Annotated in this window: 63 protein-coding genes and 1 tRNA gene (2 of these 64 running past the window's edge); 26 read left to right on the plus strand and 38 right to left on the minus strand. The window is 66.0% G+C overall.

All coding sequences use genetic code 11. The features are described from left to right. The 31 genes from IP86_RS10795 to IP86_RS10940 form a co-directional block, all read right to left on the minus strand. Positions 1–106: the beginning of a hypothetical protein gene (locus tag IP86_RS10795; RefSeq protein WP_054162587.1), read on the minus strand. Its footprint begins 857 nt before the window's first position; the window shows 106 of its 963 coding nt (coding positions 1–106); its start codon is at positions 104–106; the stop codon falls past the left edge of the window. Between the two features lie 49 nt (positions 107–155). Continuing rightward, positions 156–232: transfer RNA gene (locus IP86_RS10800), tRNA-Met, on the minus strand. 8 nt (positions 233–240) lie between these two features. Beyond that, on the minus strand, positions 241–624 hold the full coding sequence (locus IP86_RS10805) for a hypothetical protein (RefSeq protein WP_054162526.1): 384 nt from the start codon (positions 622–624) through the stop codon (positions 241–243). Beyond that, positions 624–1,745: a phage protease gene (locus IP86_RS10810; RefSeq protein ID WP_082363936.1), complete on the minus strand. Its 1,122-nt coding sequence runs from the start codon at positions 1,743–1,745 to the stop codon at positions 624–626. The genes IP86_RS10805 and IP86_RS10810 overlap by 1 nt, the downstream gene beginning before the upstream one ends. A gap of 67 nt (positions 1,746–1,812) precedes the next feature. Further along, complete coding sequence (locus tag IP86_RS28640) at positions 1,813–1,986, minus strand: hypothetical protein (protein WP_156332466.1); 174 nt, start codon at positions 1,984–1,986, stop codon at positions 1,813–1,815. 268 nt (positions 1,987–2,254) lie between these two features. Further along, positions 2,255–3,496, minus strand: a complete 1,242-nt coding sequence (locus IP86_RS10815) for a phage head morphogenesis protein (protein WP_054162528.1) — start codon at positions 3,494–3,496, stop codon at positions 2,255–2,257. Positions 3,497–3,498: 2 nt separating this feature from the next. Continuing rightward, positions 3,499–5,097, minus strand: coding sequence for a DUF935 domain-containing protein (locus IP86_RS10820; RefSeq protein WP_054162529.1), 1,599 nt, complete (start codon positions 5,095–5,097; stop codon positions 3,499–3,501). Beyond that, positions 5,091–6,416: a terminase large subunit domain-containing protein gene (locus tag IP86_RS10825; protein WP_054162530.1), complete on the minus strand. Its 1,326-nt coding sequence runs from the start codon at positions 6,414–6,416 to the stop codon at positions 5,091–5,093. The genes IP86_RS10820 and IP86_RS10825 overlap by 7 nt, the downstream gene beginning before the upstream one ends. Continuing rightward, a complete protein-coding gene (locus IP86_RS10830) occupies positions 6,413–6,994 on the minus strand; it encodes a phage protein Gp27 family protein (RefSeq protein ID WP_054162531.1) in 582 nt (193 codons plus the stop codon). The genes IP86_RS10825 and IP86_RS10830 overlap by 4 nt, the downstream gene beginning before the upstream one ends. Positions 6,995–6,997: 3 nt before the next feature. Next, positions 6,998–7,309 (minus strand): VpaChn25_0724 family phage protein, encoded by a 312-nt coding sequence (locus IP86_RS10835; RefSeq protein ID WP_054162532.1) that lies wholly within the window; start codon positions 7,307–7,309, stop codon positions 6,998–7,000. Then, positions 7,306–7,755: a hypothetical protein gene (locus IP86_RS10840; protein ID WP_054162533.1), complete on the minus strand. Its 450-nt coding sequence runs from the start codon at positions 7,753–7,755 to the stop codon at positions 7,306–7,308. The genes IP86_RS10835 and IP86_RS10840 overlap by 4 nt, the downstream gene beginning before the upstream one ends. Before the next feature lie 5 nt (positions 7,756–7,760). Then, a complete protein-coding gene (locus IP86_RS10845; protein ID WP_054162534.1) occupies positions 7,761–7,982 on the minus strand; it encodes a TraR/DksA family transcriptional regulator in 222 nt (73 codons plus the stop codon). 198 nt (positions 7,983–8,180) lie between these two features. Continuing rightward, positions 8,181–8,567: a hypothetical protein gene (locus IP86_RS10855; protein WP_156332467.1), complete on the minus strand. Its 387-nt coding sequence runs from the start codon at positions 8,565–8,567 to the stop codon at positions 8,181–8,183. A gap of 14 nt (positions 8,568–8,581) precedes the next feature. Beyond that, positions 8,582–8,800 carry a hypothetical protein gene (locus tag IP86_RS10860; RefSeq protein ID WP_054162537.1) on the minus strand — a complete coding sequence of 73 codons (219 nt, stop codon included), beginning with the start codon at positions 8,798–8,800 and terminating at the stop codon, positions 8,582–8,584. A 10-nt stretch (positions 8,801–8,810) separates the two neighbouring features. Further along, positions 8,811–10,268 carry an N-acetylmuramoyl-L-alanine amidase gene (locus IP86_RS10865; RefSeq protein WP_197279757.1) on the minus strand — a complete coding sequence of 486 codons (1,458 nt, stop codon included), beginning with the start codon at positions 10,266–10,268 and terminating at the stop codon, positions 8,811–8,813. A 72-nt stretch (positions 10,269–10,340) separates the two neighbouring features. After that, a complete protein-coding gene (locus IP86_RS10870; protein ID WP_054162539.1) occupies positions 10,341–10,550 on the minus strand; it encodes a hypothetical protein in 210 nt (69 codons plus the stop codon). 23 nt (positions 10,551–10,573) lie between these two features. Further along, on the minus strand, positions 10,574–10,993 hold the full coding sequence (locus IP86_RS10875; protein ID WP_082363937.1) for a helix-turn-helix domain-containing protein: 420 nt from the start codon (positions 10,991–10,993) through the stop codon (positions 10,574–10,576). Next, positions 10,990–11,220: a hypothetical protein gene (locus IP86_RS10880; protein WP_054162541.1), complete on the minus strand. Its 231-nt coding sequence runs from the start codon at positions 11,218–11,220 to the stop codon at positions 10,990–10,992. Before IP86_RS10880 ends, IP86_RS10875 begins: the two co-directional genes overlap by 4 nt. Continuing rightward, a complete protein-coding gene (locus tag IP86_RS28645; RefSeq protein ID WP_156332468.1) occupies positions 11,217–11,393 on the minus strand; it encodes a hypothetical protein in 177 nt (58 codons plus the stop codon). Before IP86_RS28645 ends, IP86_RS10880 begins: the two co-directional genes overlap by 4 nt. A 3-nt stretch (positions 11,394–11,396) precedes the next feature. Continuing rightward, positions 11,397–12,026, minus strand: coding sequence for a regulatory protein GemA (locus IP86_RS10885; RefSeq protein WP_156332469.1), 630 nt, complete (start codon positions 12,024–12,026; stop codon positions 11,397–11,399). Next, positions 12,023–12,745, minus strand: coding sequence for a hypothetical protein (locus IP86_RS10890; RefSeq protein ID WP_054162543.1), 723 nt, complete (start codon positions 12,743–12,745; stop codon positions 12,023–12,025). The genes IP86_RS10885 and IP86_RS10890 overlap by 4 nt, the downstream gene beginning before the upstream one ends. Continuing rightward, entirely contained in the window at positions 12,742–13,170 is a 429-nt protein-coding gene (locus IP86_RS10895; protein ID WP_054162544.1) for a winged helix-turn-helix domain-containing protein, read from the minus strand. Before IP86_RS10895 ends, IP86_RS10890 begins: the two co-directional genes overlap by 4 nt. Continuing rightward, positions 13,167–13,367, minus strand: coding sequence for a hypothetical protein (locus tag IP86_RS10900; RefSeq protein WP_054162545.1), 201 nt, complete (start codon positions 13,365–13,367; stop codon positions 13,167–13,169). Before IP86_RS10900 ends, IP86_RS10895 begins: the two co-directional genes overlap by 4 nt. A 1-nt stretch (position 13,368) precedes the next feature. Continuing rightward, entirely contained in the window at positions 13,369–13,596 is a 228-nt protein-coding gene (locus IP86_RS10905) for a hypothetical protein (RefSeq protein ID WP_054162546.1), read from the minus strand. A gap of 2 nt (positions 13,597–13,598) precedes the next feature. Then, positions 13,599–13,802, minus strand: a complete 204-nt coding sequence (locus IP86_RS10910; RefSeq protein ID WP_156332470.1) for a hypothetical protein — start codon at positions 13,800–13,802, stop codon at positions 13,599–13,601. A gap of 193 nt (positions 13,803–13,995) precedes the next feature. Next, a complete protein-coding gene (locus IP86_RS10915; RefSeq protein WP_082363939.1) occupies positions 13,996–14,694 on the minus strand; it encodes a DUF3164 family protein in 699 nt (232 codons plus the stop codon). Then, positions 14,687–15,271: a helix-turn-helix domain-containing protein gene (locus tag IP86_RS10920; RefSeq protein WP_210168170.1), complete on the minus strand. Its 585-nt coding sequence runs from the start codon at positions 15,269–15,271 to the stop codon at positions 14,687–14,689. Before IP86_RS10920 ends, IP86_RS10915 begins: the two co-directional genes overlap by 8 nt. 26 nt (positions 15,272–15,297) lie before the next feature. Continuing rightward, positions 15,298–15,681, minus strand: coding sequence for a hypothetical protein (locus tag IP86_RS10925; RefSeq protein ID WP_054162549.1), 384 nt, complete (start codon positions 15,679–15,681; stop codon positions 15,298–15,300). Beyond that, on the minus strand, positions 15,678–16,328 hold the full coding sequence (locus IP86_RS10930; protein ID WP_054162550.1) for a hypothetical protein: 651 nt from the start codon (positions 16,326–16,328) through the stop codon (positions 15,678–15,680). The genes IP86_RS10925 and IP86_RS10930 overlap by 4 nt, the downstream gene beginning before the upstream one ends. Before the next feature lie 2 nt (positions 16,329–16,330). Continuing rightward, positions 16,331–17,104, minus strand: coding sequence for an AAA family ATPase (locus IP86_RS10935; protein WP_054162589.1), 774 nt, complete (start codon positions 17,102–17,104; stop codon positions 16,331–16,333). An 11-nt stretch (positions 17,105–17,115) separates the two neighbouring features. Then, entirely contained in the window at positions 17,116–19,293 is a 2,178-nt protein-coding gene (locus tag IP86_RS10940) for a TnsB C-terminal domain-containing protein (RefSeq protein WP_054162551.1), read from the minus strand. Positions 19,294–19,361: 68 nt separating this feature from the next. Between IP86_RS10940 and IP86_RS10945 the strand changes: the two genes are divergently transcribed. Further along, positions 19,362–19,652, plus strand: a complete 291-nt coding sequence (locus tag IP86_RS10945; protein ID WP_054162552.1) for a hypothetical protein — start codon at positions 19,362–19,364, stop codon at positions 19,650–19,652. Positions 19,653–19,693: 41 nt separating this feature from the next. Here IP86_RS10945 and IP86_RS10950 read toward each other — a convergent pair whose 3' ends face one another. From IP86_RS10950 to IP86_RS10965, 4 genes are read right to left on the minus strand one after another with little or no spacing between them, the layout of a single operon-like run. Then, complete coding sequence (locus tag IP86_RS10950; RefSeq protein WP_054162553.1) at positions 19,694–20,146, minus strand: phage regulatory CII family protein; 453 nt, start codon at positions 20,144–20,146, stop codon at positions 19,694–19,696. Between the two features lie 4 nt (positions 20,147–20,150). Continuing rightward, positions 20,151–21,038 (minus strand): ParB/RepB/Spo0J family partition protein, encoded by an 888-nt coding sequence (locus IP86_RS10955; protein ID WP_197279760.1) that lies wholly within the window; start codon positions 21,036–21,038, stop codon positions 20,151–20,153. Continuing rightward, positions 21,031–21,303: a hypothetical protein gene (locus IP86_RS28650; protein WP_054162555.1), complete on the minus strand. Its 273-nt coding sequence runs from the start codon at positions 21,301–21,303 to the stop codon at positions 21,031–21,033. The genes IP86_RS10955 and IP86_RS28650 overlap by 8 nt, the downstream gene beginning before the upstream one ends. Continuing rightward, positions 21,300–21,590 (minus strand): helix-turn-helix domain-containing protein, encoded by a 291-nt coding sequence (locus IP86_RS10965; protein ID WP_082363942.1) that lies wholly within the window; start codon positions 21,588–21,590, stop codon positions 21,300–21,302. The genes IP86_RS28650 and IP86_RS10965 overlap by 4 nt, the downstream gene beginning before the upstream one ends. Before the next feature lie 134 nt (positions 21,591–21,724). On the opposite strand from IP86_RS10965, the gene IP86_RS10970 reads away from it, so the two are divergent. From IP86_RS10970 to IP86_RS10980, 3 genes are all read left to right on the plus strand, one after another. After that, the gene (locus IP86_RS10970; protein ID WP_197279761.1) at positions 21,725–22,237 is read left to right on the plus strand and encodes a helix-turn-helix domain-containing protein; all 513 of its coding nucleotides are present in this window, start codon (positions 21,725–21,727) and stop codon (positions 22,235–22,237) included. Positions 22,238–22,348: 111 nt separating this feature from the next. Continuing rightward, positions 22,349–22,741, plus strand: a complete 393-nt coding sequence (locus tag IP86_RS10975) for a hypothetical protein (protein WP_054162557.1) — start codon at positions 22,349–22,351, stop codon at positions 22,739–22,741. A gap of 766 nt (positions 22,742–23,507) precedes the next feature. Continuing rightward, a complete protein-coding gene (locus IP86_RS10980) occupies positions 23,508–23,996 on the plus strand; it encodes an STN domain-containing protein (RefSeq protein ID WP_054162558.1) in 489 nt (162 codons plus the stop codon). A gap of 202 nt (positions 23,997–24,198) precedes the next feature. Here the strand turns inward: IP86_RS10980 and IP86_RS10985 are convergent, their stop codons facing one another. Continuing rightward, a complete protein-coding gene (locus IP86_RS10985) occupies positions 24,199–24,753 on the minus strand; it encodes a GNAT family N-acetyltransferase (protein ID WP_054162559.1) in 555 nt (184 codons plus the stop codon). 376 nt (positions 24,754–25,129) lie between these two features. On the opposite strand from IP86_RS10985, the gene IP86_RS10990 reads away from it, so the two are divergent. Next, the gene (locus tag IP86_RS10990) at positions 25,130–26,113 is read left to right on the plus strand and encodes a phosphotransferase family protein (RefSeq protein WP_197279763.1); all 984 of its coding nucleotides are present in this window, start codon (positions 25,130–25,132) and stop codon (positions 26,111–26,113) included. A 126-nt stretch (positions 26,114–26,239) separates the two neighbouring features. Continuing rightward, the gene (locus IP86_RS10995; protein ID WP_054162560.1) at positions 26,240–27,022 is read left to right on the plus strand and encodes an SDR family NAD(P)-dependent oxidoreductase; all 783 of its coding nucleotides are present in this window, start codon (positions 26,240–26,242) and stop codon (positions 27,020–27,022) included. Between the two features lie 136 nt (positions 27,023–27,158). Here IP86_RS10995 and IP86_RS11000 read toward each other — a convergent pair whose 3' ends face one another. After that, entirely contained in the window at positions 27,159–28,481 is a 1,323-nt protein-coding gene (locus IP86_RS11000; RefSeq protein WP_054162590.1) for an MFS transporter, read from the minus strand. Between the two features lie 185 nt (positions 28,482–28,666). On the opposite strand from IP86_RS11000, the gene cyoA reads away from it, so the two are divergent. From cyoA to IP86_RS11065, 13 genes are all read left to right on the plus strand, one after another. Beyond that, positions 28,667–29,821: a ubiquinol oxidase subunit II gene (gene cyoA / locus IP86_RS11005; RefSeq protein ID WP_054162561.1), complete on the plus strand. Its 1,155-nt coding sequence runs from the start codon at positions 28,667–28,669 to the stop codon at positions 29,819–29,821. Positions 29,822–29,829: 8 nt separating this feature from the next. Continuing rightward, positions 29,830–31,836, plus strand: coding sequence for a cytochrome o ubiquinol oxidase subunit I (gene cyoB, locus IP86_RS11010; protein WP_054162562.1), 2,007 nt, complete (start codon positions 29,830–29,832; stop codon positions 31,834–31,836). Next, positions 31,836–32,465: a cytochrome o ubiquinol oxidase subunit III gene (cyoC, locus tag IP86_RS11015; protein ID WP_054162563.1), complete on the plus strand. Its 630-nt coding sequence runs from the start codon at positions 31,836–31,838 to the stop codon at positions 32,463–32,465. Before cyoB ends, cyoC begins: the two co-directional genes overlap by 1 nt. Then, positions 32,462–32,851 carry a cytochrome o ubiquinol oxidase subunit IV gene (gene cyoD / locus IP86_RS11020; protein ID WP_054162564.1) on the plus strand — a complete coding sequence of 130 codons (390 nt, stop codon included), beginning with the start codon at positions 32,462–32,464 and terminating at the stop codon, positions 32,849–32,851. The genes cyoC and cyoD overlap by 4 nt, the downstream gene beginning before the upstream one ends. 11 nt (positions 32,852–32,862) lie before the next feature. Continuing rightward, complete coding sequence (locus IP86_RS11025; protein WP_054162591.1) at positions 32,863–33,696, plus strand: SURF1 family protein; 834 nt, start codon at positions 32,863–32,865, stop codon at positions 33,694–33,696. Beyond that, on the plus strand, positions 33,668–35,059 hold the full coding sequence (locus IP86_RS11030) for an ATP-binding protein (protein ID WP_054162565.1): 1,392 nt from the start codon (positions 33,668–33,670) through the stop codon (positions 35,057–35,059). The genes IP86_RS11025 and IP86_RS11030 overlap by 29 nt, the downstream gene beginning before the upstream one ends. Beyond that, positions 35,052–35,621 (plus strand): response regulator transcription factor, encoded by a 570-nt coding sequence (locus IP86_RS11035; RefSeq protein ID WP_054162566.1) that lies wholly within the window; start codon positions 35,052–35,054, stop codon positions 35,619–35,621. Before IP86_RS11030 ends, IP86_RS11035 begins: the two co-directional genes overlap by 8 nt. Before the next feature lie 143 nt (positions 35,622–35,764). Further along, positions 35,765–37,123 carry a S41 family peptidase gene (locus IP86_RS11040; RefSeq protein WP_054162567.1) on the plus strand — a complete coding sequence of 453 codons (1,359 nt, stop codon included), beginning with the start codon at positions 35,765–35,767 and terminating at the stop codon, positions 37,121–37,123. 277 nt (positions 37,124–37,400) lie between these two features. After that, a complete protein-coding gene (locus tag IP86_RS11045; RefSeq protein ID WP_054162568.1) occupies positions 37,401–38,291 on the plus strand; it encodes an ABC transporter substrate-binding protein in 891 nt (296 codons plus the stop codon). 119 nt (positions 38,292–38,410) lie between these two features. Then, entirely contained in the window at positions 38,411–40,012 is a 1,602-nt protein-coding gene (locus IP86_RS11050; protein ID WP_054162569.1) for an amino acid ABC transporter permease/ATP-binding protein, read from the plus strand. Positions 40,013–40,058: 46 nt separating this feature from the next. Beyond that, a complete protein-coding gene (locus IP86_RS11055; protein WP_054162570.1) occupies positions 40,059–41,300 on the plus strand; it encodes an acetamidase/formamidase family protein in 1,242 nt (413 codons plus the stop codon). 100 nt (positions 41,301–41,400) lie between these two features. Beyond that, on the plus strand, positions 41,401–43,737 hold the full coding sequence (locus IP86_RS11060; RefSeq protein WP_054162571.1) for an acetamidase/formamidase family protein: 2,337 nt from the start codon (positions 41,401–41,403) through the stop codon (positions 43,735–43,737). 25 nt (positions 43,738–43,762) lie between these two features. Continuing rightward, entirely contained in the window at positions 43,763–44,149 is a 387-nt protein-coding gene (locus IP86_RS11065; protein ID WP_054162572.1) for a RidA family protein, read from the plus strand. Between the two features lie 3 nt (positions 44,150–44,152). On the opposite strand, the gene IP86_RS11070 is transcribed toward IP86_RS11065, so the two are convergent. Beyond that, positions 44,153–44,926, minus strand: a complete 774-nt coding sequence (locus IP86_RS11070; RefSeq protein WP_054162573.1) for a GntR family transcriptional regulator — start codon at positions 44,924–44,926, stop codon at positions 44,153–44,155. A 317-nt stretch (positions 44,927–45,243) separates the two neighbouring features. Between IP86_RS11070 and IP86_RS11075 the strand changes: the two genes are divergently transcribed. The 7 genes in view from IP86_RS11075 to IP86_RS11105 are tightly spaced (at most 42 nt apart) and all read left to right on the plus strand, a layout consistent with a single transcriptional unit that may run on beyond the window. After that, a complete protein-coding gene (locus IP86_RS11075; protein ID WP_054162574.1) occupies positions 45,244–46,299 on the plus strand; it encodes an ABC transporter ATP-binding protein in 1,056 nt (351 codons plus the stop codon). Next, positions 46,299–47,327 carry an ABC transporter ATP-binding protein gene (locus tag IP86_RS11080; protein ID WP_054162575.1) on the plus strand — a complete coding sequence of 343 codons (1,029 nt, stop codon included), beginning with the start codon at positions 46,299–46,301 and terminating at the stop codon, positions 47,325–47,327. Before IP86_RS11075 ends, IP86_RS11080 begins: the two co-directional genes overlap by 1 nt. 19 nt (positions 47,328–47,346) lie before the next feature. Next, entirely contained in the window at positions 47,347–48,900 is a 1,554-nt protein-coding gene (locus tag IP86_RS11085) for an ABC transporter substrate-binding protein (protein ID WP_054162576.1), read from the plus strand. A 26-nt stretch (positions 48,901–48,926) separates the two neighbouring features. Continuing rightward, on the plus strand, positions 48,927–49,883 hold the full coding sequence (locus IP86_RS11090; protein ID WP_054162577.1) for an ABC transporter permease: 957 nt from the start codon (positions 48,927–48,929) through the stop codon (positions 49,881–49,883). Beyond that, on the plus strand, positions 49,880–50,755 hold the full coding sequence (locus IP86_RS11095; protein WP_054162578.1) for an ABC transporter permease: 876 nt from the start codon (positions 49,880–49,882) through the stop codon (positions 50,753–50,755). Before IP86_RS11090 ends, IP86_RS11095 begins: the two co-directional genes overlap by 4 nt. Before the next feature lie 28 nt (positions 50,756–50,783). After that, positions 50,784–52,496 (plus strand): AMP-binding protein, encoded by a 1,713-nt coding sequence (locus IP86_RS11100; protein WP_054162579.1) that lies wholly within the window; start codon positions 50,784–50,786, stop codon positions 52,494–52,496. Between the two features lie 42 nt (positions 52,497–52,538). After that, positions 52,539–55,446, plus strand: the 5' portion of a protein-coding gene (locus IP86_RS11105; protein ID WP_054162580.1) for an acetyl-CoA carboxylase family protein. Its footprint extends 401 nt past the window's final position; the window shows 2,908 of its 3,309 coding nt (coding positions 1–2,908); it begins with the start codon at positions 52,539–52,541; its stop codon lies beyond the right edge, outside the window.

Below are 55,446 nucleotides of genomic sequence, written 5' to 3' on the forward strand. Positions count from 1 at the left end.
CGCGCGGCAGGACGCGATCGGCGATCAGGGTGACCGCCGGATTGCTGTAGCCGATCGCGATCGCGGTTAGCACGGGGTTGGTGACAAACGGGCGGTTCGGAGCCATCGGGCACACCTTGGGTTTGAGGGCTTCGCCCGCGGCTGCGGGCGGGATCTGGTTGCGGGGCGCGGATTTGAACCGCGGACCTCCTGGTTATGAGCCAGGCGAGCTACCGGGCTGCTCTACCCCGCGATAGGCGACTAGCTGGACGCCGGGATGTAGAGCGCGCCGGCCGACACGATGATCGGCACGATGTCGCCCTCGACGCCCGAGGTCTGGACCTGGCCGATGGTGCGCACCGTCTTGGCCGCAACCGCCGGCGCCGGCAGCGCGACGGCGCGCCCCTGATCGTCGGAGGTCACCTGCGCGCCGCGATCGACGTTGCCGCCGAGCACGACCTCGGCGGGGCCGGACTGCACGACATCGACCACGCCGTCCTTCGGCGCACCGGGCAAGGTCGACACGCCGATTAGAGCGGCGGTGTTGGAGGCGCCTTCGATCGCGGCTTGCTTGCTCGCGTGGAAGGCGACGATGCGATTGCCGCGGATCGCGGCGTCGGCGGTGTGTGCTTTGATGCACGGCATCAGTCGATGCTCCCCTTGTTGGCCTGCACGACGGCGTCGGCGAGCGACAGCTCGCGGCCGGCTTTTTTCGCGTCGCCGATCAGCGCATGCGCCTTGGCGAGCAGATCTTCGGACTTCGGCTTGTCGCCGGCCTCGATCTGGCGCTCGTCGAGGTTCGACGCCTGCAGCGACACCGGCGTCGCGGCCAGCAGTGCGGTGACATCGGCCAGTCCTTCGGCGGTAGCGCACAGCGCGGCGTACTTCTCGCGCTGCGCTGGGACGATCTTCTTGTCCTTCAACGCACCTTCGAGAAGCGCCGTTACCTTGGCGTCGTGATCGGTCTTGTCGCGCGCGGCGAGCTGCGCGGTCAGAGTCGTGACTTGCGCGGTCGCGGCATTGAGATTGGCGAGCGCCTGGTCGTGCACCAACTTGTCGACCTTCGCCGTCGAGAGGCCGGTGATCGCCGACAGACAGGCCTGGCCGTCCGCACTCTCAGCGAGACCGAGCGCCTTGGCGATCGGCCGCAGCGGGTCATTCGACAGCTTGCTGATCGCCGCGAGGCACGCAGCCTCGTCGGCGCCTTCCGCGAGGCCCAAAGCCAGCGCGATCGCCTTCAACATGGATTGCTCCTTGGGGGTGAGAGAGGCGGACGCGATCGCCGCCATCGGGAGAGCCGGAGCCGCGACCAGCGCGACCGAATGCAGCCACAGCGCCAAGCCATCCTTCGTGTGCGGAAATGTCGGCGACACGAAGCGATGGGTGCGGGCCTTCAGCGCCGCAGCGCCAGCGGCGAGCATCTCGACCATCGCGAACGTGCCTTCAGGCCGCGCTTCGAGCTTTTTGATCCAACCAACCGCATCGGCCTTCTCGCCGAGTTTGGCCTTGGTCGGGATGCCGTGGTCGAAGTCGAACGGAATGTCGATGCCGTCCGCCTGGAAGCGGGCAACCAGACGCTCGGGCTCGAAGATGAAATGGCGGCCGTCGCGACAATCAACCGGGCCGCGCGGTGTCACCTGGATCCAACGCTCGGCGCCGTCGCCATCGGCCGCGAGTGCCGAGACGTCGATCGTCACCACGCCGAACGCCACATCGGGCGCTGCGTCGAGCATGGCGATCAGGGGGCTTGCGGAGGGCTGCGTCATGGGTGCACATCTAGCCGTGCACCTCAGGCGTCGGGCCGCTGACAGATGTCAGCGGTGATGGTCGGAGCTAGGTGTCGGATTTCCCGGCGTAGGCCCGCGCCGCCTGTTCGGCCTGCTTGCGCGTCATGCGCCCAGACATCCGACGCCGCGCCGGGTGATCGTCGAAGTAGAGATACTTCGCCTCGCGGCCTGGAGCGGCCGGGACTTCGAAGCTCTCTTCGTGCTCGATCACCCGCGTCATGGGGCCGATCCTACCCGACCATCGCCACCTGCGTCGAGCCATCCCGGAAATCAGCCGCGTTAAAGCGTCATTTAAGCCGCCTGGCGCGTTGCCGCCCGTGCCTGACGGAATTGTCCGTCCCGACCGCCGGACGCATCAGTGGCCGTTTCTGAGGCTCGCGTCCGACCGGTTGCGGGTATGGCCCGCCGGGCCTATATTCCGGCTGCAGCCGAGTCACGTGCGCCATCCGCTTTTAGGGTGTGGGGAGGTAACGGCCCCCCGGCTGCTTTCACTCCCTTTCCGATTTCAATCTCGCTTCGCGCCGCCTGATTTCGGCCTGGCGCCGCGCCGTCGCGGCGAACAGGGTGCGGACCTGTGCGTAGCCCGCGGTCGATCTGCGGATCGCAAGCACCCAATGCACGCCTCCGATCACCGCGAGCACGTGGCGGATCATCGGGTTGCCGCCGTCGAGCCATTCGCCCGTGTCGAGGATCGACTGCACCAGACCGAAGCTGGCGACGTCGACAGCAGCGTGCTTGCCGGCTTTCTTCGTGATCACGTCGTTCGCGACGGCCACGATCTCGGTCCGTGCCCCCAGCTCCTCGGCCGCGCGCGCCGAGGCCGCGACCGGCAGATGCACGCGCTCCTCCATCTTCTGCATCGCCTTCGGCCAATCGCCGCGCCAAAGCTTGCCGATCGTTTCCTGCGCGCGATCGGCGCCGGCCTCGGCCAGCGTGTCGGAGAGCTGCGTCACCAGCGTGCGGGCCCGGGACAGGCCGGGATTGGTCTGCCAGCCGGGGTCGATGCCGCGCGGAACGCGCGTGACCTCGCCGGTGCGCCGGTTGACGTAGTCGGCCGCGCCATAGTCCGGCGCGTCTTCCGAGTAGCCTTCCTGCGCGAGGTAGCGGTCGCGGTCCTCGCCGTCGAGCTGCTGCACGCTGCATTTGCAGCCCCAGCCGTTGGGCGGGTAGTGCGTCCCCCACCAGGCGTCGTCGACCGGCTTGATGGTGCCGGCCCAGCCGAGATGCTCAGGCCGCTTTCGTTCCGCGGTCGAACGCACATACAGCAAATACGGCCGCGACGCCTTGGTGCGCTGGATGCGATTCCACTGGCCGGCGGCGCGCGCGGTGCGGACGTTGCTCCAGAACGTCGTCTCCAGTCGGCCCGGCTTGGTGAAATCGACGGTCTTGTCTCTCCACTTGCCGGTCGGGTCCGACACCGTCTTCGGACCCCACCATCCATGCGGCGTCAAACGCGCCTGCATGTCGGCCTTGAAGGCCTCGAAGCCCTGGCCGTTCGCGATCGCCTTGTCGATCGCCGCCTTGAACTCCGAGAGCACCCGCGTCTCGGTGACGCCGGCGACCGTGAAGCCGTGCGCATGCTCCTGGCCCCACACGTCGAGCCACGAGAACGCGGGCTTCAGGTTCTTGTCGCGGAAGTAGTCGAGGATCTCCGGCGGCGTCTGAAAGCCGCGCTTGGCGGCGGCGAGCCGCGCCAGCAGCTCCACGGCCTGGAGGCGCGTGAGCCGCATCGTCAGTCCACCGCGTCGCCGAGGCCGCGCGCCTTGGCGGTGAGCCGCGCCAGCGCCTCGGCGAGCTTACTGCCGTCGACCTTGGCGGCGAGCTGCGGCAGCATCTCCTCGAGCTCCGCGAAACTGGACGCGCGGGCGACCGCCTCGCGCAGCGGCGCCAGCATCGGGTCGACTAGGACTTCCCAATCGCCCATAGCATCCGCCACCAGCGCGTCGAGTTCGTCCTGATCGGCCGCGGCGATCGCGCCGGCGTCCGCCGCCAGCGTGGCGGTGCCGCCGCAGGCCGGGCAGCGGCAACCGGCCGACAGCTTCGCGGCCTTCTTCGGATCATCGTTGGCGGCGACGATATCCTGTTGCCCGGCGCTATCGCGCCGCGGCGTCAGCACCTCGTCTGTCTCGCCCGGCTCGGACAGGCCGAACTTGCTGCGGATCTCCGCCTGCGAGACGCGCAAACCGAACGGCACGAGCTTGGCGACGCCGTCCGACAGCGCCTTGGTGTCCTCGGGCTCAGCGACCGGATATTCCGCGCTCGGATAGACCTCCTGCGGCCCGAAGTTCATCGCCACCGCCCAGACGATGTGGTCGCGGTTGACGGTGTTCGCGAGTTGCCGGCCGTCCGCGCGCTGGATGTCGAGGCGCACTTCGTTGTGCACCTTGGCTTGCGCCATCGACGCGCCGTTGTCGGACGTCATGGTCTGGCCGACGACCAGCTTCGACACCTGCTTGTCGAGATAGTCGAGGAGCTGGCCGAACACGGCTTCGCCGCGCTGGCCCTTGGTCTCGATGAAATCCAGCCCCATTCCCTGCGGGATGATCGCCGCGGCGTCGGACGCGATCGAGCGCACCGCCTGCAGCAGCGCCTTCTTGTCGGCCTCGGATGCGCCGGCGTGATAGCGGCCGATCCGCAGCGGGATGCCGTAGATCTCTGCGAAGGCCGACCAGTCCTTCAGGGCGAACGACTGCAACAGGAACGCCCAGGCGGCGGCCCGCGCGAAGCCGCGGCGGATCGGAATGCCCGCCTTGCTCCGCGGCGCGTGCACGATGAAGGTCGGCTTGGCTAGCGGCTCACCTTCCATGCTGCCGTCGACCGCGAGCCGCAGTTCCGTTTGCGAGACCGGATCGAACTGGAAAAACCGCTGGTCGCGCCACTTGTAGGCGACCGGCCGCAGCGCACCGCGCTCGTACTCCCAAAGCGGCTCGATCACCGCATAGCCCTTGGCGATGCCGTCCGTGAGCAGGCCGGTGGCGTCATGAAAGCCGGGATCGTTCACCAGTTCGTGGACGAAATCGACGATCTTGGTCGGCACCCCCTTCGGCGCCTTGACGCTGGGGGCCACGCCCTCGATCGCCAGCCGCCGCGTCTGCACCTGGCTGGCGTAATGGAGGTAGCGCTCCTCCATCTCCTCGGCGAGCGTCAGATAGTCCCGCGCCGAGCCGATCGTCGCCTGATGCAGCACATAGGCCAGCCGCTCCGGCGTCAGCCCGGAGGCGACCCGCTCGTGATGCACCGCGCGGACGCCGATCGTGGTCGGCGTCGCGACTTCCTTCGACAGCAGCGAGGCGTCGATCGGCTGCCCGTCAGGCCCGAGAAGCTTCACCACAGCGCACGCCCTCCGGAGGTTTCGAACAGATTGGAGCCGGCCTCAGTCCGCGCCGACTGATAGCCGTCATAGGCCGGCACGCCGTCGCCGGCGGCGTGGATGCCGAGGAACGCCGCCCAGGTGCGGTCGGCGTGATCATCGTCGCGTTCGGCAACGAAGCGAGGCGCGCCGGTGGCGGACGCCACCTTGCGCAGCTTGTGCAGATCCGAGCGCAGCGCCACGTCGCCCTCGCGGATGCGGACCTTGCGGTCCTCGAACGCTTCCTTGCCGGCGGTCGCGAGGATCAGCTTGTTCGGGATGGTGAACAGCACGCCCTCGACCACGCTTCCCCATTTGGCCTGCGCATCCTCGACCACCTTTTCGCCCATGCCGGTCTGGTCGATGCAGGCGCGCGCGACACGGTAGCGCGTCATCACGTCGTCGAAGGCCGCATCCATGGCGGCAAAGGTGGCGCGTTTCTGCTCGATCCGCTCGCGCTCCCACAACACGTCGCCGATCAGCTCCCACACCCAGATCACATGCAGGTCGTTGCGCCGGCCGATGTCGCGGCCGACGAAGCACGGATTGTTGCGATAGCCGGACGGGTCGCCCGCGCGTGGATCCTCGCAAGCGGTGATCAGATCATAGGACAGCCAGGCGCTCGCTTCGTCGAGCCACTTCAGCTCGTACTCCTGGGCCCAAGCGTCGTCGTCGTTGATGCCGGCCTTCAGCTCGTCGACGCTGCGCGGCAGGCCTTCAGCGACCGCCTTGTAGATGTCGACGAAATGTCGCGACCAGACGTCGTCCTTTCCGGTCGCCAGCTCGTAGAACTTATTGTCCTTGCCGTTGCCAGTGGAGGTCACGCGCAGATTGTGGCCGGCCGAGATCACCGGAAACAGCGCCTTCCAGATCTCGCGCGAGTCCTTGTGGAAGGCGAACTCGTCCAGGAACACGTTCGACGAAAAGCCGCGGGCGGTGTCCGGGTTCGCTGGCAGCGCGGTGATGCGGCTGCCGTGCGGCAGCGTCACCTCCAGCGCCTTGTAGGAGCCGGCCTGGCCCTGCCAGTCGAACTCCTGTGCGTCGAAACCCAGCTGATAAGCCTGGCAGTGGCGCTTGATGCCTTCGTCCATCGCTTCCTTGGCCTGACGCTCGCCGCGCGACAGGATCACCCAGCGCTTGCGTTGGCTCTGCACGGCCGCCCCGAAGCAATCGTCGGTGATCTCCAACGTCGTGGTGAACGTCTTGCCGGTCTGGCGGGCGAACATGCCGAGCTTGAAGCGCGACCGATCGAGGAACCAGGTACGCTGAAAGCCGTAGAGCGGGACGGCAGCGGCGCTCATGTCGTGATCCCGTAGATGTCCTCGCGGATTTTCTTGAGCAGCGCCGCGCCGTCGAGCTGGCCGGCGCTGTCGGCCGCGTCGTCGATCGCCTTTGCGGTCTTGGCCAGCGCCTCCGCCTTGGCCTTCTCGGCCGCGCGCTTCTCGATCGCGACGGTGCGGGCGACGTCGTCCTTGCTGGCCTTGCCGAGATGGTCGAGCGCCTTGGCGAGCAGCATCGCTTCCATCGGATCGAAGGTGACGGACTCGCCATCGGCGGCCGTGCGGGTGGCGATCTCGAACAGCACGTTGTGCATCAGTTCGATGTTCATCCGCGTGGTCTTGTCCGGATCGCTTTCACCGAGCCGGCGCACGATGACTTCGGCCACCTGGCGCTGCCTGCGGATGCGCTCGGCGACTTCGTCGGCCTTCTTGAGGTGGCGTCCGATTGCGGACCGCGACGGCAACTCCTCCTTGTCGAGATCCAGCTCGCCGAGTTTGCGCATGATCTCGTCGATCGTGCAGCCGCGGTCACGGAGGCGGCCGATCAGGTCTCGCACTTCCTCGGGCAGACGGTCGATCGACGACGGCCGGTTCGCCATGGCTCAGTCCTTAGGGCTGGGCCGCGCCACCATCGGGTGCGGCCGGCCGTTCGCGACGTCGCGGCCGAGCTTGGTCAGCGTCGCGATCGTCATCTTGCGGCCGCTCAGTTCGATCTCGCTGCGCTTCACCAGGCGATGCTGATCGAGCAGTACGATGTCGGCTTCGACCACGTCGGGATAAACCCGATGCCGCAGCTCCTGTGCGGCCTTGGTCAGCAGAGGCGCCGACAGTTCGTAGTTGTCCTGTTCGGCCAGCAGCCGCAGCAGCACCAGGCGGCGATCCTTGTCGAACACTTCGGTAAGCGTGTCGCTCATGCCGATTTCTCCCGTTTCTCGTCGAGCATGTGACCGAGGATCATTTCCAGCGTGCGGTCGATCTTGTTGGCCGTCTTCTCGACGCCCTTGATGGTCTCGATCGAGGTGGCGACCTGCGTCTCGACGCGGCCGACCCGCTCGGAGAGCTGCTCCATCTCGGTGCGGCCGGGCAGTTGCCTGACGTCGCTTTCCAGCTTCGCCATCCGATCGGATGTCTCGCGTTCGGTCTTGACGATGCGGTCGCTGGTTTTCTTCTCGTTGTCGTCGATCTTCGACGACAGCGCCGTGATCGACGACGCGACCGATTCCATCTTCTTGTCGAACGTGGCCTTGGTCGGGAATTGGCCGCGCAGGTAGTACATCCCGGCGAAGCCGAGGGCGGCGACCGGCATCGACAGGAACCACCAGATATCCTTCGCGAAGGCCACGGCCTCCGCCCAGCTCATTCCCATCACGTCCCCCTGTGCGTGCGGCCCCACCGCTCGCGACTATCCTGACAGTCCACGCACCGGGTCGCCGAGGGCATCGCCTTGCGGCGGGCCTCGTCGATCGGCTCCCCGCACACCGAACAATGATCGGCGCCGGGGCCTTTGTTCCGCCCGGTCGCCCGGGCGATGCACTCGTCGCGCTCCCGCTGTTCCAGCGCCTGCGCCTCATCAAGCTGATCGGTCACGGCTGCGGCCGGCTCGCTTCGACGGCTGCAGCTCGCCGGCCTTCACACGTCCTCAGGGCGGAGCGGTCGCGCCCCCAGGCGCTCGCGGTCTCGCGTTCGGTTAGGTCGCGATCCGGCAGGTCGACTGGATCGTCGCACTTCTGCTCGGCCGTCGCCGGCACGGTCGGCTGCATCATCCGCAGCAATACGGTCGGCTGGTCAGCGGGCTTTGTTGAGCAACCGGACACGAGCACGGCCGAGGCCCCGACGATCGCCATCAGCAAGCGCCGCATTTTGCTTCTCCAACTCTTTCAACGCGTCTTCACGGCCCTTTTCGGCCGACTTGATCGAGGCCTCGGCTGCCATCGCAGCGCGGGCCTGTTCGGCTTCGGCGCGCGCAGCCTTGGCGTTGGCTTCGGCGATCTCGGCACGCCAGTGCGCGTCGCGCTCGGCCTTGGCGGCCGCGGCGGCGTCCTCGACCATGTTGTGCACGGTGGCGACGGCGCACCACGCGCCAAGCCCGCCGATCGCCACCAGCCCTGCGACGCCCAAAGCGACAAGCGCGGCCTTGCTGATCGGCCGCGCGAGGAAAGATGCGAGAGCCACGGGGGGCGCCGGGATCATGTCGCAATTCCGTAAGCAACGCCGAACAGCGCTATGCCGATTCCGGCCCAGCTCCACAGAGCTGGCGTCATCACGGCATCGAGACGATCGCTGAAGCTGAAGTCGGCGCCGTACGTGGTGTGCACCCAGCGGGCACGCACCGCGATCACCACAGCCACTGCAACGAGGATGTAGAAGCCGACGAACATGGCAACGATCCGGAAGACGCTCAGCATCGTCGCCCCCTCAGGTCAGCCGGCCGGATCGATAGGCATCGACCGTCTCGGCCTCGGCCTGGCGCGACGACCACCAGATGCCGGCCGCGATGCCGACGATCAGTAGCGCCCAGACCCAGCCCGGCACAGCGGACAGCCATCCGGTGATCGGCGCGAGCTGCGACATGACGCTGGAGACGTTGGACGCGATGCCCTGCAGCACGGCGAACACGGCGGAAGGCAAGCCGAGCAGCCACGCCAGCAGCTTCGAGCGGCCGGCCTGCTGGACGACGGGCACGGATTTGCGCAGATCCTTCGGCGTGGCACTGGCGCGCGCATCGCCCACCTCTCGCGGGTCGCCGTTGGCCAGCGCTTTCAGCGTGGCCTCGTCGACATCGGTCGTCGCCGGCAGACCGTTGTGGCGCTTGAAGGTCACCAGCGCGTCTTCGGTGCGGCCCGCGAAGTCGCCATCGATATTGCCGACCTCGTAGTAGCCGAGCGCACGCAACCTCTGCTGCACGAACTCGACGAGGGCTTTCGGCAAGCGCTGCGGCTCGGACGGCTCCGGAAGGTCGAACCGATGCGCGATGTCGCCGGCGTTGCCGTCGTCGTCGCCGAGCGGCTTGTAGGATTCGAACCGGCTGATCCCGCCCGGCGCCTGATCGACCTCGTCGCCGCTTTCCCAGCCGTCGTCTTCGAAACGACGGCGCGGCGCTTCCGCAGGCTGCCCGTCGAGGCCATGCCGCGCGACCTGGTCCGCGTAGTCGTCATCCTCCGGCGGTTGCAGGAGCGGATCGCCGTCCAGATCGGCGAAGCGCGCAACGGCCGGCGCCTTGTTGACGAACACGCGCGCCCGCACCTCGGCGAGCGGAAACAGCGGATTGGTATCGACCTTGCGGCCGGGCGCGATCATCCAGTGAGTGACGATCTCGGTGATGGTCGGATAGGCCGCGACCAGCGCGCGGCACAGATCCACGACGGCGTCGATCTGCTGCGGCGAATGCTCCAGCCACAGGCCGTCGTTCGGCTGCATCGCCTTGCCGTCCTCGGTACGCGCCGGAAACTTGCCGCGACGAACGACGAGCGAGGGATCATGCTTGTTGTCGATTGGGACGCCGCCCTTGAAGCGACCGCCTCCGAGATCCTGCAGCGGCCCGCCGGGGTTGGCGATCTCGATGCCGATCGACCAGCCGTTCAGCATCTCCTTGCCACGCCACTTGCTGATGCCAGCGTGCCAGGTCTTGACGTTCATGGAGGCGAGCTGAGTGATCGTGCCATCGCGGCCGATCACCACATGCGCGCTGGAATTCTGAGACGCGCCTTTGCCGCCCCGCAGCCAGGCGATCGAGCCGCGGCCCGAAAGATCGCCGGCGGTGTCGTGCAGCACGATCACGCGCGGAACGATCGGGCCGCCAACGTTTTGTGTCTGATGGAAGTCGACGGCCTTGCCGTCGCGCACGATGCGGTGGGCTTTGATTTCGATAGGCACAGCGGCCTCCATCGCGGGGACGATGGAGAGACCGTAGGCGCTCGCTGGCGCGGCCGAACCCGCTGACAGATGTCAGCGGCGCTCCTCTGCGTAGCTCCAACCTTCCATGATCAAGACCGCTTCAGCAGTCGGATCATCCTTCACGAGATCGTCGGGGGCATAACCATAAAGAGAGTTGCGGGCGAACTGTTCGGCTCGCTCTCGCGCCTCCTCACCGTAGTAACGGACGATCACATTTCCGACTTCGCGAATCCACTCATCTTGGCGCCAGGGGAACGGCATTGCTCATGACCTTCGATTTGACCCTAGAACAGCTCGTTCTGATTGTCATCCCACCCTCCGCCCTTGCGGGCGCGCGAGCGCGCCCGATACGCGGTGCGCTCCGTCATGCCGGCGACGCGGGCGGCCTCGGAGGCTGATTTGCCCTCGCGCAGGGCCTTCTGCATCCGTCGGCGCGCCGCCGCCACCGTGCCGGTCGGACCGCGCGGGATCAACAGATAGGCGCCGCCGAATCCACCGCCGCCTGTGCCCTGGCGGAAGTGCTTGCAAATCTTCTCGGCGGCCTCGCGGCCGACGCAGTCGGTTAGCCAGTGCTCGCCGTCCGGAACGCGAGCGGGGATCTGGCGGCGCGTGCCGCCGTGCGACTCCGCGATCTTAAGCGCAGCGTCGAGGCCAGCGACCTCGGCGATCTGCGCAAGAAGATCGGGGAGCCACGAATAGGTCACCGCTTCGCCTCCGGATGCACGGTGACGACGCATTGGTTCGCGACGATGTAGACGAGGCCGCCGGCCACGATCTTGTATTCGTTCTGCTCGATCGCCGCGGCCGCCGCAGCGGCGCGGCCGACCGACAGCGCCACAGTCCGCCGCAGCCCCTCGATATCCACGCCGCCGGCGCGTTCGAGGATCCGCAGCAGCGCGTGGTCGGAGACGTGGAGAAGACGCGGGCTCATCGCTTCAATTCCTGCTGCTCTTGCTGTCGTTCGAACTCGCGACGAACCGCATTCGCGAAGCCGTCGCCGTACTTCTCCGTCAGCTTCTCGAAGTGCGCCTCGCGGCTGAAATCCGGCGCGTTGTGCAGCCACTTCAGCTGCGTCGCGAGATTGGTGTCGGTCAGATCGGACATCGCTCAGTACCTCGCCGCCGCACCGGCGCTGGCGGATCGAAGCATTTCGCCGAGCGACTTGATCAGTCGATCGAGCGCCTCGGCGTATTGGCCTTCGATGTTGACGGTGCACAACGGCGACGAGACGCCGAGCGCGCCCAACCTTGCGCGCTGCGCCTCGATCACCGCGCGGCGCACGGCGAGCGGATCGTCGCCGGGCGGCCACTTCACGCCGGCCTCGCGGGCCAGCCACAGCTTCAGCGCCTCGACGGCCTTGCGGGCATCCGCGGCGGCGCGCAGCCAGCGGGCGCGCTCGATGCCGGTCTGGCGTTCTAGGAACGTCAGCATCGCCTTGTCGGTGCGGTTGTGGATCACGCCGAGATGCCATCCGCTGATCCACAGCGCGCGCAGCTTCTTGCCGTAAGGCCCGTCGATATCGGGCGCCGTTGAAGAGGCCTTTAGGCGGTCGATAACGGCGACGGCCTCGCTCGCGGTCAGATCACGCGCCGAGCGCTTGCCGCAGACCTGTTCCATTACGTCGCGGCGGCAGTCCTCGTCCATGCCGGCCTGCTTCGCCAGAACGTGGATCTTGGCGATCTGCGGCGCCGACACCTTCGCGGCGGATGCAGTGGTTCTGGTCGCTGCTGCTCTCACGGGCGTGCTCCCTGATAAGTGGCGAGGCGGAGATCGGATGGTTTGCTGAGGGCGAGCTTGCGGCCGGGCGGGATGATCTGTGTCTCGAACCGCGGACGGCCGCTCGCGGCGGACCACGTCGGGCAGCTCCAGACGAACCACGCATAGGCGGTCGCCGTGGCGGCGGTCGGATCCCACACGAATTGGGTCATCGCGACGCGCTCGGCGAAGGGCGCGAAGCGGAAAGGCTCGGCCTCGGTGAAGAACGCGTAGCGATCCTCGGATTCCAGCCACGCGGTGCGGAGCAACAATGCAACGCCGTGCCGGGCTTCGCGGAGCGCACGGCGCGCCACCTCGATCGCCAGCGAGAACGGCGGATTGGTGATGATCCAGTCCGGACGGAACGGGCACTGCGCAATGTCGCCGAGGTCGAGCCCGCCGGCGCCGACGAAGCTGCCGACGTCGCCGTAGCCGTGCGGATAGACGTCGCTGGCGTAGACCGTGCCGAACACCTCGCGCAGCGGCTCGGCCATGTGGCCTTCGCCGCAGCAGGGCTCCCAGCAGCTCAGATGGCGCCCCTTGGAGGCGTCGATGTGCAGCACGTGCTGCAGCAGCGCCCGCGTCGCCCAGGGCGGCGTCGGAAAAAAGTCGAGAGCCGCGCGCGGATCGGCCGCGAGATCGTCCTCGGTGATCACCTGCCGCTGCGCCATCACGGCGGTGTTGCCGCGGGGCTTCTTCACGACGCCATCTCCCTCGTCACAGCGAGCGCGCGGGCCGCTTCGAGCTTGATGGTGCCGGCGGTCGCATCGCTGAGGAAATAACCGACGTTCCAGTGCGACTCGACGCGGCCGAAACCGAGCGTCAGCAATCGCCGGCGCAACAGGCTGACGTGCATCGTCAGAGTATTCGGCAGGATGTCGCCGCCGGTTCGGCCACAGGCCGCGATCATCAGCCGCTCGTGCGAGACCGCGATCGGCGCGCTGTCGATCAGCGCCGCGAGCATCCGGTCTTGAGGCGCCGATAGCTTCCACGCGTTGGGAAATCGCGGCTTTTGCGGCACCAGCTTGCGCCGCAGATCCACGATCGTCTCCTGCATCGTGGCGATCTGGCGGTGCAGCTCGGCGACCGTGGCCTGGTGATACGCTTTCGAAACGACGTCGCTCATTGCCGTTCGCAGCTCCCTTCGAGCTGCACGAAGGTGGTGCGCTGCAGGTCGATGGTCAGTGCGCCGTGCATCTGGCGCCGGCGCAGCAGCTCGGTGGCGGCCTCGGCCATCCGCTCGTCCTCGCAGACGATGCTGATCAGCACGGTGTTCGCCACGCGGTCGATCGAGGTGGAGGTCTTGAAGCCGTATTGGCGCATCTCACTCTCCCGCGTCCGGCTGCTGTTCGGCGATGCGGGCGGCGTCGACCGCGGCGTCGCAGTCGATGCCGTTCAGCACGAGGTTCTCGGGCGTTTTTCCGACGAAGACGCCGCCCATGTAGATCGTGTCGACGTCGCGCTCGCGCAGCCAGCGATAGCGCTCCGCGTCGCGCTGATCCGGCGTCAGCGCCGGGCCTTCAGGTGTCTTGTCGTCATGGCTCTTGGTCATCGTCAGCGTCCCGTGCCTTTGAGGATCGCCAGCGTCAGCGCCGCGATCTGTTGAACTAACTGCCGCTGGCGCTTCGAATGGACGCCGCGGCGGACTTGGGCGATCAGGGCGAGCCGCTCGGCTTCACGAGCATCGAGCGGCGCGGGCATCTGTTGCGGCGGATCGTCGTCGCGCTCGGGAGGCAACGATCGGTCCGCCCAGGGCATGGGATCAGCTCGAAGCCTGGATGGCGCGCTCGGCGACGCCGGCAGCGTCGTAAAGCGCGTGGATCAGTTCGTGAGCCGCGTCCTCCAGCTTTGATCCGGACTGACTTGCCGGACATTCAGCTTCCAATTGGCCCGCGGCTGCTCGCGCGGCGGCAATAGCCCTTGCAATGTGCGTTGCTCGCATGCCCGCCTCCTACGCCGCCGCCAGATCGATGGTGATCGGCTCCCACTTCGCCGCGAGGTTCGCGCGGCGATAGAAGCGGACGTACTGCTTTGAGCCGACGACGCGGATCGCATCGCCGAGCGCCGTCATGGCGGCGCGCCAGTGCTCGTCGTCGATGTCGAGGCGGCGCAGCTGGAACAGCGCGGCCCGGTTGATCTGGCCTTCCTTGTCGACCTGGAAGGCGTGCTCGACGAGCGCGCGGATCTCGGTGCGGGCGCCGTCCGACCAGGTGGTGATGCAATCGTCAACCAGCTTCTTGGCGACCTGCAGCTCTGGCCCGAAGGCCAGCTGATCGGCGATCTGCACCACCACCTTGGAAAGCCCGTCATAGGTGGAGAGCGTGATGTTGCCCTTCGCCCCGCCAACCTTGGCCTGGTACTGCTCGGCGAGTAGCTCCGAGAACGTCGCGACGTCGTCGAAGGTGTGGCCGCGGAAGCGGCTGATCTGGTCGGACAGCTGCTGCGCAAAACCGATGATTTTGCGCACCGTCTGATCTTCCAAGAGGTGCTGCGGCTTGATCAGGCCGACGGGGACAAGCCGGCCAGCGCTGTCATGCATGAAGTTGGCGTCGCCGACCGCGATGATGCCGCTGTCGATCAGCGGCTTCTGAGCGGCGAACGGCGCCTCGGCAGGGCGTCCCTGCGCGTCGAGTAGTTTCGTCTCAGGCATTGGTGGCTCCTTCAGCTTGGTTGGCGTAGCCGAGCGAGGCGAGCTGCTCGGCGACGGTGTCGATGCGGGTGTTGAGATGGGCGCGCAGCGATGCGGCCTGGTTCGGCTGGTCGACCATCAGGTCGAGGCCGTTGAGCAGCTTGAAGGCGTCGGCGGCCAGCTCCTCGAGCATCACCAGGCGCGCGGCCATCAGCAGGATTTCCCAGGTGGAGATCCGCGCGGCCTGAGACGGGTGTTCGCAGATCCGGGCCGCGATGGTGGCGGGCTCGTCGTCGCGCAGCGCGTCCGCAAGCTTGCTGGTGGCGATCGTTTCAACGGCCCGTTTTGCGGCGGCATAACTCACGGCAAAATCGGGATCGGTGGCGAGCATCTGCTCTGCGCGCTCGACGGCGTTCATGATGGTGGTGTGGTCGCGCCCGCCGAGGATTCGGCCGAGCTGCGGATAGGTCTTTCCGGTCAGTTCGCGTGCCAGCAGGCAAGCCGCGGCACGCACCGGAAATGCGCGCCGACGGCGGGCGCGCAGATCCTCGACGCTGACACCGAATGCTTCGGCGGCCGCGAAGATGATCAGCCGCACCGAGACCTGCCTGTGAGCGACGGTCGTCATGGCTTGCTCCCGATGCGCGAGTGCTCACAGCCGCCGCGGCAGGCGCGATAGAGGCGCGTGCGGACCGACGAGGATGTCGAGAAGCCGCACTTCTGTTCGTCGAGACAACGATCGCGGGCGATCTCGCCGAGCACGGGACAGTCGACGGTAGCTCCCATCAACGCACCGGAGACGCGCTCAGCGACAAGATCGAGGCGCCCCTTGTACTTCTTGGCGAGCACCGACGAGACCAGTGCGCCGGAGTAACCGATGCGGGCGCCAGCGGCGACGCCGCTGGTTCGGCCGGCTTCAAGCGCGAGGGCTTCGACCCACCCCGGCAACTCCTCGCCCCAGGCGGCCTGGGCGACCTCGATCGGGGTGCGTTTGACGACCTGTTTCATCCGACGCACTCCTCGTTCTCCGCGAGGGCGGCGCTGCCGACCACGGCTTTACGGTTCGCGTCGAACACGAAGCGCGTGCGCAGGATCTGCGGCGCCAGCGGGCCGGTGTTCATGCTCAGCTTCAGGCGCCACAGCGCCGGGCTGGAATTGACGCGGCCCGGCGTGCACGCCTTCAGCATCTGCAGATATCCGGCATCGGCGAGCCGCTTGACATAGGTCTTGGCGGTGACCTCGGCGATCGTCAGCTCGTCGGTGGAGGCGACGCGCGCCAGTTCGCTATAATCGAACCGGCTCAGCTGACGGATCGCGCGCCACATCTGCAACTGGCCGGACGGTCGCGCCTTGCTGCCGTCCCGCCGCAGCCGCGGCGCCTCGCTGGTGTGGATGACGACGCGGTAGAGCTTCGTCGGCGTGCCGCTGCCCTTGGTGGGGCGTGTCCCGGCCGGCGCGATGAAGCCGGCAGTGCGTAGCCGGTGGATGTAATCGACCAGCGTGTCGGCGTTGCTGCGGACCGCGGCGCCGTCGATGTCGGCGATCGACCACGGGCCTTTCTTGTCAAGGTCGCGGATGATCTGCCAGATCACATCCTGGCCGTTGCTGACCGGCACGGTCAGCTTCGCGGCGATCATTGTCGAGCGCTTCGCCATGGTCAGGCGCTCCGGCGCGGAGCGGACACGTAACGCGCGCCCGGCGGCTTGTTGGTGTAGAACCGCGTCGCGCCCCACGCGGCGAGATCGACCGTCGTCAGACCTTGGTTGCGGGCGATTTGAAGGGCCGCGTCGAGGTTCGTACAGATGCGCCTGGCGCGGCCGTCCGACTGCCGGCAAATCTCGGCCTGCAGGTCCGGCGCGATTGTGATGCCGCGCTGTCCGCAGAGCGACGCGGCCAGCTTCGCGACGTCGTCGGCATCACACGGCTCAGCCCCAGTCCAGTCGAGCACGCGGTTGTGAAATCGCTCGTGCACCGCGAGTTTCTCGGGCAGCATCTCTTCGCCGATCAGGATCACGGGGCAGCCGGCGACGTCGCCGATCTCGCGCACGACTTCCAGCATCCCGTTCTTGCGCAGCAGCTTGTCGGCTTCGTCGATAATCAGCGGCCGGCGCGGATCGTCGCCGAGTGCGGCCTTCGCCTGGTCGGCGAGATCGGAAATCGTCCCTTTCGCGGGCCGCCGCAGTTCGAACAGCAGCTCTTGCAGAAACTTCTTGATCGACCACGTCTCGCCGATCTCGACGCGGACCGCACTGGTCTTGTTCTGCACGTAGATGCTGGACTCCGTTTTGCCGAAACCGCTCGGCCCGAAATACACGGCAAAGCCCGGCAGGCTCGGTGAGCGCTCTTGAAGCCGAACGGTCATTGCCATAAACGACGCGACGTTCTTCAGCGGAACCTGGCCACCCTTGACGGCGTTGTTAGTTGCGGTCATCTTGTTCTCCTTCACAGTGATTGTTGACCCGTCGCGTCGGTCCAGGACGCGGCGGGTTTCTTCGTTTCAGTCGGGTCGACGAAGTCGTAGGTGAGCGCGAAGCCCTTGAACTCGGGGCCGGCGCGATAGCCGCCCAGCCACATCGCCTCTTCGGTACTCACAGGCTGGCCCATGCTCATCCGCTCGATGACTTCGAGCGCGCGCTGCCAGCGCTGGTGCGGCGTCTCTTCGGTGCGCAGCGGAACGACGGTCTCTTCCGCGATCAGCCGGGCCTGCATCGACAGCACGTCAGCGGACGGCGCCGGCGCTTCGCGCGGTACCATGGCGTCGAGCGCAGCGACGATCGCCGGCGTCGTGTGCGCTTCCTCGCGTTTCGGCATCGCGATGACGTTCGGCATGTCGCGGCGCGCGACTTCGAGGACGCGCTCGATCAGCGCCGGGCCGGTGGTAAGCTTCTTGATTTCCTTGCGGATGTCGCGAGTGCGCTCGGCCAGATGCGCGGCGGTGATTTCCTTTTTGGCGCGCAGCAACTCGGCAGGGTCGACGCCTGCCAGCTCCGGGCAGATCGCATCGCCGACATATGCTCCGGTGTCGGCATCGAAGGCGTAGATGCGGCCGGCGTCGTTCGGGTCCTGACGAACCAACACGGTCTCGCCGGGAAGAGCGGAGTGGATGACGTAGTGATACTTGTCGAGCTGGATGCCCGTCTTGCGAACGACACGGTTGCCGCCGACCTGCATCAACAGCAGGTCGAGCGCGCGCTGATCGACGGTGCGGATCGGCTTTTTCGAGGTCGCCGCTGCAAGCATCGGCGACGTGCCGAGGCCGGCGTGCGTACGCTGGTGATACACGGTTTCGACCCACTCATCGACGTAGGCCTGAAGCTGCGCGCCGGTCATCGACACGCCGAACGCTTCGGCGGTGTCCTCGCCGAGCCGATCGGCGAAGCTCTTGCGATCCTCGATCCGCTTGCGGTCGGCGACGTTGTGACCGACGAAGCCTGGCAGCAGCGTCGCGCAGTCGTGTTGGAAGGTCTTGATGACGCGTTCAACGTGGCCCTTTTGCTGGGGCGAATAGGCGTCCGACAGCTGCATCTCGATGCCGAGATTGGCAAACAGCCGCTTGGTATCCTGCGCGACGAAATCCGAACCGTTGTCGGTCTTGATCGTGTCCGGCACGCCCCAGGCGGTGATCGCCTTGCGGATCAGCAACGCAACCGCTGAAGCCCGCGGCGTGCGCGAGACGTAGAACGTGGTTCGGCGCGTCGCGATGTCGATCGCCGCATAGATCGAATGACGACCATCGACGCACAGAGCATCGACTGGCGAGGCGTCGATCATCCAAAGCGTGTTCGGCTCCTGCACCCAGCGATAGGTGCCGACACCGGCCGGCGCCATCGTCGAGCGATAGCGGTCCGGGTTCGACAGCTTGGTAAGCGCGACGCGCTCTTCGCTCTTCAGCTTCGCAACGTAGTGCTGCAGCGTTCGCACCGGCGGGACGTCCACCAGCTCACCGCCCGCGACCACCAGCTGATCGCCGAACTCGGAGCGGATCAGCATCCGCAGGTGCTGCGCTGACAGATGCGGGTTGTGGGCGATCAGGGCCAGCAGATAGGTCCGCACCCGGCCGCCGCAGGCGACATCGAGCACGCCCTTTCCCTTGCGCGCGGCGGCCCGATCAACAGCGAGGCTGTTGGCTTTGCCGGAGCGGCGCGCGGCGCACCACCGTGCCAGCGAGCGCGGCGACAGATGCGGGATGATCTCGCGGATCCACGCGTCGATGATCAGCGTGCCGCCGTTATACGCATCGACGAAGATCTTGGAGCGGGAGGCGTTGCCGAGCCGCTGGCCGCGGCCGAATGCTTCGAAGGCAGCCACAATGGCCAGTCGGGCATCGCGCTCGCGGGCCGCGCGGTCGCTGATAGGCGCCTGCGAGGCCGGGGCGACTGGCGGCTCCGGCTGCGGGGCCATCACGGCGCGGTGGCGACGCTCGAACTCGACGCGGGCCGATGTCGGCAGCAGCGAAACGTTGTACTCCAGCCCGCCGCCGCGCCCCTCGCGGCGTCGAACATAGGCGAGGCTCTCGTTCCAGCCTTCACGGCTGGCAAAGCGGATCAGGGCGCTCTCGCTGGCCGGCAAGCCTGGCAGATGCGCTTCGGCGAGTTCGCGGGCGGTGCACCATTCCCTCATGGGCGCGACTCCCGAATCGTCAGAAGGCGCCGTAGCTTTTCCGCTGCAGAACCGTAGGAGCGGCGAAGATGGACACCGACGAAGATGATCCTGTCTTTCAGGCTAAGCAGACTGACGCGCTCTGGATTACCTGCATGCTCATGTCCGAGGCCGTCCTCGTCGAGCTGCTGCGTGCCCGTGGAGGCGGTGGCAAATGGTTCGACAAGCTCCGAGCCGACATCATCAAACAGACCAAAAACATCAGCCACGAAGGGTTGAGCATCGACCAGGAGCTGAAGATCGTTCCGCGCACGGTGCGCCTGGTAAACGGTATCTTCGATGGGGCTCTCAAAGCGCTTGATCGTGACGGCACCGTCTGATCCGAGCGAGATTTGGCCGCCTGGCCATGTGGCTTTGATCCTCATCGCGAAGCCTTCCATTGCGCGTCGGCGGCCTGTTCTTCGCGCTCCAGCTTCTCCTTCATCTCGCGGGCCCGCTCGCGCTTCAGCAGCGCCTCGTACTTGGCGGGCACCGCGATCAATCCAAGCTCATTAAGCAGAGCGTTGATAAGCCGTTCGTCGCCGGTCACGCTGTAGAGCGCAGCGAGTCGATGGGCCGGGATCACGTGGGGCTTCTCCGGCGACGCGTAGGCGTCCAAGGTCGCCTTGGAGATTGTCTCGCCAAGTTGCTCGGACATCTCAGCAGCGACTTCGGCCCGGTTGAAACCTTCGAGCGCCGCCGCAATCGCGCGCGCCAGCCGCCGCGACGCGCTCCACGCCTTGATCTCCTCGGTTTCGAAGCGACGCACGACCGGCGTCGGCTCGAAGTCGCGGAACAGGTCGATGGTGGCGGTGTCGCGGCGGCGCGGTGCCATGGCTTTAGGCCTTCTTGCTCTTCAGCCAGGATTTGATGGCGTCAGCGTGCGCGTCGAAAAACGCGTACTGCTGCGCCTCTTTGAGCTTCGAGAAAGTGTTGGAGATCTTCTCCCAGGCCGGCGCGCGCTCCGGTGGCGGCGTCTTGTCGATCGCAGCTACAGCATCGGCCACGCTGCCGATGCCGCTCGCCACATCCAGCAAATGCGCCGCGACCCTACGCTGGCGTGCGGCGCTCTCCCGCGCCAGCGCCAGCAACTCGGCCTGGTTGTTGGCGATGGGGTGCAGCGCCAGCTCGCGCCGCACAGTGGCGTCGATCGAGGCGATCTCGACATCGCGCTGAACCGACCGCTCGTTGACACCCAGCGCGCGTGCCGCAGCCTCGGAAAAACGCTCGGCGAAAATGTTCGACAAATTGTCGATCTTTTCTCCGGCCGCCGGCCGACCGCGCTTTGGCAGTGGATTTTGAGCCTCGTAGATGCGCTTCCATTCGGCCAGCGCGACGGCCCGATCGAGCACCGTCAGTTCGGCGCGGACGAGGTTTTCTTTGATCTCGCGCATCCGACAGGCGGGCTCGTCGTCGGCCGAGAAATCGGCGACGTCGGCCTCGATCTCGGTGCGGCCGGCTTGCTGATGGCCGGCGACGCGATGGCCGCCGATCAGCAGGCGCCATCCGCCCTGCGGCTTCGGAGCGACCTCGATCGGAGGCAGCACTTCACCGGCCTGCACTTGCTCGGCGATGGCGGCGACCCAGTCGGGCCGCAGCTCTCGCAGGCGCCCGGAGGTGTCGATATCTGAGATTTGGATGATTTGACGGGTCATTTCAGCCGGCTTTAACGGGGTTGAAAAGAGCGGCGGATGCGGGCTCGCAGCCCAACATCCGCCGTCAGTCACGGGAGGAACGAGGGCTGCCGCCCGAGCCCACCACTCGCAGCAGGTGGCGCTGTTCGCCGGCATCGGACTCGTGACTGGTCAGGCCGGACAGAACTGAAAGGGGTGCATAGCGAGCTAGCAGCGCCTCGCGCGCGGCGGCAGGCAGACCACGGTTCGCCTGCCACATCGTCAGCAACGCAGCATCGCGCTCGGCCTGCGACAGCGGCGGCGAGGCCACCAGGGGAAAGTCAACGAATGGCCGCGCCGCGGACAGCGTGGGGGTCATGCGGCCTCTCCGATGTCCGGAGTGGCATCCCGCTTTTGCCTAGCGAGTCGCTCGCGTTCCGCGATAGTCTTGCGCTTGGGCGCCTTGTAGCGATCGGGCCACAGCTCCTCGACCGAGACGCCGAGAAATGCAGCGATCACCTTCTCGCCGCGGATGTTCCGGCGAACCAAGGCGACCCGGCAGGCGGATTTTTCCAGGTCGGCATCGATTGCCAGCCCGGTGAGACTTTCGCCTCTTCGCTCGATCTCGGCCTTGATCGAGTACCTGTCCCAAGTCCGTCTCTGCATGAAGTCCTCCGGTGGAGCCGGCCCTGGCAGGGGCCGGCTTTTCTCGGGTCCGTAGTGTGATCGCTTTTATGACAATCAGAATGCCAAATTTTGCGTGATTCGCAAGCAAGATTTGGCGTTTAACGGTGCAGAACTTGGAACGAGACGAGAATCTCACGACGCTCGGCGGGCGGATCAGGTCGGCCGCGGATAGAGCTGGGCTTTACCAGAAGGACTTAGCGCGCCTCTCCGGCATCGCATTGAGAACGCTGCAAAATTGGATTGCCGATAAGAACGCTCCGCCCTCTGACGAACTTCAAAAGATCGCGCAGATCTGCGGTGTTCCGGCGGACTGGTTGCTTAACGGAGAGTTAGCCAACTCGCCCAAAGACGCAGAATTTGGCGGTCATGGGCAGGCTCGTTTCGAGCGTGATGATGAGCTGTTCGGGCGCGTCGTAGACATTGTCGCGAAGACCTACACCGCTGAGGGGGTTCGGTTGGCGATGATCGACCTCGGGAGGATCGCCTCCAGAAAATACCACTGGCTGTTGGAGGCTTCAGTTGAGCCAGAGGAGCGCGGTGCCATGATCAAGTTGATCGAGTCGCAGCTTCGTGCAGAAATTCGAGCCGCAAGGGCCAAACCAGGCACCGGCAAAGCCTCGGCCTGATGATTGTCCGCGCAATTGCCCTGTCTGGGGCGATCCTTCTGGAACCGGTAGCCGGGTGCAATTGCAACTTTCGGTACATTGATACGTCAATCGAGCAGCGGAGTTCTGAAATTGGCTAGATTCGGCGCCATTTCGACGATTTTTGTCACTATTGGACTAATTGCCGCGACCGCTGCGCGGGCCGACGACATCGATCAGATCGCCAGAGACATCGATCAGTCCGGCAAGCTGGTCGTCGCCGCCTTCAAAATGACCGATACGGAAGAGATTGCCGCGCAGCGACGGCAACTCATCGCGATGTACCCACGGTTTCACGCTATCGGTTCGACTGACGATCCGCGGTTGGCCGCTTGCTCGAAGGCGCACCAGGCGCTTCTCGATGTGATTTATGCACTCGACGCCAAGTCGGCCGCTCGCGGCTTGCTAGCTTTCGAGGAAGCTGCGGCGACGTTCGACGATCAACTCGTCGACTGCAAAACGAAGCCCCGCCGACCGCGTCGGTAACGAAGCGCCACGTCAGAGTTCCGGCGCCGACCACCAAAGCATGCGTTCTTAGAAAGGCCTGCGGCTCAATGGCTTCTGCCGTTTATCGCGCTGATCTGCGAACTCTGACGCGGCGTCAGAGTTCGCGCGGGGCCATCATTGATTTGTCGATGCTTTCCGCGTCGGGCGTCCGCCCATCAGCCGCATTCTGTGCCATTTGATCTTGCGCGCCGATTAGCAGCCGCGCCGCCCGCCAGATCGCCTCTAAGCTGTTGTCGCGTCGCGCGAAATCCCGCGTCGTCCCGGTTTATCCCGGGTCACTTGCCCTGTGCCATCTGATCTTGCGGGTTACACCAGTGAAGATGGTGGATTTTCAGACCGAGCAATCCACCATCAGTCCATCGGACGATCAGCCGCCCTCAACCCGGGTTTCGGCAACGTCGCCCTCTTCATTAGATCGCCAAACAACACCTCTCACTCAGGAAGGGCGGTGGCGCCGACGAGGCGGTTATCAGCATGGCTCGTTTGCGGCTCGACGCATTCTTCGAGCTGATCGGCGATCGACCGTTTGATCAATACTTGCCTTAAGCCGGCCGACCCGGCTCGCGATCTGCCGTGAGCGTCACCAAAGCGTCATTGGCGCAGGATACGCGGGCGGGGTCGATACGGAGCAGTATACGTGTTTAGCTGGACCGCCAGCACTCGTCACGTGGCGGCCATCGTGACGCTGGCATCGGCGATCGGAAGTGTATCCGCGACGGCGGAGCCGGGGCGAGCCTTTCGAGGCATGCCTGCCGACATCTCCATCCAATCGCAACCGCTCGCCGAGGCGCTGCGTCAGTTCAGTGCTACTACGGGGTCCGAGGTCGTGGTGGATGGACGCGCCGTCGCCGGCCTCAGCTCACGGCCGGTACGCGGCGTGGTGTCGCCGGAGGCACTATTGCGCAGCATGGTGGCCGGCTTGGGGCTGACGGTGCGTCCCCTCGAGGCCGGCTCATACACGTTGGTGCCGGACGAGGGCGGAGCGCATGACGTGACCGCCGACACAGCACGGTTCGAACCCTATTCGAGCCGGCTGCAGGCGGTGGTGATGCGCAGGCTCTGCGCCGCGCGCGAGACCCGGCCGGGCGCCTACCGGCTGGCGCTCCAGCTGTGGATCGCTCCGTCCGGAGACATCTCGCGCTCGGCGATGCTCGCCTCCAGCGGTGACGATGTACGCGACGCAGCGGTGGCCGGGCGTCTGCGAGGGCCTCCGCGGAGCGCGCGGCGTTTTTGACGAACCGCAATGGCTTGGCAAGCAGCTTGCACAAGTCTGTCGTGGTACGGTTCACGGATGGAAGGCTGCTCTGGATCAGACCTTCAGCATATTGTTCGATAGCGGCGGACTAACCGCGAGGCCGTCTCGATCATCATCATCGTTGCGCGCGTCTTGTTGGTGGCGACGATGACTCGTCGCGGCCGGCTGCCGAGGCACCCAACTATCTGATGCTGTTGCCCGCTAAGTGCTGCTCCTGCCATTCCCTGCGCAGGATCGCGAACTGCATCGTGTTCTCGTAAACCGGATCGCCGTTGCGGTCGGTTGTGAACGAGACGAATTCCTTGAACAGGCCTTCCTGTCGCATGCCCAATCTCTCGCACAGTCGCTGCGACGCAACGTTGTGGTCCTCGACATAAGCGTAAAGGCGGCGGGCGTCGCGCACAGTGAACAGATGATCGAACAACGCCCGGGCGGCCTCTGACGCAAAGCCTTGGCCTGCGTAGTCTCCGTTGAAATTCCATCCGACCGAGAATGTGTCGTCTTCGGGCATGGCGAACAGGTCGCCGACGAGTCTGCCGGTCGCTTTCAGGCAAACCGCAATGTGCTCGTCGCTTTGGCCGCGCGCGATCGCGTCCGCCTCGGCGGCGGCCATGTCATCGAGCTTCATGGACAGGAAGCAGCTCGCGCGCGGCGCGTGCAAATAGGCGAACAGGTCGGCCGCGTTGCCCGCCCTGAAGTTTCTCAGCACGAGGCGGTTGGTTTCGATGGCATCCATGATGTCGGCTTCCTGAGCTTCGGCCGATCCGGAAGGGGCGCGGCGGACGCTTGTTGGCGCCCCAGCCCAGCACTTTTATGGCGACAGCATGCTGGGTCGCGACTCTTCAGGGGTGGTAATCCCGCGTGGCGGAAGTCCGGTTGTGCCGCTGCGCCGCAGCACGATCACTTTCGGTGATCGCGCCGAAGGGCGATCACGGCTTGTCGGTTGACAAGGAATTTCGAGAACCGCAAGACGCTCGAAGCGAAATGACGCCCTGCCACGTCAAGCGAGGTGCGTTCGCGTCGATCGATCGAGGAGCAAGGCGGCATGAAGACCACCGAACCGATTGCGGGCTACGACATTCCGGCCGTGGAGGCCTGGATCCGCGCCCAATGTGCCTGCGCTGAAACCACCGCTGGTTTGGACGCGGCTGCAGGGCGGTCACTCCAATCTGACGTTCCTGATCGAAGACGCAGATGGCGAGAAGGCCGTGATCCGCAGGCCGCCGCTTGGCGAACTGCTGCCCAAGGCGCACGACATGCAGCGCGAGTGGGCGCTGATCAGCGCGCTCGGACCGACGCCCGTGCCGGTGCCGGCCGCGCTCGGCTTCTGCGACGACCTCACGGTGACCGGCGCACGCTTCTACATCATGGGCCACGTCGACGGGCGTCCGCTCTACAGCGCCGACGATACGCGTCGTCTGGTGCCTGAGTCTCGGCGCGAGAAGCTGGCGCATTCGTTCATCGACGTGCTGGCCGATCTGCATGCGGTCGACCCCGACGCGGTCGGCCTCGGCGATCTCGGAAAGAAGGACAGTTATGTCGGCCGGCAGCTGAAGACCTGGTACCAGTCCTGGATGGCGTCGATCGAGCCGGCGAAGTTCGACGATCCGCGCGCGCATGCAATGCGGGAATTCCTGCTCGAGCAGCTGCCCGAACAGGGGCCGATCCGGATCGTGCACGGCGACTACGGCCTGCACAACACCCTGACCGGCCCGGACCACACCATCGTGGCGGTAGTCGATTGGGAGATCTCGACGCTCGGCGATCCCCTTGCGGATCTCGCTTATGCGCTCAACCAGTTTCCCGATCCCAGCGATCGCGATCGACAGTGGGGCGATGCGCCGACCGTGCCGCCGGGTTTCCCGTCCCGTACCATGCTGGCAAATCGTTACGCCGCGCGCACCGGGCGCGATCTGTCGAAGCTCGATTACTACATCGGATTCAATCGCTGGAAGAGCGCCGCCATCATCCACGGCGTCTATGCCCGCTACATGGCAGGACAGAAGAGCGCAGAGGGCGTCGACCTCGACGGTCTGCGGCGCCGGATCGGCGAGCAACTCGATCTCGCCGAGCAGGCCGTCGGCCGATTGAAATAGAGCACTGCTTCCGCTGAGCTCGTCCGGAAGAGCAGCTGATATCAACCGTCTCACCACCATGGCCCGGCAGGCCGTTGAGCGCCGGCCGGCATCATCGAACAAAGCTCAACGCAAGGGAGAAACTGCATGAAACTCGATTCCTCGGTCGCCGCCGTCGTCACCGGCGGAGCGTCCGGCCTCGGCGCCGCGACGGCGCGTGCGCTCGCCGCGCAGGGCGTGAAGGTCGCGATCTTCGACTTCAACGAAGAGAAGGGCGAAGCTATTGCCAAGGAGATCGGCGGCGTGTTCTGCAAGGTCGACGTGACTTCGGACGAGCAGGTCGATGCCGCTTTCGCCAAGGCCCGCGCGGCGCACCAGCAGGAGCGTATCCTGGTCAACTGCGCCGGCACCGGCAATGCGGTGAAGACCGCCGGTCGCGACAAGAAGACCGGCGAGCCGACGCATTTCCCGATCGATGCGTTCAATCGCATCATCCAGATCAACCTGGTCGGCACCTTCCGCTGCATCGCCAAGTCGGCCCAGGGCATGCTGTCGTTGCCGCCGCTGGGTGACGGCGAGCGCGGCGCCATCGTCAACACCGCGTCGGTGGCAGCAGAAGACGGCCAGATGGGCCAGGCGGCCTATTCGGCCTCGAAGGCCGGCGTCGTCGGCATGACCCTGCCGATCGCGCGTGACCTGATGAGCGAAGGCATCCGCATCAACACCATCCTGCCGGGCATCTTCAACACGCCGCTGCTGCAGGGCGCACCGGAGAACGTCAAGGCGGCGCTGAGCGCCTCGGTGCCGTTCCCGAAGCGGCTCGGTCTGCCGGAGGAATATGCTCAGCTCGCGCTGACCATGATCACCAACGGCTACTTCAACGGCGAAGACGTCCGCCTCGACGGCGCCATCCGCATGGCGCCGCGCTGAACGCCCCGCGCCCGGTCGAGTCGGCAGGCCGATCGGGCGGCTTGCTCGCCGCTCGGAACTGACACAAAAAAGCGGCCCGCGTCATTGCGGGCCGCTTGAATGTTTTTGGAAGGCGGGTGTCGGAAAGGGCGGGCGACTACCGGTACTCTTCCGATTCGCGCAGGCCGCTGATCCACAGCGCCAGCACGGTTACCACGGCGCCGGACAACAGATAGGCGCCGGACGACAGCAGGCCGAAATCCGTTGCGAGCAGCAGCGCCGCGAGCGGCGCGAAGCCGGCGCCGAACAGCCAGGCCAAGTCGGCCGTCAGCGCCGAGGCGGTGTAACGATAGGCCATCCGGAAGCTCGAGGCGATCGCGCCGGAGGACTGGCCGAACGACAGGCCGAGCAGCACGAAGCCGAGCATCATGTAGACCGACTCGCCGACCGGGCCGGCGTCGAGCAGCTGCGGTGCGAAGCCGCTGAACACCGCGATCGCGACCGCCGAGCCGATCAGCAGCGGCTTGCGGCCGATCCGGTCTGCCAGATAGCCGGACGCGATGATCGCCAGCACGCCGACGGCGGCGCCGATGGTCTCGATGACCAGGAAGCGGACCGGGCTTTCGCGGGTGAACAGGAACACCCAGGACAGCGGAAACACCGTCACCATATGGAAAAGCGCGAAGCTGGCCAGCGGCGCGAAGGCGCCGATCACGATGTTGCGGCCTTCGTTGCGAACGGTTTCGCTGACCCGGCCGGGCTGCAGCTCGCGGCTTTCGAACAGCGAGGCGTATTCGGGCGTCACCACCATGCGCAGCCGGGCGAACAGCGCCACGACGTTGATGGCGAACGCCACAAAGAACGGATAGCGCCAGCCCCAGCTGAAGAAGTCCTCGGCCGACAGATGACCGGTGAAATAGGCGAACAGCGCCGACGCGACGATCAGGCCGAGCGGCGCGCCGAGCTGCGGGATCATGGCGTACCAGCCGCGCTGCTCCTTCGGCGCGTTCAGCGCCAGCAGCGAGGCGAGGCCGTCCCAGGCGCCGCCCCAGGCGAGACCCTGCGCGGCGCGCGCCAGCGCCAGCAGCCAGATCGACGCCATCCCGATCTCGTAATAGCCGGGCAGGAACGCGATCGCGACGGTGGCGGTGCCGAGCAGCAGCATCGCGATGATCAGCTTGGCGCTTTTGCCGTAGGTGCGGTCGATGGCCATGAAGATCACCGAGCCGAACGGCCGGGCGATGAAGGCGATCGCGAAGATCGCGAACGAATACAGGGTGCCGTTGAGCTCGGTGGTGAACGGGAACACCAGGCGCGGGAACACGATGACGGAAGCGATCGCATAGACGAAGAAGTCGAAGAACTCCGCGGTGCGGCCGATGATGACACCGATGGCGATGTCGTTCGGATTGGCATGCTTGTGCGCCGGATCCGAGCCAAGCCCCGCCGTTGTGGTTCCCGCTGTGGTCGTGTCCGTCATCGCCTCTGCCATTGAAATGTCGAAGGAAAATGTTGCGACCGCTTCTCACTTTTAGAAGCGCTCGCATTCTGTTTGAGCGGTGATCCCGCACCGCAACATTGGACAAATTGTCCAATGTCCGGATTGTTGCGCCGCAGCTAGCTCGTGTCCTTGCGAGATATTCTCATTCTCAAAGGGCGGATCGCGTGTCACGACTAAAGTTCCTGTTGCTGCTACCCTTGGCCGTACTCCTTAGCGGCTGCAACTTTGTGGTGATGGCGCCTGCCGGCGACGTGGCGGCGCAGCAGCGCGATCTCATCATCGTGTCCACCGTGCTGATGCTCCTGATCGTGCTGCCGGTGATGGCGCTGACGGTTTGGTTCGCCTGGCGCTACCGGCACTCAAACGATGCGGCGAAATACGATCCGGAGTGGGACCACTCGACCGGTCTCGAGCTGGTGATCTGGTCGGCGCCGCTTCTGATCATCATCTGCCTCGGCGCGATCACGTGGATGGGCACCCATCTGCTCGACCCCTATCGCTCGCTGGACCGGATCGCCGCCAACCGGCCGGTCGATCGCGACAAGGCGCCGCTCGAGGTCGACGTCGTGGCGCTCGATTGGAAGTGGCTGTTCATCTATCCGGAATACGGCATCGCTTCGCTCAACGAGATGGCGGCGCCGGTGGATCGCCCGATCAACTTCCGCATCACCTCGTCCTCGGTTATGAACTCGTTCTACGTCCCGGCGCTCGCCGGCATGATCTATGCGATGCCCGGCATGGAAACCAAGCTGCACGCGGTGATCAATCACGCGGGCAACTACCGCGGCCTGTCGGCCAATTACAGCGGCGCCGGCTTCTCGGGCATGCACTTCGCCTTCCACGGTCTCGACGACGCCGGCTTCGATCAGTGGATCGCGCGCGCCAAGGCCAGCCCGGACAAGCTCGGCCGGCCCGAATATCTCGAACTCGAGCGTCCGAGCAGCAACGAGAAGCCGCGTGCTTTCGGCTCGGTGGACAGCGACCTGTTCCGCGCCATCCTCAACATGTGCGTCGACACCGGCAAGATGTGCATGAGCGAAATGATGGCGATCGACGCCAAGGGCGGTCTCGGCATGGCCGGGCTCAACAACACGCTGCCGCTCGCCTACGACAAATACGCCCGCCGCGGCACGACGCTCGGGCCGCAGCCGTCCTTCGTCGCCGGCACCTGCACGGTCGACGAACCGCAAGGCCGCGCCACCGCCCAGGTGCGTGAATCCACGCCGCTGCTCGGCGCCGGCCTGAAGCGGCCGTCGCTGACCCCGCTCGGCTCCTCCACCTCGTTCCTGTTCGGCTCGCCGTCGAAGTCCCAATCCTGAGGGATCGCATGTTCTCCAATTTCGATATCGTCAAAGCGATCTTTGGCCGCCTGTCGCTGGACTCGCTGCCTCTGCACGAACCGATCGTCGTGATGACCTTCGTGGCCGTCGCGTGCGGTGGCGCCGCGCTGGTCGCGGGCCTCACCTATTTCAAGGTGTGGGGCTATCTGTGGCGGGAGTGGTTCACCACCGTCGACCACAAGCGCATCGGCATCATGTACATGATCCTCGGCATCGTCATGCTGCTGCGCGGCTTCGCCGACGCCATCATGATGCGTCTGCAGCAGGCAATCGCGTTCGGCGGCTCCGAGGGCTACCTCAACGCGCACCACTACGATCAGGTGTTCACCGCCCACGGCGTGATCATGATCTTCTTCGTGGCGATGCCGCTGGTCACCGGCCTGATGAACTACGTCGTGCCGCTGCAGATCGGCGCCCGCGACGTGTCGTTCCCGTTCCTGAACAATTTCAGCTTCTGGATGACCGCCGGCGGCGCCGTGCTGGTGATGATCTCGCTGTTCGTCGGAGAGTTCGCCCGCACCGGCTGGCTGGCCTATCCGCCGCTGTCGAACATCGGGTACAGCCCAGATGTCGGGGTCGATTACTACATATGGGCCCTGCAGGTCGCCGGCGTCGGCACGACGCTGTCCGGCGTCAATCTGATCTGCACCATCGTCAAGATGCGGGCCCCCGGCATGACGATGATGCGCATGCCGATCTTCACCTGGACGTCGCTCTGCACCAACATCCTGATCGTCGCCTCCTTCCCGGTGCTGACCGTGGTGCTGGCGCTGCTGTCGCTCGATCGCTATGTCGGCACCAACTTCTTCACGAACGACTTCGGCGGCAACCCGATGATGTACGTGAACCTGATCTGGATCTGGGGTCACCCGGAGGTTTACATCCTGATCCTGCCGGCGTTCGGCATCTTCTCGGAGGTGACCTCGACGTTCTCGGGCAAGCGGCTGTTCGGCTACACCTCGATGGTCTACGCCACGGTCGTCATCACCATCCTGTCGTACCTGGTGTGGCTGCACCACTTCTTCACGATGGGCTCGGGCGCCAGCGTCAACTCGTTCTTCGGCATCACCACGATGATCATCTCGATCCCGACGGGCGCGAAGATGTTCAACTGGCTGTTCACCATGTATCGGGGGCGCATCCGGTTCGAGCTGCCGATGATGTGGACCATCGCCTTCATGCTGACCTTCGTGATCGGCGGCATGACCGGCGTGCTGCTGGCGGTCCCGCCGGCCGACTTCGTGCTGCACAACAGCCTGTTCCTGGTCGCGCACTTCCACAACGTGATCATCGGCGGCGTGGTGTTCGGTGCGTTCGCCGGCATCGTCTACTGGTTCCCGAAGGCGTTCGGCTTCAAGCTCGACCCGTTCTGGGGCAAGATCTCGTTCTGGAGCTGGGTGGTCGGCTTCTATCTCGCCTTCATGCCGCTCTATGTGCTCGGCCTGATGGGCGTGACCCGCCGGCTGCGGGTGTTCGACGATCAGAGCCTGCAGATCTGGTTCGTTCTGGCCGCCATCGGCGCGGGCCTGATCGCCATCGGCATCGGCTCCTTCCTGATCCAGATCGCCGTCAGCATCCTGCGGCGCGAGCAGCTGCGCGACGTCACCGGCGATCCGTGGAACGCCCGCACCCTGGAATGGGCGACGTCGTCGCCCCCGCCGGACTACAACTTCGCCTTTACACCGATGGTGCACAACACCGATGCGTGGTGGGAGATGAAGCGCGCCGGCTACAAGCGTCCGCTGACCGGCTTCAAGCCGATTCATATGCCGAGCAACACCGGCACCGGCATCATCCTAGCCGGTCTCGCCACTGCGGCTGGTTTCGGCCTGATCTGGTACATCTGGTGGCTGGCGGCGCTGGCCTTCATCGCGCTGCTCGCCGTCGCGATCGGTCATACGTTCAACTATCACCGCGACTACCACATCCCGGCCGAGGAAGTGGTGCGGGTCGAGGAAGAGCGGACCCGTCTGCTCGCTGCGGGAGCCAAGTGATGAGTGTCGCGGTCGCCAATCCGAAGGACGCGGATCCGATCTTCTACGTCGTCGATGAGCACGCCCATCCGGAAGGTTCGAGCACCATGCTCGGCTTCTGGATCTATCTGATGAGCGACTGTCTCATCTTTGCGATCCTGTTTGCCACCTATGGGGTGCTGGGCAGCAACTACGCGGCCGGGCCGGCGCCGAAGGATCTGTTCGACCTGAAGCTCGTCGCGGTCAACACCACAATGCTGCTGCTGTCGTCGATCACCTACGGCTTCGCCATGCTGACGATGGAGAAGCGCCAGGTCGGCGCCACCCAGATGTGGCTGGCGATCACCGGCCTGTTCGGTCTCGCCTTCCTCGGCATCGAACTCTACGAGTTTCACCACATGATCCATGAAGGCGCGACGCCGCAGCGCAGCGCCTTCCTGTCCTCGTTCTTCACCTTGGTCGGCACACACGGTCTGCACGTCACCTTCGGCATCGTCTGGCTGGTGACGCTGATGGTGCAGGTCGGCCGGATGGGACTGATCGAGGCGAACCGCCGCCGCCTGATGTGCCTGAGCATGTTCTGGCACTTCCTGGACGTGGTCTGGATCGGCGTCTTCACCTTCGTGTACCTGCTGGGAGTGCTGCGATGAGCATCAACAATCCGCCCGTCGACGCGCACGGCCAGGACCATCACGGCCATCCCGATGCGCATGCGCACGGCTCGCTGAAGAGCTATCTGATCGGCTTCTGCCTATCTGTGGTGCTTACCGCGATTCCGTTCTGGCTGGTGATGAGCGGCGCGATTGCCGACAAGTCGGTCACCGGTCTGATCATCATGGCGTTCGCGGCGGTGCAGATCGTCGTGCACATGATCTACTTCCTGCACATGAACACCTCGTCCGAGCAGGGCTGGACCATGATGGCGCTGATCTTCACCATCGTGATGGTGGTGATCGCGCTGGCCGGGTCGCTGTGGGTGATGCACCATCTGGTCACCAACATGATGCCGGTCCACAACATGGCCCCTCCGAAGTGAGCGAACCGGGGATCGTGGCCTCGGACGACGTGCGGACTGGCGGGGACAGCCCCGCGCGCCGGCCGTCGCTGTGGCTCACGATCCCGGCGCTGCTCGGTGTCGTCCTGTTGATCGCTCTCGGCGTCTGGCAGGTCGAACGGCGGGCCTGGAAGCTGGCGCTGATCGACCGGGTGGAGGCGCGTATCCACGCTGCGCCGGCGCCGCTGCCGTCAGCGGAGACGTGGCCGTCGATCAATTCGGCCAATGATGAATATCGCCGCGTCACGGCGATCGGCCAATTCCAGCACGATCGTGAAACGCTGACGACGGCTGTCGCCGAAGCCGGCGGCGGATTCTGGGTCATCACCCCGCTGCGCATGGCGGACGGCCGCACGGTTCTGGTCAATCGCGGCTTTGTCCTTCCCGAGCAGCGCGACCGCGCCTCGCGGCAGGCCGGCGAGCCGGGCGGGCAGGTGACGGTCACCGGCCTGCTGCGCACCACCGAGCCGAAGGGCGGATTTCTTCGCCATAATGCCCCGGCTGAAGATCGCTGGTACTCGCGGGACGTGCAGGCGATCGCGGCTGCGCGTGGTGTCCAGGACGCTGCGCCGTTCTTCGTCGACGCCGACGCTTCGCTCAATGCACCGGGACAACCGGTCGGCGGGCTGACCGTGGTGCAGTTCCCCAACAACCACCTGACCTATGCGCTCACGTGGTTTTGCCTGGCCTTTATGCTGATCGGCTGGCTTGTTGTGGCCTTCGGTGGCGAATATCTCCGGGGTGCCCGCGCCGGCCGCCGATCGGGCGGCGGGCGACAATCCCCCCCGACAGGACGCAATGCTGGACCGATCGCCGAGCATCGCTGACGACAAGTTCGACCGGCGCGCGAGCACCGGCGACGCGTCCGTGCCCGGCCGGGCCTCCGCCGACGATCCTCTCCTGCCGCTCGGCACCTCCACCCCCGACGACGAAACCGACCGCAAGAACATGTCGCTGCTGATTCAGCTGCGCTGGACGGCGGTGGTCGGGCAGATCGTGACGATCGCCGGGGTGCATCTGTGGCTCGGCGCGCCGCTGCCGGTGGTGCCGATGGGGGCCGTCATTCTCGGGCTGGTGGCGCTCAACATCGCCAGCCTGATGTGGATGCGCTACCGCTTCGCCATCAGCAACCACGATCTGCTCGTCGCGCTGATCCTCGACGTGGTGGCGCTGACGGCGCAGCTCTATCTCAGCGGCGGCGTCACCAATCCGTTCACCTCGTTGTATCTGCTGCAAGTGACGCTCGGTGCGGTACTGCTCGACAGCCGCTCCAGCTGGTCGCTGGTCGCCGTGGTGTTCACCGCCTTCATCTGGCTCACCGAGGCGTCGCGTCCGCTGGTGCTGCCCGAATGGGCGGGCGATCCGGTCAATCTGCGGGTCGCCGGCATGCTGCTCGGGTTCGCGCTCAACGCCGTGCTGCTGGTGGTGTTCGTCACCCGCATCCATCGCAATCTGCGCGAACGCGACGCGCATCTGGCGGCGCTACGTCAGCACGCGGCGGAGCAGGATCACATCGTGCGGATGGGGCTGCTGGCGTCCGGCGCCGCGCACGAGCTGGGCACGCCGCTGGCGTCGGTGTCGGTGATTCTCAGCGACTGGCGGCGGATGCCGGCGCTGACCGGCAATCGCGAACTCACCGAAGATCTTGCCGAGATGGAGACGGCGCTGAAGCGCTGCCAGTCGATCGTCACCGGCATTCTGGTCTCGGCCGGCGAGGCTCGTGGTGAGGGATCTTCACCCACCACGGTGGCCGAATTCCTCGAAGCGCTGGCCGAAGAGTGGCGCAACGCGCGCAGCCGCACCACATTGCATGTGGTGAACGCGTTCGGCGAGGATCTGCCGATCGTGTCGGACGTGACGCTGAAGCAGGCGGTGTTCAACGTGCTCGACAACGCCTTCGAAGTGTCGCGCTACTGGATCGAACTGCTGGCCGAGCGCGAGGGCGACAATCTGGTGTTGTCGATCAGCGATCGCGGGCCCGGTTTCTCGAAGGACATGCTGGCGCAGCTCGGCAAGCCGTATCAGTCGAGCAAGGGACGGGCCGGCGGCGGCCTCGGCCTGTTCCTGGTGATGAACGTGGTGCGCAAGCTCGGCGGCTCGATGACGGCCGAAAACCTCCGCAACCGCGGCGCCAAAGTGAAGCTGGTGCTGCCGCTCTCGACACTCGCGATCGGACAGGATTTTGACTGACACCGACCAACACACCGATGAACGCACCGATACCGAAGACCGCTCGCTGCTGATCGTCGAAGACGACGCCGGCTTCGCCAGGACGCTGAAGCGCTCGTTCGAACGGCGCGGCTACGCGGTGGTGCATGCCTCGACTATCGAGGAGGTGCGTGACGCGCTCGAGGACCGCTCGTTCGGCTATGCGGTGGTCGATCTCAAGCTCGGCGTCGCGTCGGGTCTCGCCTGCGTCGAGCTGCTGCACGCGCAGGATCCGGAGATGCTGATCGTGGTGCTCACCGGCTTCGCCAGCATCGCCACCGCGGTCGAGGCGATCAAGCTCGGCGCCTGCCACTATCTGGCCAAGCCGTCCAACACCGACGACATCGAGGCCGCGTTCCGCAAGGCCGAGGGCAATGCCGACATCGCGCTGGCGAGCCAGCCGACCTCGATCAAGACGCTGGAATGGGAACGCATCCACCAGACGCTGATCGACAGCGAGTTCAATATTTCCGAAGCGGCACGCCGGCTCGGCATGCACCGCCGCACCCTCGCGCGCAAGCTGGAGAAGCGGCAAGTCCGCTGATTATCGCTTGAGCCGCCGCTTTCCCGGCGTAATCATAGGCCACCCGTTCCGGTCGGTAAGGCCAGTCTCCAGACGGAACCCCGCGATCAAGCGCGGCTGGCCCTCAAATGCGCAGCCGCGCCAGCTCATTTCGGTGACCTTTCATGTTCAAATCCCGCAGGTTTGTTATCAGCGTCGCCGCCGCGGCCGGCATCATCACCATTCCCATGCTGTCGGCGCTGGCGCTGCAGCGGACGCCGTCGGCGCAGCCCGATCTCGATCTGATCGGCGGCGTCATCGGCCTCGTCGAGCGCGCCTATGTGCATCCGGTCGGCGCCGACGACCTGACCAAGGACGCCCTCAAGGGCATGCTGAACCGGCTCGATCCGCATTCGGACTACATGGACGAGAAGGAATTCAAGGACATGCAGACCGACATGGCGGGCCAGTTCGGCGGCCTCGGCATGCAGATCTCGGGGCAAGGCGGTGTGCCCAAGATCGTCGCGCCGATCGACGGCACGCCGGCCGCCCGCGCCAAACTCGAGCCGGGCGACGATATTATCAAGGTCGGCGATACCTCGACCCAGGGCATGAGCCTGCGCGAAGTCGTCGACATGCTGCGCGGCACCCCCGGCTCGAAGGTGACGATCACCATTCTGCGCGGCAAGGAGCCGCCGTTCGACGTTACCCTGACGCGCGAGATCATCAAGGTCGCGTCGGTGAAATCGGAGCTCAAGCCCGACGGCATCGGCTATGTGCGCATCAGCCAGTTCGGCAACGACACCTCGGACGGCTTCAAGAACGCGCTGACCAAGCTCAAGAGCGACTCCAAGGACGGGCTGAAGGGGCTGGTGATCGATCTGCGTCAGGATCCCGGTGGCCTGCTCACCGCCGCGGTCGATGTTGCCGGCAATCTGCTCGACGGCGGCACCGTGGTGTCGATCCGCGGCCGTCAGCCCGACGATCAGCGCGTGTTCAGCGCGCCGTCCAAGGGCGACATGCTGCCCGGCGTTCCGGTGGTGGTGCTGATCAACGGCGCCTCGGCTTCGGCGTCGGAAATCGTCGCCGGCGCGCTGCAGGACCGCAAGCGCGGCACCGTGATGGGCACGCAAAGCTTCGGCAAGGGCTCGGTGCAGACCGTGATCCCGATCAAGGGCCGCGGCGCGGTCCGCCTGACCACGGCGCTGTACTACACGCCGTCCGGCCGCTCGATCCAGGACGACGGCATCACGCCGGACATCGTGCAGGAGGCGCCGAAGGATCAGCAGATCGCCGGCGGTGCGATGCTGCGCGAAGGCGCGCTGCGCGGCGCCATCGCTAATCCGGGCCAACTCGGCAGCGACGGCAAACCCGGTGCTGCCAAGACCAAGGCATCCGGCGCCGCGACTGACAAGCCGGCGGCATCGTCGCCGCCGATCAAGGCCGATCTGATCGGTAAGCCCGAGGATTCCCAGCTCAACGCCGCGATCGCCTATCTGGGCAAGCGCGCCGACAACGACAACGGCGCCGTAAAGGCGCAGTAGGCTCGTTAGCTTCCGATCTTTTCACTTGTTTACGTCATGGCCGGGCTTGTCCCGGCCATGACGAGGGGATGAGGTTGTCCTAGCGCCGTCGCTCCTCCGATGAAGAGCGTTCAGCGATCGCCATCCGCCCAAAAATCACGCAATTGCTGCCTAATTCGTAGCGACCTTCGAACAAGAGGTTGTGCGCCCGGAGACAAGTTTTTTCGCGGCGCACGGTCTTAGCTCCCCGACGGTTCGGAACATGGCCTCCGCCATGCACCATCGAAGGAGCGATCGAATGGTCAAGTTGCCTATTCCCGGATTTCGGAGCCTGACGGGCGCCGCGCTGATGGGCGCGCTGGTGCTGGTCGGCTTTGCGGTGCCGAAGCCGGCGGACGCCGCACCGGCCGCCTGCGCGGCGCTGCAGGAGAAGTACCCCGACTGGAAGGGCAAGACCCTCGTCAGCGCCATCAACCCGCATACGCCGGGCTACGAGTCGATTGATCCGAAGGACCCGACCAAGTACGTCGGCTATGATATCGACCTCGGCGAAGCGATCGGCGACTGCCTCGGCTTTAAGCTGACCTACAAGGCCGTGACGTTCGCGGCGCTGTTGACGACGCTGGCGAGCGGCCAGGCCGACATCGTCATCTCCGATATCTACGCCACCGAAGAGCGCGCCAAGGCCGCCGACTTCATCACCTACTCCAAGGTGTTCGACGGCGTTTTGGTCGCCAAGGGCAATCCGAAGAAGATCACCGGCATCGACACCTCGCTGTGCGGCACTGCCGCGGCCGAGAACACCGGCTATGTCGAAGTGCCGCTGATCCAGGCGCTGGCCCCGGAGTGCAAGAAGCTCGGCAAGCCGGAGCCGACCATCCAGCTCTACGACAACAACGCCAACTGCATCCAGGCGATCCTCGCCGGCCGCGCCGACACCTACATCAACGACGTCAACACCGTCGACAACGCCGTGAAGGCCTACCCGGACAAGCTCGAAAAGGCGATCGCGGTGACGATCCCCTATCAGGTCGGTATCGGCGTGCCGAAGGACAAGCCGAAGTTCCGCGATGCCGTGAAAGAGGCACTGACCGAGATCTACAAGTCCGGTGATCAGCTCGCGCTCTTGAAGAAGTGGAAGCTCGACCCCGAGAACCTGATCGAGCCGGGCCTGCTGGTCGTCAAGTAATCGTCATCCCGTAGGGTGGGCGCAGGCGCCAAGCGCTGTGCCCACCATTCGGCCTCGCGAAAAACTGGTGGGCACGCTGCGCTTTGCCCACCCTTCGACTAAGCAGGGATTCCGCCGCCATGGAGCTCTTCCTCCATTATCTGACCATGCCCTACATGATCCAGGGCGTCGAGGTGACCCTGCAGGTCACCGCCCTTGGTCTCGGCGGCGGATTGATCCTCGGTACGATCCTGGCGGGGATGCAGCTCAGCCGCTTTCGGCTGCTGTCGTCCGCCGCCCGGATCTACACCGTCATCTTCCGTGGCACGCCGCTGATTCTGCAGATGGTGTTCGCCTACGACGCGCTGCCGCATATCGGCATCAAGCTTCCTGCTATTCTGGCGGCCGGCCTCGCCCTGGCCTGTAACGAAGCGCCCTTCATAGCCGAGATGCTTCGCGCCGGCGTACTCGGCGTCGAGAAGGGGCAAATCCTCGCCGGTCAGGCGCTCGGCATGACGCCGGGCATCCTGATGCGCCGGATCATTGCCCCGCAAGCAATCCGCACGATGATCCCGGCATTCGGCAACGAGGCCGTCAGCGCCTTGAAGAACTCGTCGCTCGCCTCGGTGATCGCCGTCCAGGAGCTGACGCTGCGCTCGACGCAGCTGGCGTCCTCGACCTTCGACTTCTTCTCGATCTTTTTCGCCTCCGGCCTGATCTACCTGCTGCTGACCACCGCGATCTCGGTGATCCAGATCTTCCTGGAGTGGCTGTTCGATCTCGATCGCACCTCCAAGCAGGTCAAGCTGATGCGCTTTCTGCCGTGGTATCGCGCCCAGGGGCTCGACGACCCGCTGCAGGACAACGAACCCGCGCCGGAGATCCTGCCGGATGACGGCGTCGCCGAATTGCCGCCGCCGCGGCTGCCGCCGGCGATCGATCATGCGGCGCGCGCGGCCGCGCTGGCCCGCAACGAGGTCGCCGTCGCGGTGAAGGCGCTGCGCAAGAATTACGACGCGCATGTCGTGCTCGACGGTGTCGATATTGCCGTGCGCAATGGCGAAGTCATCGCGCTGCTCGGCCCGTCCGGCTCGGGCAAGAGCACGCTGCTGCGCTGTATCAACAATCTCGAGACGTGGAACGACGGCACCATTGAGGTCGGCGGCCGCCGGCTCGGCTTCAATCATCTTGGCCGGCCGCTGTCGCCGCGCATGGCCGCGCAGGCGCGCGCCGAAGTCGGCGTCGGCATGGTGTTTCAGCAGTTCAATCTGTTCGGCCATCTCACCGCCAAGGAGAATATCGCCGGCCCGCTGCGCTGGGTCCACGGCGTCGCCCCGGACGAAGCCGAGCGCCGCGCGCTGGCGCTGCTCGAACGCGTCGGCCTGTCGCATCGTGCCGATGCGCTGCCGCGGCATCTGTCCGGCGGCCAGCAGCAGCGCGTCGCCATCGCCCGCGCCATTGCGCCGAATCCGAGTGTGCTGCTGCTCGACGAACCGACCTCTGCGCTCGATCCCGAACTCGTCAACGAGGTGCTGGAAGTGATCCGCCGCCTCGCAGTCGAGGACGGCCTCACCATGATCATCTCGACGCATCAGCTGCGCTTCGCCAGCGAAGTCGCCGACCGCGTGGTGCTGCTCGCCGGCGGCGCGATCATCGAGGAAGGCCCGGCCGACCGGGTGCTCAACCATCCGAAAAATCCGGTCGCGCAACGCTTCCTCAGCGCCATGGAGGCCGAGGTCTGATGGCCGAATTCTGCTCTCTCACTTTCTTCCCGTCGAGGATCTCAGCATGAAGCATCATCTGCTCCCGGTGTCGCCCAAGACCGTCCACTGGGGCTATTTCAGCAAGGTGGTGGCGCCGGCGCTGACGCTGAAATCCGGCGACCGCGCCACCATCGAGACGCTGACGCATCATGCGAACGACGACTATGAGCGCATGATCGAGGGCGATGCCGGCGCCGAAAGCGTGTTCAAATGGACCCGCGAGCACAAGGCAGTGGCGCGCCGCGGCTCGGGCCCGACCGAAGGCCCCTTCATCCGCGGTTCGGGCGAAGGCGTCGGCGTGCATCTGCTCACCGGGCCGGTGGCGATCGAGGGCGCCGAGCCGGGCGACGTGCTCGAAGTGCGTATCCTCGACGTGCGCCCGCGCCCGGCCTGCAAGGCGTGTCACGCCGGCAAGTGCTTCGGCTCCAACGTCGCGGCGAACTGGGGTTTCCACTATCACGATCTGATCGAGGAGCCGAAGCCGCGCGAGGTGATTACCATCTTCGAGCTCGACACCTCGGGCGAGCCGTTCGCCAGGGCCGTGTACAACTACGTCTGGACGCCGCAGACCGATCCGGACGGCATCGTGCATCCGACCATCGACTATCCGGGCGTGCCGGTCGACCACCGCACCATCATCAAGCGCGAGAACATCCTCAGCAACGTCAAGCTGCCGGCGCGGCTGCATTTCGGCACGATGGGGTTGGCGCCGTCCGAAGAGGATTTCGTCTCCTCGATCCCGCCGAGCTACACCGGCGGCAATATCGACGACTGGCGCGTCGGCAAAGGCGCCAAGATGTACTATCCGGTGGCGGTGCCGGGCGCGTTCTTCTCGGTCGGCGATCCGCACGCTGCGCAGGGCGACAGCGAGCTCGGTGGCACCGCGATCGAAACCTCGCTGACCGGCGATTTCGAATTCGTCCTGCACAAGAAGAACGATCTCGGCGGCACCCCGCTCGAAGGCCTTACGCATCCGATGCTGGAGACGCCGGATGCCTGGTCGGTCTATGGCTTCACCTATCCCAACTATCTGGCGGAACTCGGCGCCAACGCGCAGCTCGACATCGCCAACCACTCCAGCCTCGACCGCGCCATGCGCGACGCTTTCCGCAAGATGCGCCGCTTCCTGATGACGGTGCATAAGCTCAGCGAGGACGAGGCGATCTCGCTGATGTCGGTCGGTGCCGATTTCGGCGTCACCCAGGTGGTCGACGCCAATTGGGGCGTACACGGCACGATCCGCAAGAACGTGTTCCGCTGCGACTAGGTCTGGCGCCGTCGCGATGAGTCGGCTGGTGGTGGGGCAGTGCGCCGTCTGCTTCGGGATGGCACGGGGGTTGCTTGGTTTCGGCCAGGAAGGCCGAACCATGAGTCTGCGTCCCTATTCCAGCGAGTCCTATTGTGAAGGCGAGCGTCCCGAAGCCTGGCGCGACGTTCTCGCTTCGCTCGGCTTGCAGCCGGCTGCGGCTGCAACCAGCCATGCCGGCCACGCCACCGCGGTCCGCCGCAGTTCCGACGGTGTGACGCTGGCGACGCTGTCGGCCGGCCCGCAGGCGGTGGCGGCTCACGCCGACGCGCATGGCGACCATCCGCTGGTGCTGCTGCCGCTCGAGGACGGCGTGTCGCTGAAAACTGCTGCCGGGCATCAGATCATCGCCGCCGGGCATCTGTTGCTGTTGCCGCAGGCGAATGGCTGGAACCTGTCGTTTCCGCGCGACCTCCGCGCGGTGGTGCTTGCCGTGTCATGCGATGCGGCGCGCAGCCGGACGACGCTGCCGCGGCTCACCGAGGTGCAGCAGATCGCGCCGAGCGGCTTCGGCGAGATGTTCGTGCGGATGCTGGAAAGTGCCGCGCGCCATCTCGAAGCGCTGTCCGATGCCGAGTGGCCGGCGGCCGCGCAAGGCCTCGCCGATCTGCTGCCGGCCCTGATGCGGCAGGCGCCAGCGAGCCATGATCTCACCGCCGGCAGCGCCAGCAAGGCCGCGACGTTGCAGCGGCTGTGTCAGGCGATCGAACGCCGGCTCGACGATCCGGATCTGACGCCGGCGAAGGTTGCGGCCGCCGAGGGCATCTCGGAACGCTACCTGCAAAAGCTGTTCGGCGGCACCGGCTCCAGCTTCACGCATTACTTGCGCGAACGCCGGCTGCAGCGGACCTGCGCGGATCTCGCCAATCCGGCCGAGGCACATCACTCGATTTCCGAAATCGCATTCCGCGCCGGCTTCAACGATTCGGCGCATTTCAGCCGCGCCTTCCGCCATCGCTTCGGCGTATCGCCCCGCGAATATCGCCAGGCCGAAGCCGAGCGTCATGCCGCAACCGCAGCGGCCGCCGCGCAGCGCGGGTGGCCGCAGCAGGCACTGGTGCAACTGCGCAATCAGCCGACCGCCCCGGCGATGCGGCGTCCGGTCGCCGACTTCCCGGCATCGGAGTTCTGCGCCGAGACGACGCCGCAACATCATCATCTCGCGGCCGACGCCTCGCGCGTGCATTGGGGCTATTTCAGCCGCTCGCTGGCACCGCAGATCGAGATCGCGTCGGGCGACACCATCACGATCGAGACGCTGACCCAGCACGCCTCCGACGATCCCGAGCGGATGATCAGCCGCGATGCCGGCGCCGAGAGCGTGTTTCACTGGACGCACGACCAGAAGAACGTCGATCGCCGCGGCGCCGGTCCGCTCGATGCCTCGATCTACGGCCGCGGCGCCGGCGAAGGCTTTGGCGTGCACATCTGCACCGGGCCGGTCGCCGTGAAGGATGCGCAGCCTGGCGACGTGCTGGAAATCCGTATCCTCGACATCGTGCCGCGCGCCAGCCGCAATCCCGACTTCAAGGGCCGGGTGTTCGGCAGCAGCGTCGCGGCGTGGTGGGGCTATCACTACAAGGAATTTCTCGCCGAGCAGCATTCCCACGAGGCGGTGACGATCTACGAGATCTTCGCCGACGACGCGGCGCCTTATGCGCGCGCGGCCTACTCGTATCGTTGGGCTCCGCAGGTCGATCCGTTCGGCACGGTGCATACCACCTACGATTATCCGGGCGTGCCGGTGCAGCCGTCGTCGGTACGGCGGCGGCACGACGTGCTCGACGGCGTGCGCATTCCGCTGCGGCCCCATTTCGGCGTCATCGCGCTGGCGCCGCGCGAGGCCGATTTCGTCGACTCGGTGCCGCCGGCTTACTTCGGCGGCAATCTCGACAATTGGCGGCTCGGCAAGGGCTCCACCGTGTACTTGCCGGTGTCGGTGCCGGGCGCGCTGCTGTCGGTCGGCGATCCGCACGCCGCGCAGGGCGACGGCGAACTCGGCGGCACCGCGATCGAATGCTCGATGACCGGCACGTTCGAGGTGATCCTGCACAAGAAGGGTGAGTTCGCCGACAAGCCGTTCGCCGATCTGACCTATCCGCTGATCGAGACCGCGACCGACTGGGTGCTGATGGGCTTCAGCCACCCCAACTATCTGGCCGAATTCGGCGCCAAGGGGCAGAGCGAGGTCTACGCCACCTCGTCGCTCGATCTCGCCATGAAGGATGCGTTCCGCAAGATGCGGCGCTTCCTGATGAGCATCAAGGGCCTAACCGAGGACGAGGCGATCGCGCTGATGTCGGTCGCGGTCGACTTCGGCGTCACCCAGGTGGTGGACGGCAATTGGGGCGTCCACGCCATTCTCAGCAAACAGGTGTTCGCCGACGCGCGCGCCTGATCTCCATCTCCATGAAAGGCCTGTCTTGAAATTCCATATGATCCCCGGCGGACCGAAGCCGGTCGCGCCGTTCAGCCACGCCGTCGAAACCGACGGCTTCGTCTTCGTCACCGGCCAGATGCCGGACACGCCACAGGCCCCGGGCGTGCTGCCGGACGGCATCGTGGCGCAGACGCGCGCCGTAATGGAGAATCTGGGTGTCGTGCTCGCCGGCCTGAACCTCGGCCTCGAGCACATCGTGATGAGCCGGATCTATCTCACCGAGTTCAAGCGCGACTACGCCGAGATGAACGAGACCTATCGCAGTTACTTCCCCGAAGGCCGTCTGCCGGCGCGCACCTGCGTCGGCGTTACCGGGCTCGCCTACGACGCGCTGATCGAGATCGATCTGGTCTGCCGTCGGCCGGAGTGAGGCCTACACCGGCCCGGCGGCGCGCACCTGCAACGTAGCTCCTGGCTCGCCGGCGTGGGCGAGCCCGCTGAAGTCGAAGGCTTCGCCGCGGATCTCCGACAAGGTCGCCAGCGCCCGGTCACGGTCGCCCTCCAGCAATTGACGGAAATGCGTTTCTGCGGCGTTCGGCTTGCGCTGCCGGATCGCCTTCAAGGTCGATGCCATCAGATCGGCCGAGAGCAGCCGGATGTCGCGGGTCTGATAGTCTAGCGGCGATTTCCAGATCATCGTCCACACCGTCTGATTGGCGAGGTCGGTGAGCAGCTCCACCAGCAGCTCGTTGCCGGAGCCGCGGGCGACGGTCTTGACCGCGCGCGTCGTCGTCCGCGCGAATGCGATCGCATCGTCGATGTCGACCTGTGCTTTCAGCTCGTCACAACGCCGCGCCAACGTGTCGATGTAGCTCTCGACCGGTGAGGTCGCCATGGTGCGCACCGCCAGTGCCGACAACGCGGTGCGAACGTTGAACAGGTCCGCGACCGATTTCAGCGACACCGGTTTGATGTAGGCGCCGCGGCGCGGCAGCAGTTCGACCAGCCGCCGGCGTTCGAGAATGCGGATCGCCTCGCGGATCGGACCGCGGCTGACGCCGAATTCCTGCGCCAGCTCGATCTCGACCAGCCGCGCGCCAGCCTTGCGCTTGCCAGACACGATCTCGGCGCCGAGCTCTTCGGCCACCTGGTCGGGCAGCGTGCGCGGCGCGAAACGCCGTTCGGTCGGGCCCTGCTTCGCAGCCATCGGACTGCGATACGTCGCTGCCAAAACATCCTCCGTCGGTGCTTCCGTGGCGCGGGACAAAGTAGCGCGATCGTCAATTGTTGACAATCGACAATCTGTGCCGTTTGATGCCGGTGTCGCGCGGCGAAATCGGCGCCAAGCCGAAAGCGTGACGAACCGCGGCCCTGAGCCGCGGATGGGAGGATGACAATGGCGACCATCGAAGCGCCGGCCCGTTGCCGGTCAGGCCGAAAGGCCGACATCGAGTGCTTCGACGTCGAGTGTCTGCCCGCGTACGTCCTACGCCGGGCTCACCATCCTTTGCATTGTCGCGGCGAATGACGGGGCTGCTCGAACCCCACACGTCGCGGTTTTCTTCGCCGCCGCACGCGCGCCCGGCAACCGGCGCGCGGCCGCTGCTCGAGGTCCGCAATCTGTCGCTGTCGTTCACGACGGCGCATGGCGCGCTTCCCGTCACCCGCAATGTGAGCTTTTCGATCGCGCCGGGTGAGCGCGTCGGCCTGGTCGGCGAAAGCGGCTGCGGCAAGACCGTCACCGGGCTGTCGCTGCTGCGGCTGCTGCCGACGCATTCGGCCCGCATCGAAGGCGACGTGCTGTTCGACGGCACCGACCTGTTGAAGTTGTCGCCGCGGCGGGTGCGCGCGGTCCGCGGCCGCGACATCGCGATGATCTTCCAGGAGCCGATGAGCGCGCTCGATCCGGTGTTCACGGTCGGCGATCAGATCAGCGAGGCCTATCGGATTCATTTTCCGGCCAGCAAGGCGGAAGGCCGCGAGCGCGCCATCGCGGCGCTGCGCGAGGTCGGCATTCCGGCGCCGGAGCGGCGCTGCGACGAATATCCGCATCAGCTGTCGGGCGGCATGCGCCAGCGCGTGATGATCGCGATGGCGCTGATCTGCAAGCCGAAGCTGCTGATCGCGGACGAGCCGACAACCGCGCTCGACGTCACCGTGCAGGCGCAGATCACCGATCTGCTCCGCTCGCTGAGCGAGCGCACCGGCACCGCACTGATCTTCATCACCCACGACCTCGGCGTCGTCGCCGAGACCTGCACCCGCATGATCACGATGTATGCCGGCGAAGTCGTCGAGGACGCGCCGGTCGACGAGGTTCTGACCCGTCCGCGCCATCCCTACACATCGGGGCTTCTGCGCTCGCTGCCCGGACTGAGCCAGCGCCGCGGCGTGCTGTCGTCGATTCCCGGCCGTGTCCCGTCGCCACAGGCGATGCCGGCCGGCTGCCGCTTCCGCTCGCGCTGTGCGCACGCCGTGCCGGGCTGCGAACAGGAGCAGCGCATGATTCCGCTGACGCAGAATCACGCCGCGCGTTGCTGGCGTGCGCCCGAACTGGAATTGCCGGGAGCGGTGAACTGATGGCCGCTCCGCAGCGTGATGTTTCCGAAGCCGGCATTCTGGCGGTGCGCGATCTGCGCATCCTGTTTCCGTCACGCGACGGCCGCGACACCGTCAAGGCGATCGACGGGATGGATTTCGCTGTGCAGGCCGGCGAGACCTTCGGGGTGATCGGCGAATCCGGCTCGGGCAAGACGACGCTCGGCCGCGCGCTGGTGTCGCTGCTGCGGCCGACCGAAGGTCAGATCCTGCACGACGGCGCCGACCCGGAGAAGCTCGGCACGCGCGCGTTCCGCCAGCATCGCCGCGACTATCAGATCATTTTTCAGGATCCCAACGCCGCGCTCAATCCGCGGATGACGATCATCGACAGCGTGGTGGAGCCGCTGGAGATATTGCGCGAGGGCGACGCGGCGTCGCGGCGCAGGCGCGGCATCGCGATGCTGGAGCGGGTCGGGCTCGCCGCCGAGGCGGCTGACCGCTATCCGCATCAATTGTCCGGTGGGCAGAAGCAGCGCGTCAACATCGCGCGCGTGCTGATGCTGCGGCCCAAGGTGATCGTCTGCGACGAGGTGGTGGCGGCGCTCGACGTCTCGATCCGCGGCGACGTGCTCAATCTGTTCGCCGATCTGCAGCGCGAATTCGGCCTGACCTACGTGTTCATCACCCACGACATCTCGGTGGTGTCGCATATCTCCGACCGCATCGCGGTGACCTATCTCGGCAAGCTGATGGAGCTCGGCCCCGCCGAAGACGTCATCGAGCGGCCGCTGCATCCCTATACACGCGCGCTGCTGTCGGCCGAGCCGATCCCGCTGCCGTCGCACCTGCGGGTCGATCGCCGCATCATTCTCGAAGGCGAGATCCCGAGTCCCGTCGCGCCGCCGTCGGGCTGCCGTTTTCGCACGCGCTGTCCGTCGGTGCAGCCGCGCTGTGCCGGGGAGGTGCCGTCCTGGCGCGAGGTCCGGCCCGGGCATCGCGTCGCCTGTCATTTCGCCACGGCCGAAGGGCCGCCGCCGAACAATCAGCCGGCGCAAGCCGCATCCTAATCACATCGGGAGGACAACCATGCGCGTGTACGATCTGGGCGGACGAACCCTGCGACGCCGTGACATTCTGGCGCTGATCGGCGGCGGTGTTGCGGCCGGCGCGCTCGGCCTGCCGGCCCTGGCGCAGGAGCCCAAGAAGGGTGGCGTGCTGAAGGTCGCCGCGCCCGCCAATCCGTCGTCGCTCGATCCCGCGACCGGCGGCGCCGGCTCCGACCACAGCATTCTCTGGACCATGTATGACACGCTGGTGGAGTGGGACTACGACACGCTGAAGCCGAAGCCCGGCATGGCGAAATGGTCGTATCCCGATCCGAACACGATGGTGCTCGACATCAATCCGGGAATCCAGTTTCACGACGGCACCGCGATGGACGCCGAGGCGGTCAAGTTCAACCTCGACCGCAACCGCAGCGATCAGCGCTCCAACATCAAGCCGGATCTCGCCAGCATCGATCAGGTCGACGTCACCGGGCCGCTGCAGGTGACGCTGAAGCTGAAGAATCCCGACACGGCGTTGCCGGCGATCCTGTCGGACCGCGCCGGCATGATGGTGTCGCCCACCAACCTCAAGGCGCTCGGCAACGAGACCGATCGCAAGGCGGTCGGCGCCGGGCCTTGGAAGCTGGTGCGCTGGAACGACAACGAGATCATCGTGGTGACGCGCCACGAGAACTACTGGCGCAAGGGGCGGCCATATCTCGATGGCATCGAGTTCAACATCATCACCGAGAACGCCACCGCGCTGCGCTCGGTGGTGGCCGGCCAGAACGACATGGCGTTCCAGCTGCCGGCGCGCCTCAAGCCGGTGATCGAGCGCGCCAAGGACCTGACCATGGTCTCTTCGCCGACGCTGTATTGCATCCAGGTGTATTTCAACTACGCGCGGGCGCCGCTCGACAATCTCAAGGTCCGCCAGGCCATCAACTTCGCGTTCGATCGCGAAACCTTCGTCAAGGCGGCGCTGAGCGGGCTCGGCGAGCCGGCGCGGATGACGCTGCCGAGTTCGCACTGGGCGTTCAACAAGGAGGTCGCCAACACCTATCCGCACGACATAGCCAAGGCCAAGCAGCTGCTGGCGGAGGCCGGCTACAAGGACGGCATCGATCTGACGATCGGCGGCTACACCGATCAGGATTCGGTGCGCCGCGGCGAAGTCATTCAGGACCAGCTCGGCAAGGCAGGAATCCGGGTAAAATTCACCCGCGGCACCATCGCGGAAATCAGCGCGCAGTTCTTCGCCCAGGAGAAGAAGTTCGACCTCTTGGTGTCGGCCTGGACCGGGCGCCCCGATCCGAGCATGACCTACGGGCTCGGCTTCGATAAGGGCGCCTACTACAATGCCGGCCGCACCGCGGATCCGGAACTGTCGAAGCTGATCCAGGAGAGCCGCGCCAGCGAGGATCTCGCCAAACGCGCCGAAGTGTTCGCGAAGATCCAGCGCATCACCGTGGAGCAGGCACTGTCGGCCCCGCTAGCGTTCCAGTTCGAGCTCGATGCGCTGTCGTCCAAGGTGAAGGGCTTCAAGCCCAATCTGCTCGGCAAGCCGAAGTTTGAAAACATCTCTCTGGCGTGAGCCGTGCGACGAGCCGGAACAAGCCCATGTTGAATGCCGCACGACTTCACATCATCGGGCGCCGGCTGTTGCAGGCGATCCCGGTGGTGGTGCTGTCCACCTTCATCGTGTTCGGCTTGCTCAAGCTGGTGCCGGGCGATGTCGCGGTGACGCTCGCCGGCGACAACGCGTCGGAGCAGCGCATCGCCGAGATCCGCGAGCTGTACGGGTTGAACCAGCCGTTCCTGATGCAATACGGCTCGTGGCTGGCCAAGGCCGTGCAGGGCGATCTGTCGAATTCACTGGTGTCGAATGAATCGGTGCTGGCCTCGATCCAGCGCTGCCTGCCGCACACGCTGCTCATCGTGGTGCTGGCGCTGCTCACTGCGCTGATCATCGGCGTGCCGCTCGGCATCGCGGCGGCGACCAAGCCGGGCTCGTGGATCGACAGCATTGTGATGGCGATCGCGTCGCTGGGCGTCGCGGTGCCGAATTTCTGGCTCGGCATGCTGCTGGTGGCATTCTTCTCGCTCCAGCTCGGCTGGCTGCCCGCGACCGGCGCGGTGTCGTTCTTCAAGGACCCGTGGGCGTCACTCAGTCACGCCATTCTGCCCGCGCTGGCGCTCGCCTCGGGCGGCATAGCCGAAGTGGCGCGGCAACTGCGCTCGTCGCTGGTCGAGATCCTGTCGTCGCAGGCGGTGCGCACGCTGCACGCCAAGGGCTTGCCACCGTCGTCGATCCTGTGGCGCCACGGGCTGAAGAACGTCAGCGTCAATCTGCTGACGGTGATCAGCCTGCTGGCCAACCGGATGCTGGCCGCGACTGTGGTGGTCGAGGCGGTGTTCGCGATCCCCGGCATGGGCGGGTTGATCGTCAATGCCGCGATGCATCGCGACTTCCCGGTGGTGCAGGGCGTGGTGTTCACCATGGTGCTGATCGTGGTGGCGCTCAATCTGCTGACCGACATCCTCTACAGCGTGCTCGATCCGAGGATCGCCTCATGACCGACCTGGCGATGGCGGCGCCGCACCGGCCGCGGCGGATGCGCAAACTCGCGCGCTGGTTCGCGTCCGACATCCGCGGCGCGATCAGCCTGACGTTTCTGCTGGTGCTGTTCGTGGTGTCGGTGCTGGCGCCGTGGCTGTCGCCGTATGATCCGCTGGCGCAGGACGTCAACGCGTCGCTGGCGCCGATGTCGGCGGAGCACTGGCTCGGCGCCGACGACCTCGGCCGCGACACGCTCAGTCGGCTGATCTATGGCGGCATGGCGTCGCTGTATGCGAGCTTCCTGGCCGTCGCGATCGCGGTGCTGATCGGCGTGCCGGTCGGCGTGCTCGCCGGCTATCTCGGCGGCTGGGTCGACACTGTGATCAGCCGGGTGATCGATAGCTTCCTGTCCTTCCCCGCCATCGTGCTGGCAATCGCCGTCACCGGCGCGCTCGGCATCGGCCTCACCAACGGCATGATCTCGGTCGGCATCGTGTTCTCGCCGCAGCTCGCGCGGCTGGTCCGCGCGCGGACGCTGGTGGTGCGGCACGAGCTCTACGTCGATGCAGCGCGCTGCTTCGGCGGCTCGACCACGCGCATCCTGTGGCGGCACGTGCTGCCGAATGCGATCCAGCCGGTGATCGTGCAGGTGACGCTGCTGCTCGCCGCCGCGCTGCTCGCCGAGGCCAGCCTCAGCTTCCTCGGGCTCGGCATCCAGCCGCCGGATCCGAGCTGGGGCGCGATGCTGGCGCGCGCCTATCAGAACATGGAGATCGCGCCGGAGCAGATGTATCCGCCCGGACTGGCGATCCTGTTCACCGCGCTGGCTTACAACACGCTCGGTGAATCGCTGCGCGTCGCGCTCGACCCGACGATGAAGCGCAATTGAGACAAGCAAGAACAACAAGGACGACGACATGAGCGCCAGCGCGGCCGAAGCCGACTATCTTACCAAGTTGCACGATCTCTGGGCCAAGGCCTGGCCCAAGGGCCTGCCGACGCAGCCGAAATATCCCCACGGCGAAATCGCGTTGAGCGAATATCTGCGCGCATGGGCGAAGCGCGCGCCGGAGCGACCGGCCGTGATCTTCTACGGCCACGTCACCACTTATGCGGAGCTCGATCAGCTCAGCGACCGGTTCGCCGCGCTGCTGATGCAGAAGGGTGTGCGAAAGGGCGACCGCGTCGCGGTGTTCCTGCCGAACTGCCCGCAGTTTCACATCGTATTCTTCGGCATCCTCAAGCTCGGCGCGATCCATGTGCCGGTGAGCCCGCTGTCGCGCGCGTTCGAGCTGTCCTACGAACTTAACGACACTGATGCCGAAGTGATCGTAGCGCTCGATCAGCTCGCCCCGGTGGTCGATCAGGTGCGCGGCGAGACCAAGCTGCGCGAGGTGATCGTCACCAGCTTCGCCGACGTGATCCCTGCGACGCCGTCGATCCCGGTGCCGGACTCCGTCCGCGGCCCGCGCGTGGCTGTGGCCGGCGCAACCGATCTGCTGCCGACGCTGGCGGCAATGACTGCGCCGGAGCCGCTGCCGCCGGCCTCGCTCGACGACGTCGCGGCGCTGAACTACACCGGTGGCACGACGGGCATGCCGAAGGGCTGTGTCCATACGCAGGGCGACATGGTGTACACCGCCGCCGCCAATCACGGCATCTCGGTTGTCGCCGACGAGCACAGCGTGTTTCTGTCGTTCTTTCCCGAGTTCTGGATCGCCGGCGAGAATTTCGGCCTGATCTTCCCGCTGTTCGCCGGCGCCACGCTGGTGCTGCTGGCGCGCTGGGATGCGCTCGGCGTGCTGTCGGCGATCGATCGCTACAAGGTTGGCGTCACCGCGATGCCTGTCGACGGCGCGGTCGAGCTGATGGACCATCCGCGCTTCAAGGAGTTCGACCTGTCGTCGCTGAAGCAGGTGCGCGTCGTCTCCTTCGTCAAGAAGCTCAATCCGGACTATCGCAAGCGCTGGAAGGATCTCACCGGCACGATCCTCACCGAAGCCTCGTGGGGCATGACCGAGACCCACACATCGAACACCTTCACGGTCGGCTTCCAGCGCGATGATTTCGACCTGAACTCGCAGCCGATCTTCGTCGGCCTGCCGGTGCCGGGCGCCGAATTCAAGATCACCGACTTCGAAACCGGCGAGCTGGTGCCGCTCGGCAGCGAAGGCGAGATCCGGGTGCGGACGCCGTCGCTGCTGAAGAGTTACTGGAACAAGCCGGAGGCGACCGCGCAGTCCCTGGTCGACGGCTGGCTGCGCACCGGCGACATCGGCACCATCGATCCGCAGGGCTTTCTGCATTTCCTCGGCCGGCGCAAAGAGATGCTCAAGGTCAAGGGCATGAGCGTGTTTCCGCCGGAGATCGAAGCGCTGCTCGGCCAGCATCCCGCAGTGCTGGGCTCCGGCGTGGTCGGCCGCGACGATGCGGGCAAGGGTCAGGTGCCGGTGGCGTTCATCCAGCTCAAGCCGGAAGCCGAGGGCAGCATCACGCCGGCCGAGTTGCAGGCCTGGTGCGCCGAGCGGATGGCGGTCTACAAAGTGCCGGAGATCCGCATCATCGACGCCTTGCCGATGACTGCGACCGGCAAAGTGAAGAAGCAAGAACTCAACGCCGACGCGCGCTGATCGCGCGGCGGCGCTGCCGATGATTGGGATGAGGAAAGTCGCATGTCGTTTCGTAAGTTACTGATCGCCAACCGCGGCGAGATCGCGATCCGCATCGCGCGGGCCGCGGCCGATGCCGGGCTCGCCAGTGTGGCGATCTATCCGAATGACGATGCGGCGTCGCTGCATCTGCGCATTGCCGACGAGGCGCGCGAGATTCCGGGCCGCGGCGCAAGGGCTTATCTCGATATCGAGGCCGTGATTGAAGCCGCCAAGGCGGCGCATTGCGACGCGCTGCATCCCGGCTATGGCTTCCTCAGCGAGAACGCCGACCTGGCCCGGCGCTGCGCCGAGGAAGGTATCCGGTTCATTGGTCCGTCGCCCGAAGCCTTGAGGCTATTCGGTGACAAAGTTGCGGCACGGCAACTTGCCAAGAAGTCGGGAGTGCCAATCATTGCCGGCACCCAGGGGCCGTCGACGCTGGAGGACATCCAGGCATTTTTCGCCTCGCTCGGGGCCAATGCGGCGGTGATGATCAAGGCGATGGCCGGCGGCGGCGGCCGCGGCATGCGGGTGGTCGAGCGCGCCGAAGATCTCGGCGAAGCGTTTGCGCGCTGTCAGTCCGAAGCCAAGGCGGCGTTCGGCAGTGACGGCGTCTATGCCGAGCGGCTGATCCGCAATGCGCGGCATATCGAAGTGCAGATCATCGGCGATCAGCACGGTGCGATCAGCCATCTGTGGGAGCGCGAGTGCACGATCCAGCGCCGCAACCAGAAACTGGTCGAGATCGCACCGAGCCCCTCGCTGAGTGATGCACTACGCAGCCGCATCGTCGAGTCGGCGGTGAAGCTGGCCAAGGCGGCGAACTACGACAGTCTCGGCACCTTCGAGTTCCTGGTCGATGGCGACGGCGGTGATGGGGAGGGCGCGTTCGCGTTCATCGAAGCCAATCCGCGGCTGCAGGTCGAGCACACGGTCACCGAGGAAGTGCTCGGGGTCGATCTGGTCCGCTCGCAGATTGCGGTGGCGGGCGGCGCGACGCTTAGTTCTCTAGGGCTCGAGCAGGCGAACGTGCCGCGGCCGCGCGGCTTTGCGATCCAGCTCCGCGTGAACATGGAGACGATGGATGCGAGCGGCGCGACGCATCCGAGCGGCGGCATCCTCGGCGTGTTCGAACCGCCGGCTGGGCCGGGCGTCCGCGTCGATACGTTCGGCTATGCGGGCTACAAGACCAGCGCGGCGTTCGACTCGCTGCTCGCCAAGGTGATCGTGCACGCGCCCGGGCAATGGCCCGATGCGGTCGCCAAGGCGACGCGGACGCTGCGCGAATTCCGAATCGCCGGCGTCGAGACGAATAGTGCGCTGCTGCAGGCGATCCTGGCGCATCCGGATTTCAAGGCCAATCGCGTCAGCACCGCGTTCATCGATCGCAACGTCGCCGATTTGGTCGCCGCCGCCGAGAAGCTCGGCGCGCCGCTGGTGGCGCTGCCGGGCGGCGAGGTTCAGCAGGGGCACAGCAAGGCCGCGGCTGAAGCTGCGCCGGAAGGCGCGGTGTCGATCGTCGCGCCGCTGCAGGGCACGGTGGTGGCGATCACCGTCGCGGAAGGCGACGTGGTGCGGCCGGGGCAGCAGCTCGCGGTGCTCGAATCGATGAAGATGGAGCATCTCGTCACGGCCGAGCAGGGCGGCCGCATCCGCCGCATCGTCACTGCCGATGGCGTGACGCTGATGCAGGGCGAAGCGATCCTGTATCTCGAGCCGCTCGACGTCGAGGGCGATCAGGCGGCCGAGGAAGCCGAGATCGATCTCGACGCGATCCGCCCCGACCTCGCCGAAATGCTGGCGCGGCAGGGCAACACGCTCGATGAGAACAGGCCGGACTCGGTCGCGCGGCGGCGCAAGACCAATCAGCGCACTGCGCGCGAGAACATCGCGCAGCTGGTCGACGAAGGCTCGTTCATGGAATACGGCAGCCTGGCGATCGCCGGCCAGCGCCGCCGCCGCGCGCTCGACGATTTGATCAAGAACACGCCCGCCGACGGTCTCGTCGCCGGCGTCGCCACCGTGAACGCCAAGCAGTTCGGCGAGCACGACGCGCGCTGCATGGTGATCTCCTACGACTACACGGTTCTGGCCGGCACCCAGGGCCACATGAACCACAAGAAGATCGACCGCATGCTGACGCTGGTCGAGCAATGGAAGATGCCGCTGGTGTTCTACGCCGAAGGCGGCGGCGGCCGGCCCGGCGACACCGACCGGCTCGGCCTCACCGGCCTGGACGGGCCGTCCTTCGTGCAGTTCGCCAAGCTGTCGGGTCTCGTGCCGGTGATCGGCGTCGTTTCCGGCTATTGCTTCGCCGGCAACGCCGCGATGCTCGGCTGCTGCGATGTGATCATCGCGACGCAAAATGCCTCGATCGGCATGGGCGGCCCGGCGATGATCGAGGGCGGCGGCCTCGGCGTGTATCACCCGGCCGAAGTCGGCCCGGTGTCGTTCCAGTCGCCGAACGGCGTCGTCGATATCCTGGTCGAGGACGAGGAGGAGGCGACGCGGGTCGCGCAGAAGTATCTGTCCTACTTCCAGGGGCCGGTCGCCGAGTGGCGCGCCGCGGATCAGCGGCTGCTGCGCCGCGCGATCCCGGAGAACCGGCTGCGGGTCTACGACATCCGCCACGTCATCGAGCTGATCGCCGACGAGGATTCGGTGCTGGAAATCCGCCGCGATTTCGGCGTCGGCATCGTCACCGCCTTCATCCGCATCGAGGGCAAGCCGTTCGGGCTGATCGCCAACAATCCAAAACATCTCGGCGGCGCGATCGATGCGCCGGCCGGCGACAAGGCGGCGCGCTTCCTGCAGCTGTGCGATGCGTTCGACATTCCGATCGTGTCGCTGTGCGACACGCCCGGCTTCATGGTCGGCCCCGAAGCGGAGAAGACCGCCATCGTCCGCCACGTCGCCCGAATGTTCGTCA

It is taken from the genome of Rhodopseudomonas sp. AAP120 (assembly GCF_001295845.1).
GTDB lineage: Bacteria > Pseudomonadota > Alphaproteobacteria > Rhizobiales > Xanthobacteraceae > Rhodopseudomonas.

Coding starts and splice junctions, on each gene's coding strand:
- IP86_RS11075 (WP_054162574.1), top strand. CDS start 45,244: ATGACGGGGCTGCTCGAACCCCACACGTCGCGGTTTTCTTCGCCGCCG.
- IP86_RS28645 (WP_156332468.1), bottom strand. CDS start 11,393: ATGTCCGATCTGACCGACACCAATCTCGCGACGCAGCTGAAGTGGCTG.
- IP86_RS11050 (WP_054162569.1), top strand. CDS start 38,411: ATGGAGCTCTTCCTCCATTATCTGACCATGCCCTACATGATCCAGGGC.
- IP86_RS10980 (WP_054162558.1), top strand. CDS start 23,508: ATGCCTGCCGACATCTCCATCCAATCGCAACCGCTCGCCGAGGCGCTG.
- IP86_RS10935 (WP_054162589.1), bottom strand. CDS start 17,104: ATGACCGCAACTAACAACGCCGTCAAGGGTGGCCAGGTTCCGCTGAAG.
- cyoD (WP_054162564.1), top strand. CDS start 32,462: ATGAGCATCAACAATCCGCCCGTCGACGCGCACGGCCAGGACCATCAC.
- IP86_RS11080 (WP_054162575.1), top strand. CDS start 46,299: ATGGCCGCTCCGCAGCGTGATGTTTCCGAAGCCGGCATTCTGGCGGTG.
- IP86_RS11060 (WP_054162571.1), top strand. CDS start 41,401: ATGAGTCTGCGTCCCTATTCCAGCGAGTCCTATTGTGAAGGCGAGCGT.
- IP86_RS10900 (WP_054162545.1), bottom strand. CDS start 13,367: ATGCGCCAATACGGCTTCAAGACCTCCACCTCGATCGACCGCGTGGCG.
- IP86_RS10840 (WP_054162533.1), bottom strand. CDS start 7,755: ATGAGCTGGGCGGAGGCCGTGGCCTTCGCGAAGGATATCTGGTGGTTC.
- IP86_RS11030 (WP_054162565.1), top strand. CDS start 33,668: ATGCTGGACCGATCGCCGAGCATCGCTGACGACAAGTTCGACCGGCGC.
- IP86_RS10815 (WP_054162528.1), bottom strand. CDS start 3,496: ATGCGGCTCACGCGCCTCCAGGCCGTGGAGCTGCTGGCGCGGCTCGCC.
- IP86_RS10835 (WP_054162532.1), bottom strand. CDS start 7,309: ATGAGCGACACGCTTACCGAAGTGTTCGACAAGGATCGCCGCCTGGTG.
- IP86_RS10930 (WP_054162550.1), bottom strand. CDS start 16,328: ATGGCGAAGCGCTCGACAATGATCGCCGCGAAGCTGACCGTGCCGGTC.
- IP86_RS10965 (WP_082363942.1), bottom strand. CDS start 21,590: ATGCAGAGACGGACTTGGGACAGGTACTCGATCAAGGCCGAGATCGAG.
- IP86_RS10895 (WP_054162544.1), bottom strand. CDS start 13,170: ATGAGCGACGTCGTTTCGAAAGCGTATCACCAGGCCACGGTCGCCGAG.
- IP86_RS10810 (WP_082363936.1), bottom strand. CDS start 1,745: ATGACGCAGCCCTCCGCAAGCCCCCTGATCGCCATGCTCGACGCAGCG.
- IP86_RS11090 (WP_054162577.1), top strand. CDS start 48,927: ATGTTGAATGCCGCACGACTTCACATCATCGGGCGCCGGCTGTTGCAG.
- IP86_RS10940 (WP_054162551.1), bottom strand. CDS start 19,293: ATGAGGGAATGGTGCACCGCCCGCGAACTCGCCGAAGCGCATCTGCCA.
- IP86_RS10905 (WP_054162546.1), bottom strand. CDS start 13,596: ATGACCAAGAGCCATGACGACAAGACACCTGAAGGCCCGGCGCTGACG.
- IP86_RS28650 (WP_054162555.1), bottom strand. CDS start 21,303: ATGACCCCCACGCTGTCCGCGGCGCGGCCATTCGTTGACTTTCCCCTG.
- IP86_RS10925 (WP_054162549.1), bottom strand. CDS start 15,681: ATGAAACAGGTCGTCAAACGCACCCCGATCGAGGTCGCCCAGGCCGCC.
- IP86_RS11095 (WP_054162578.1), top strand. CDS start 49,880: ATGACCGACCTGGCGATGGCGGCGCCGCACCGGCCGCGGCGGATGCGC.
- IP86_RS10860 (WP_054162537.1), bottom strand. CDS start 8,800: ATGCTGAGCGTCTTCCGGATCGTTGCCATGTTCGTCGGCTTCTACATC.
- IP86_RS11045 (WP_054162568.1), top strand. CDS start 37,401: ATGGTCAAGTTGCCTATTCCCGGATTTCGGAGCCTGACGGGCGCCGCG.
- IP86_RS10985 (WP_054162559.1), bottom strand. CDS start 24,753: ATGGATGCCATCGAAACCAACCGCCTCGTGCTGAGAAACTTCAGGGCG.
- IP86_RS10950 (WP_054162553.1), bottom strand. CDS start 20,146: ATGGCACCGCGCCGCCGCGACACCGCCACCATCGACCTGTTCCGCGAC.
- IP86_RS10870 (WP_054162539.1), bottom strand. CDS start 10,550: ATGCCGTTCCCCTGGCGCCAAGATGAGTGGATTCGCGAAGTCGGAAAT.
- IP86_RS11085 (WP_054162576.1), top strand. CDS start 47,347: ATGCGCGTGTACGATCTGGGCGGACGAACCCTGCGACGCCGTGACATT.
- IP86_RS28640 (WP_156332466.1), bottom strand. CDS start 1,986: ATGACGCGGGTGATCGAGCACGAAGAGAGCTTCGAAGTCCCGGCCGCT.
- IP86_RS11000 (WP_054162590.1), bottom strand. CDS start 28,481: ATGACGGACACGACCACAGCGGGAACCACAACGGCGGGGCTTGGCTCG.
- IP86_RS11070 (WP_054162573.1), bottom strand. CDS start 44,926: ATGGCTGCGAAGCAGGGCCCGACCGAACGGCGTTTCGCGCCGCGCACG.
- IP86_RS11055 (WP_054162570.1), top strand. CDS start 40,059: ATGAAGCATCATCTGCTCCCGGTGTCGCCCAAGACCGTCCACTGGGGC.
- IP86_RS10910 (WP_156332470.1), bottom strand. CDS start 13,802: ATGCCCTGGGCGGACCGATCGTTGCCTCCCGAGCGCGACGACGATCCG.
- cyoB (WP_054162562.1), top strand. CDS start 29,830: ATGTTCTCCAATTTCGATATCGTCAAAGCGATCTTTGGCCGCCTGTCG.
- IP86_RS10945 (WP_054162552.1), top strand. CDS start 19,362: ATGGACACCGACGAAGATGATCCTGTCTTTCAGGCTAAGCAGACTGAC.
- IP86_RS10805 (WP_054162526.1), bottom strand. CDS start 624: ATGCCGTGCATCAAAGCACACACCGCCGACGCCGCGATCCGCGGCAAT.
- IP86_RS10880 (WP_054162541.1), bottom strand. CDS start 11,220: ATGAGCCCGCGTCTTCTCCACGTCTCCGACCACGCGCTGCTGCGGATC.
- IP86_RS10825 (WP_054162530.1), bottom strand. CDS start 6,416: ATGAGCGCCGCTGCCGTCCCGCTCTACGGCTTTCAGCGTACCTGGTTC.
- IP86_RS11100 (WP_054162579.1), top strand. CDS start 50,784: ATGAGCGCCAGCGCGGCCGAAGCCGACTATCTTACCAAGTTGCACGAT.
- IP86_RS10995 (WP_054162560.1), top strand. CDS start 26,240: ATGAAACTCGATTCCTCGGTCGCCGCCGTCGTCACCGGCGGAGCGTCC.
- IP86_RS10830 (WP_054162531.1), bottom strand. CDS start 6,994: ATGGCGAACCGGCCGTCGTCGATCGACCGTCTGCCCGAGGAAGTGCGA.
- IP86_RS10915 (WP_082363939.1), bottom strand. CDS start 14,694: ATGCCTGAGACGAAACTACTCGACGCGCAGGGACGCCCTGCCGAGGCG.
- cyoC (WP_054162563.1), top strand. CDS start 31,836: ATGAGTGTCGCGGTCGCCAATCCGAAGGACGCGGATCCGATCTTCTAC.
- IP86_RS11040 (WP_054162567.1), top strand. CDS start 35,765: ATGTTCAAATCCCGCAGGTTTGTTATCAGCGTCGCCGCCGCGGCCGGC.